Genomic DNA, 55937 nt, shown 5'->3' with positions numbered 1-55937 from the left:
CGTCGGGGTGGCGTTCGCCGCGGCCGGACAAGGCCTTCAGCAGCCAGACCGGGATGACGTTGCCGATGACGGCGGCCAGGCGCACGAGCTGGGCCTGCGCGGGCGGCAGGCGGCCGACGCGCGACTCGACGAGGGCGGCCAGCCAGGCCGAGCTGCTCTGGCCCTCGACGAGGCCGCTGCCGCTGTCGGCCGCGGCGTGGCAGAGCTCCTCGATGAAGAGCGGGTTGCCGCCGGCGTGGCGCTGCACCTCGGAGGCGATGAAGGGGTCGGTCTGCGGCAGCAGCTGCTGCACGGCGCGGGCGGCCTCGGCCTCGGTCAGCGGCGGCAGCTCGATGATGTCGGCGTCGCCATCGTTGGCGCCTGGCAGCGCGACGAGACCGGGCGCGGGCCGGCTGGCGCTCAGCAGCAGCAGCGGCAGGCCCTGGGCCGAGGCGGCGCTGCGCAGCCGGTGCAGCAGGCGCAACGAGGCGTCGTCGGCCCATTGCAGGTCGTCGATGCAGACGAGCTGCGGCGTGCGCCGCGCCAGCGCCAGCAGCAGGGCCAGCAGGGCGTCGGCGCGCTGGGCCGGGGCGCTCTGCCGGGCGGCGAAGAGCTCGGGTGGCGCGTCGGTCAAGCCGCCGTCATAGGCGTCCATGGCGCGCAGCATCTGCAGGAAGGGCTGCAGCGGCTCGGCGCTGAGGTAGCTTTCGCAGTAGCCGCGGTGGATCTGGATGGCCTGGTCGGCCTGGTCCGCCGCCAGGCGCAGGAATTCCTCGGTGAGCCGGGTCTTGCCGACGCCGGCGCCGGCGCGTATGCCCAGCCATTGCGACTGGCCGGCCAGCGTGCGGGCCAGGGCCGCATCCAGCGCCGCGAGCTCGCCCCGGCGGCCGACGAAGGGCGCCAGGCCGCGGCGCACGCTGGCCTCGAAGCGCCGCCCGACCGGCGCGCGGCCGTGGACGCGGTAGGCCGCCAGCGGCGTCGCGCGGCCGCGCAGCTGCAGCGAGAAGCGCGGGCCGGTCTCGAAGAACTGGCTCTGCAGGCCCAGGCTCTCCTCGCTGGCGATGATCTCGTCGCGCCGCGCGGCCTCGGACAGGCGGGCGGCGATGTTGGGCGCATTGCCCAGCAGCTCGAAGCGGCCGCGCATCTGGTCGCCCTCGTTGACGAGGACGATGCCGGCATGGATGCCGCTGTGCAGGGCCAGGCCCGCGAAGTCGGCGGGCTTGGGGCCGGGCGGCACGATGTCGCGCACGGCGGCGTGCAGCTCCAGCGCGGCTTCGGTGGCTCGGCGGCCGTCGTCCTCGCGCACCTCGGGATGGCCGAAGACGGCCAGCATGCCGTCGCCCTGGATGCGTGCGATGACGCCGCCATGGTGGGGCACGATGCGCTCGTACAGCGTGCGCAGGCCGGCCAGCATGGCCGCGTAGTGCTCGGCCTCCATCCATTCGGCCATGGCCGTGGAGCCGCTCAGGTCGACGAACAGCAGGGTTAGCAGCCGGCGCTGGCCGACGGCGTTGGAGCTGACGACGGTAGAGGCGGGGGACTCGGTCACAACGCCCGGAATGCTAGCTGTTGCGGCCCCCTCGCGGCGGCAAAAACGGGCGTTTTGGAGACGTAACTCCAGACTGCCGCGCAGTCGCCTACTCCTGCAGTGGCGTGTAGTCCGTGTCCGCCGTCGTGCGTGGCGCGTCCTCCGGCAGGTCTTCCTCGCGCAAGCCCAGGTAGATGGGCTCGCCGTTGCGGCGGTGGATGTTGATCTTGGCGTTGTAGACGCGGTGGATGAGCCCGTGCTTGTCGGCCATCTGGTATTCGCTGATGCCCCACAGGCCGGCGGCGTCGCGGCGGCCGGTCAGGTAGCAGGCGATCTCGTCGACCTCGGAGCCGGCGAGCTTGAGGCCGTTGAGGCTGCGCAGCGGCGCGCGCGTGCGCTCGACGAAGTCCAGGCTGTCGATGCGCACGTCGCCGCCGCTGGCCTCGTCGTGCATCAGCGTGTTGAACTTGCCGACCAGGATCTGCCCCGGCTCGGCGCGCTCGATCATGCGCGCGAGCTCGATGGTCACCTGGCCGACCAGGTAGCTGAAGGAGGTCGGGTTCAGGCCCTCGGACTGGTAGAACTCGTAGTGCGAGCCGACGTGGAAGCAGGCGCGCAGCCGGGGCACCGACTCCGGCCGCGTCGCGCGTTCCTGGGCCAGCGCGTTGTCGGCCAGGATGAACTGCATCAGCTGGTACAGCTCGACGTTGGCCTCGACGCCTCGCATGCGGTTCCAGATGTAGAAGCCGTCGCCCGTCGTCGTGCGGGCGAAATTGATGTTGATCTCGCGGTCCAGCAGCTTGGCGTAGGCCGCATTGACGGAGCAGGACAGGCTGTTGAGCTGCACGACCTGCTGCAGCGGCGTCAGCAGCGAGAAGCCGACGGCGTCGAACAGGATGACGGCGCGGTCCTCCACCAGGCGGATGCCGTAGCGCGCCGCGATGGCCGCGATCAGCGGCAGGCCCAGGCCGCGCTCGGGTGCGAACGGCAGCTCGATGAACGTGGGCGCGACGCCGAGCGCGTTGCAGACGGCGTCGAAGGCCTGGGCGTCGAGCTGCTCCTGGTTGGACAGCAGCTTGTCCAGCAGCCGGGTGCGGCGCTTGACCTCGGGCTGCTCCAGCGTGCCGTCGCCGAGGGCGTACTCCGTCAGCATCTGGTGCGGCGCGACCAGCACGCGCAGGCCGCGCCCCTCGGGCATCCAGGCGTAGACGAGGTTGTCCCCCAGGCTCCACAGCGCATAGAGCGCCTGGTCCAGCAGGATGATGTTGTCGCGCAGCGTGGTTTCGCTGAGACCGGCCGGGGCCGGGTAGGCCATGAAGCCGTCCAGCCAGGATCGGCGTTTGCGCAGCTCTTCTTTCACTCGCGGGCTCCGTTCAAGAAGCCCGGATTGTCTTTCAGAGACGGCGGTTTGGCTGAGGGCAAGCCGACTCGGCGGCGCAGCCCCGGCCGCCGGCCTGCTGCGCCGGCGACTCGGCTCGGTGGTTCAGCGTCGAAGACGTCGTCATGCGAGGCTCAGGCGCGGCGCGCGATGATGGTCACGCGGGGCAGCTGGGCGAGCTCGCGGGTGGCGTAGCCGGTCACGACGACGCGCGGCAGCTGGGCGATTTCCGGTGTGGCCTTGCCCGTGATGACGACGCGGGGCAGTTGCTGGACTTCCCGGGGGGCGGCGCTGGCGGCGAGGGCGGTGAACGCGAAGGCGGCGACGGCGGCGGCTTGGATCAGGACGGTGGCTTGCATGAGGCTTCCTTGTGCGGCACGGCGGGATTGCGGTGTCGATGCAGGCAGTTTCGTCACCGCGGCCGTGCGCCGCCATGGCGCTGCGATGAAGCGTCAGACATGGGGCGCGAGCTGCAGGCGGCCGGGATGAACGGTCAGTTCTTGGTGCCGAGATGCCGGGCCAGGAAGCGCTCGACGCGGCCCCAGAAATCCTCGTTGGTCTTCAGGTTGAACCAGCCATGGCCTTCGTCGGCATAGACCACCCATTCCAGCGGCTGGTCGGCGCGCAGCGCGGCCTTCATGTCGGTGCCATGCTTCAGCGGCACGCGGTAGTCCTCGCCGCCGTAGGCCATCAGCAGCGGCATGCGGATCTCGCCGGCGCGCGCCAGCGGCGAGGTTTTGCGCATCTGCTCGGCGTCGGTGTCCGGGTCGGCCACGAGGCGCTTCATGCCGTACTGCTTCCATTCTTCGGAGAAGTCGCTCCAGTGGATGCTGCTCATCAGCCCGATGTCGGTGACGCCGACCCAGTTGACGGCGCATCTGAAGACATCCTGCTGCGTGACGGCCGCCATCATGGCCGCGTAGCCGCCGTAGCTGGCGCCCATGATGCAGGCGCGTCTGGGGTCGGCCCAGCCCCGCTTCACGGCCCAGGCCAGCGTGTCGGCGAGGTCGTCCTGCATGGCCAGGCCCCACTGCTTCCAGCCGGCCCGGAAATGCTTGAAGCCGTAGCCGGTGCTGCCGCGGAATTCGGGCTCCAGCACCAGGTAGCCGCGGCTGGCGAGGAACTGCGCATCGGGCGACCAGGGCCAGTGGGTGCCTCGCACATAGGGCCCGCCGTGCACCAGCACGACGGTGGGCGCACGGCCCTTCAGGCCGCCGGCCGGCTGGGTGACTAGCACCGGCAGCTCCAGCCCGTCGCGGGCGGGGACGCGGTGGTAGTCGCGCTGGCCCATGGCGGTGATGGGCAGGTCGGGACGGGTGCCGGCCAGCGGTTGCAGCTCCTTCCCGGCCGTCTGGTACAGGAAGTACAGCGGCGGCCGTGCGTCCGACAGCGAGGTGATGACGAAGTGGCTGGCCCCCACGCAGCGCAGGCACTCGATCAGGTTGACGCTGCCTGGCAGGCGGGCGTCGATGTCGGCCTGGTGTGCCTGCATCGTCTTGTCCAGCCAGACGATGCCGGGGGCGTCGGTCTCGAAGCGCACGCCCAGCAGCCGGCCGCTGCCGGGCTCGGAGATGAGGCGGCCCGTGAAGTCGTAGCCCGGCGTGGAGATCAACGGCTCGCCCACGGCGCGGCCGTCAGGGTCGAGGCGGAAGACGGCGTCGTAGCCGGCGTAGCCCTGCTCGCCCAGCATCAGGCCGTCCGGCCCCCACCAGATCGGCCAGGGGTGCTTGCGCGCCTGGGGATCGTCGTCGTACCAGGGCTGCCAGCGGCCCGCCTCGTCGCGGCGGAACAGCCGGCTGCGGCCCTGGCTCAGGGTCTCGATGAGGCGCGGGTCGCCGCGCCAGTCGAGCAGCCATTGCCGGCTATGGTCGGGGATGCCTTCGCTGAGCGAGCGCGTGAGCCCGGTCCGGGTGTCCAGCCGTGCAAGCTGCACACCTGTTGCGGTGCCTTCGCTCAGCCACGGCCGGCGCAGGACGATCACGTCGCCGCCGTCAAGCTGGGGTGGCACGCTGTGCAGTACCCAGTTGGCGTCCAGCCGGCGGTCGGCGATCAGCGTGGCCGTCGTGATGAAGGGCTTGTCGGTCTTGATCAGCTGGCGGAAGTTGCTGCCGTCGCGGTCCACCGCCCACAGGCCCTGGCCATTGACCCGCGTCGTGCCGTCGGGGGAGTCGGACACGTCGAACACCAGCCGGTCCTCGCTGATCCAGTGCTGGTTCGAGATGTCTGCGTCGTTGAAGCCGGCGACGAACTTCGGCGACTGCAGGTCCTGCAGGTCCAGCACGGCCAGCCAGAGGCGGTCGCCCTTGCCGGCGGCCTGCACGGCCAGGTAGCGGCCGCTCGGGCTGAGCTTGGGCGCCCGCACCGCGGCGCGCTTGAAGAAGGCGGCAGCGGGTGGTGGCTCGACCGCGCCGGCCCCGGCGGGGGCCAGCGTGGCGGTCACTGCGAGCAGGGCGGCAGCCAGATGGTTCTTCATGTTGGCCTTGCTGTCGTTTGGAGCGATGGATTGTGGCGGCCTATCATGGCCGGTTCGCTTGTGAAAACTGCCATGGCTCTCCCGGATCTGCCCGAGTCGAAATTCATTCGCGTGCGCGGCGCGCGCACCCATAACCTCAAGAACATCGACGTCGACCTGCCGCGGCATGCGCTGGTCGTCATCACCGGGCTGTCCGGCTCCGGTAAGTCCTCGCTGGCCTTCGACACGCTGTACGCGGAGGGCCAGCGGCGCTATGTGGAAAGCCTGTCCAGCTACGCGCGGCAGTTCCTGCAGCTGATGGACAAGCCGGACGTGGACGTCATCGAGGGCCTGTCGCCGGCCATCTCCATCGAGCAGAAGGCCACCTCGCACAACCCGCGCTCCACGGTCGGCACGGTCACCGAGATCCACGACTACCTGCGCCTGCTCTATGCCCGCGCCGGCACGCCCTTCTGCCCCGACCATGACCTGCCGCTGGAGGCGCAGTCGGTCAGCCAGATGGTGGACGCCGTGCTGGCCATGCCGGACGAGTCGCGGCTGATGCTGCTGGCGCCCGTCGTGCGCGACCGCAAGGGCGAGTTCGTCGAGCTGTTCCAGGACCTGCAGGCCCAGGGCTATGTGCGCTTCCGCGTCGACGGCGCCACCGTCGAGGCGCCGGACATCCCGGCGCTGAAGAAGGCAGAGAAGCACGACATCGACGTCGTCATCGATCGCATCAAGCTGCGCCACGAAGGGGCGGACGGCCTGCGCCAGCGCCTGGCCGAGAGCTTCGAGGCGGCGCTGCGGCTGGCCGACGGCCGCGCGCTGGTGATGAACATGGACAGCAACGAGACGACGCTGTTCTCAAGCAAGTTCGCCTGCCCGGTCTGCTCCTACTCGCTGCCCGAGCTTGAGCCGAGGCTGTTCTCGTTCAACTCGCCGGTGGGCGCCTGTCCCAGCTGCGAGGGGCTGGGACAGGTCACCGTCTTCGACGCGGACCGCGTCGTCGCCTTCCCGACGCTGTCGCTCGCCAGCGGGGCCGTCAAGGGTTGGGACCGTCGCAACCCCTACACCTTCTCGATGCTGGAGTCGGTCGCGGCCCACTACCAGTTCGACGTGGAGGCGCCCTGGGAGACGCTGCCGGCCCAGGCACGGGACGTGCTGCTGCACGGCTCTGGGCAGGAGGACATCGGCTTCGTCTACCAGGCCGAGACGGCCAGCGGCAAGAAGCGCTCGGTGAAGCGCAGCCACCCGTTCGAGGGCATCCTGCCCAACCTGCAGCGGCGCTACAAGGAGACCGACTCGGCCGCCGTGCGCGAGGACCTGGCCCGCTACATGGCCGCCAAGCCCTGCCCGGCCTGCGAGGGCTCGCGGCTGCGGCGCGAGGCGCGCAACGTCGTGCTGCAGCCCGCCGACGCGCCCGACGGCCAGCGCGGCCGGCCCATCTACGAGGTCGAGCATTCGACGCTGCGCGAGTGCCTGGACTATTTCGAAGGGCTCAGGCTCAAGGGCAACAAGGCCGAGATCGGCGACAAGGTCATCCGCGAGATCGCGTCGCGGCTGCGCTTCCTGAACGACGTGGGCCTGAACTACCTGAGCCTGGACCGTAGCGCCGACACGCTCTCCGGCGGCGAGGCCCAGCGCATCCGCCTCGCGTCGCAGATCGGCTCGGGCCTGACCGGCGTCATGTATGTGCTGGACGAGCCCAGCATCGGCCTGCACCAACGCGACAACGACCGCCTCATCGCGACGCTGCGGCGGCTGCGCGACCTGGGCAACTCGGTGCTGGTGGTGGAGCATGACGAGGACGCCATCCGCGCCGCCGACTGGGTGCTGGACCTCGGCCCCGGCGCAGGCGCGCACGGCGGCCGCGTGATGGCCCAGGGCACGCCCGCGCAGGTGGCGGCCGATCCGAACTCGCTGACAGGCCGCTACCTCAGTGGCGTGGCACGCATCGAGGTGCCCGCCAGGCGCCACCAGCCGGCCGCCGACCAGCAGCTGCGCATCGTCAACGCGCGCGGCAACAACCTCAAGGGCGTGACGGTGGAGCTCCCGGTGGGCCTCTTCACCTGCGTGACCGGCGTGTCGGGCTCGGGCAAGAGCACGCTGGTCAACGACACGCTCTACGCCGCCGTCGCCAAGAAGCTCTACCAGAGCCATGCGGACCCGGCCGCGCACGACGAGATCGAGGGCCTGGACGCGTTCGACAAGGTCATCAACGTCGACCAGTCGCCCATCGGCCGCACGCCTCGTTCCAACCCGGCCACCTACACCGGCCTGTTCACGCCCATCCGCGAGCTGTTCGCCGAGATGCCGACGGCGCGTGAGCGCGGCTACGGCGCCGGTCGTTTCAGCTTCAACGTGGCCGGCGGTCGCTGCGAGGCCTGCCAGGGCGACGGTGTGCTGAAGGTGGAGATGCACTTCCTGCCCGACGTCTACGTGCCCTGCGATGTCTGCCAGGGCCGGCGCTACAACCGCGAGACGCTGGAGGTGCTCTACAAGGGCAAGAACATCACCCAGGTGCTGGACATGACGGTGGAGGACGCCTTCGAGTTGTTCAACGCCGTGCCGACGCTGGCGCGCAAGCTGCAGACGCTCTTGGACGTGGGCCTGGGCTATGTGAAGCTGGGCCAGAGCGCGACGACGCTGTCCGGCGGCGAGGCGCAGCGCGTCAAGCTGGCGCTGGAGCTCTCCAAGCGCGACACGGGGCGGACGCTCTACATCCTGGACGAGCCGACGACGGGCCTGCACTTCGCCGACATCGCCCTCTTGATGAAGGTCCTGCACCAGCTGCGCGACGCGGGCAACACCATCGTCGTCATCGAGCACAACCTGGACGTCATCAAGACGGCCGACTGGCTGGTCGACATGGGGCCGGAAGGCGGCGCCGGCGGCGGCACGCTGCTGGTGGCCGGCACGCCGGAAGACGTGGCCGCCTGCGAGGCCAGCCACACGGGGCGCTACCTGGCGCCCTTGCTGCGACGCTGACCAGACGGGTCTGGCGCCGGGCCCGGCCCTCGGGGGCCGGCCCGGGGCTGTCCTGGCCGACGGGCCTCAGCGCTTCTGGCGGGCGCGAAACACGACGACCAGCAGGCCCAGGGCGATCATGGCCCAGGTGCCGGGCTCGGGCACGGCCGGGACGCCTTCGCCGGGGCCGGTGGAGTCGGTGGGCGTCACGCGGCCGGGCGGCAGCGCGGGGATGCCCAGGTCGACCAGGCCCGGGCCGCGACCGCCGCCACCGACCGAGGGGGCCGGGCCGCCGGGCAGGATGAAGCCGCCTGTGGCCGGGGCGTCGCTCAGCGCCGGCACGCCGGAGGCGGTGGCGAAGCTCTGCGCGGCCGGGCCGGCCATCGGGCCGGCGGCGGGCGCCTCGAACTCCAGCGGCACCTCCTCGCCCTCGCGGGTCGACGAGGCGACGTTGGAGGCCCCGGTCGCGGCGGGCTTGTCCAGGCGGCGGATGCGGCTGACGTTGCGGCAGACGGTGGGCACCAGGATGCATTGGCCGTCCTCGCAGTAGACGAGGCCGCGCTCCTGCGTCTGCGCCGTCCATTTCGAACGTGTCACCGTGCGGCAGACGGCGCCGGGGCCGAAATGCATGTCGCGGATCTCCGGCGCGTAGTCGGCCTGGCCCTTGATGGCGTCGCGCTCGATGAGGGCGATGTCGTCGTAGCTGCGCGCTTTCATGCGCGCCTTGAGCTTCTCGCGCGTCGCGGCGGGGATGTCCTGATAGCGATCCACGGCCGCGACCACGTCACCCATGAAGGGGTTGACGCCCGGGCGGTCCCAGCTGCACTGGGGCAGCGTGGTGCCGGCGGAAACGGCGAGGGCGAGGGTGGCGATCAACGACATTCGGCGGTCCGGAAAAAAAACGCGCCCGAACCAGGGCGCATGAACTGATTGTTAGGGATGACCAGGGTCTTCACCCGCCCCGCCCCCCGCGAAGCAGGGGTGAGCCGCGGGTGAGAAAAATCACGCAAAAGGCCGAAAACCTTTGTCGCGGCCCGGCACCGGCCGGCCCGGCATTGCTGCTATCGTGCCGACCGCTTCCCGCCGCCGCCCCCGAATCCGCCATGCCCGATCGCGCCCCGCCGCTGGTGCTCTATGTCGAAGACGACCGCATCCACCTCATCCTGATGGAGGAGGTGTTCCGGCTGATGCCGGGCTGGGAGCTGCGCTGCGCCGAGACCGGCGCCGAGGCGCTGGCGGCGCTGGCCGAGAGCCGGCCCAGCCTGGTGCTCGTCGACATGAACCTGCCGGACATGACGGGGCTGGATCTGATCGCCCGGGCGCGCGCCGATGGCAGCCTGGACGCGGCGCTCAGGGACGTGCGCTGGGTGGCGTTGTCGGCCGACGATCCCGGCAGCGTCGTGCGCGCCGCGCGCGAGGCGGGCTTCCACGACTACTGGCTCAAGCCCATCGACGTGCCGCGGCTGCAGGCGGCGCTGCACGAGCTCATGGCCTGAGCGGGCGACGCGCCGCCCGCCGCGGCCGAAAAAAAAGCCCGGCAGTGCCGGGCTTGGTTTCACGGGCCGCTGGCGCGGCGCCGCATCACTTCAGGTGGCTGTTGATCAGCTTGGTCATCTCAAACATGTCGGCCTTGGCCTTGCCGAAGATTTCCTTCAGCTTGGCGTCGGCGTTGATGACGCGCTTCTGCAGCTCGTCCTGCAGCTTGTTCTTCTTGATGTACTCCCAGACCTTCTTGGTCACGTCGGTGCGCGGCAGCGGGGCCGCGCCGACGATGGCCGCGAGGGCGGCGCTGGGGGTCAGTGCCTTCATGAAGGCGGCGTTGGGCGTGCGCTTCTTGGCGGGTGCCGCGGCCTTCTTGGCCGGGGCCGCCTTCTTCGCGGGGGCGGCCTTCTTGGCCGGTGCCGCCGCCTTCTTCGCAGCGGGCGCTGCCGCCTTCTTCGCCGGGGCCTTCTTGGCCGGCGCCGTCGCCTTCTTCGCGGGCGCGGCCTTCTTCGCAGTTGCCATGTCGATTCACTCCATCAAAGGTTGTTGATGTGCCGGGCCTGGGTGAAGGCCGCGTAAGCCTTCAATACTCTCTAGCACCCTGCGGCGGCGATGGTACTGCGCTCCCTAGGGGAAGAGAAGGCTTTCATAGAGGGGATGACCCGCAATAGCCCATGAAATGGGCCCTTTGAGGCCTTGCTTGTCGCGGGGCCGCATCACTCGGGCCTTCTCGCGGCCTGCGTTGAGCGGTGCACCCTCAGGCCCGCAGCCCGTCCCGCGAGGCGCGAGCGGGCCTGCCTGGGGCTGTCCGAGACTGCGGCGCTCAATCGACGTCGCCGCCTGCGGGGCCGCGCTTCATGCCGCTGAGCATCGCGGCGGCGAGGTTCTCGCGATGCCGCCAGCTGGTCGCGACGACGCCGCCCAGATGCGCACCGACCAGGGCCGCAATGAGCCAGCCCAGGGCCGCGTGCAGCTGCTCGAGCCATGCATAACCCCAGAGCCATTCGGTCGTGTAGAGCCAGCCGGTGGCGGCCACGGCGGCCGCGCACAGCCACAGCGTCAGCGCCATCCAGCCGCCCAGCGGGTTGTGGCCGATGTAGCGCGGCTCGTGGCCGGCACGCAGCGCGCGCGCATAGGCCAGCACCGCGCGCGGCCCGCGCAGGAACTGCGCGAGGCGCGCATGGCGGCTGCCGGCGAAGCCCCAGGCCAGGCGCATCGCGACGGCCGCGAGCGCGACATAGCCGGCGGTGTGGTGCACCGCGTCGAAGTCGCCGGGCGGCCAGTGACCGCTGATCCAGGCCGTCGCGACGGCGCCGGCCAGCGTCCAGTGCAGCGTGCGGACGATGCGGTCCCAGACGCGGATGCGCATGCCGCTGGCTTACTTCTTCTCGGCCGGCGACTCGCCCTCGGGATGGACGCGCTCGAAGGTCTTGGGGTTGAAGAAGGCCTCGGCCTTCTTGCCCTGGCCGTCGAAGCCGTAGACCTCGTAGCAGCCGTTGAAGTTCTTCACCTGGCGCACCTTCCAGCCCTCGCCCTCGAGCTTCTTCTGCAGCTCCATCTGCGGCCTCTTCTCTTCCTTGGGCATGGCGGGGCAGGAGACGTTGCCGTGGGCGAAGGCGGCGGTGACGCCGAGGGCAAGCAGGGCGCCGGCGATGAGACGTTGCATGGTGTTCTCCTTGGGGGTGAATGAAAGTGAAAGGATCAGCAATCCAGCCACATGCGCAGCAGGTTGTGATACGTGCCGGTCAGGCCGATGACGGCGGGGTCGCCCTCGCCAAGCCGGCTGCGCAGGCTCATCAAATGGGCGTCCATGTCGAACAGCAGCCGGCGGTGTTCGGCGCTGCGCACCATGCTCTGCACCCAGAAGTAGCTGGCCAGGCGGTGGCCGCGCGTGACCGGCTCGACGCGGTGCACGCTGTGGCCGGGATAGAGGATGAGGTCGCCGGCCGGCAGCTTGACGCGCTGCTGGCCGAAGGTGTCCTCCATCGTCAGCTCGCCGCCCTCGTACTCGCCGGGGTCGGCGAGGAAGAGGGTGCAGGACACGTCGGTGCGCACGCGCCCCTGGCCATCGCGCAGATAGCGCACGGCGCTGTCCACATGGTTGCCGAAGCTGTTTGCCGTGCCGCCGTAGCGGTTGAACAGCGGCGGCGAGATCACCTTGGGCAGCGCGGCCGAGAAGAACAGCGGATGGCGCTGCAGCGCCGGCAGCACCAGCGCCTGCAGCTGCAGCGTCGCCTCGCAGGTCTCGGGCAGCTGCTGGTTGTTCTTGGCCACCGCCGACTGGGAGCCGGCCGTCATGCGGCCGTCGCCCCAGGGCGCCTTGGCCAGGATGGCCCGGGCCCGGCGCAGTTCGTCGGGCGTGAGGACTTGCGGAACGTGCAGCAGCATGGCGTTGCTCCCCGGGCCTAGAAGCGCATGCCCAGCGTGGTCTTCAGCGTGCGGCCCTCGCCCGGCGTGTAGAAGCCGGGGTAGAGCTGGTCGCCGTAGAGCTTGTTGCCCAGGTTGTTGATGTTGAACTGCAGGAAGAGGTCGGCGTTGAGGGCGTACTCGGCCATCGTGTCATAAGCCACGTAGCCCGGCGCCCTGGCGGTCTTGGACGCCGCCGCGGTGCCGCCCAGCAGCGGATGGTTGACCGACGCGCCGCGCGCGCCGGCGGCGATGCGCAGCTTGGGCGTGAACTGGTAGCTCAGCCAGGCCGCCCCGGTGTGCTTGGGCGACAGGCCCACCGGCGCGCCGACCAGCGTCGTGTAGCCGCCGGTCGGCGTGACGGCGGTGCCGACCTTGTCGATGACGGCCTTGTGCAGGTAGGAGTAGGAGAGGTAGATCTCCAGCTCCGGCGTGATGCGGCCGACGACGTCGAACTCCAGGCCCTGCGAGTGGCGCTTGCCGCTCAGCACGGGGTAGGTGCCGGCGAAGTCCGAGTCGGTCGTGCGCTCGTTGTACTTCTCGGTGCGGAACAGCGCGGCGCGCGTCGAGAGCCGGCCGTCCAGCCAGTCCAGCTTGGCACCCAGCTCGATGTTGCGGCTCTTCTCCGCCGGCACGTCGGCGGTCTGCTGCGTCGTGTACTGGTAGGTGTCGGCCGAGGTGTTGAAGGACGTGCCCCAGGACAGGTGGTAGGACTGGCTCGCCGTGGGCTGGAACAGCAGGCCGGCGCGCCCGCTCCACAACGACGGGTAGGACAGCCGGCTGGGCGTGCTGCCATTGGACTGGTCGGTGCCGCTGTTGGCGTAGGTCACGTTGGTCATGTCGGCCTTGACGCGGTCCCAGCGCAGCCCGCCCAGCAGCTTCCACTGCGGCGTCAGCGCGACCAGATCCTGCGCGTAGGCACCGAAGGACTGGCCGGCGTAGTCGCTGGTCTTGCGGTAGACCGGCAGCGCCGCGGTGACGCGGCCGTTGTTGGGCTGGCCCACGACGACCGTGCCCTTGTTGTAGTTGGTACCCACCGTGCCCCAGGCGCCGAAGCGGTTGGCGCGCTCGTCGGCGAAGTCCACGCCGGCCAGCACCTCGTGGCGCAGGCCCAGGCCTTGGAACGTGTTGCTGTAGTCGCTCTGGACGTAGCTGCCGTCGATGTCGTCCTTGCGCGGCGACAGGCCCAGCGTCGAGAGCACCGTCGTCGGGCTGAGCGCGGCCGCCGTCATGCCGGTCGGGAACACGGCCGTGGTGCCCCAGGAGTCGCGCTTGTAGTTGCCCTTGCGGAACTGCGTGCGCAGCTCGCCGCCGCCGTTGAAGCGGTGCGTCCAGGAGCCGGTGCCGTAGAAGGCGCGGCCGCGCAGATAGTCGCTGGCGGTGCCGTAGAAGTTGCCCGGGTCTATCGCCGCCGCCACGCTGCCGTCGAGATAGCGCAGGCTGGACATGGGCCGGTTGTCCACGTCCAGGTAGAACAGTCCCAGCGTGAACTGGTCGTCGCTGTCCATGCCCCAGCTGATGGTGGGCGCGATGCCGCGCTTGTCGATGCGCGCGCCGCCGTTGTCGGCGGCGTTGAACATGGCGTTGATGCGCACGGCGGCGTCCTCACCCAGGCGCTTGTTGAAGTCGACCGTGCTGCGCAGCGCCTCGCCGGAACCCAGCGTGGTCACCACCTCGGTGAGGTCGACCAGCTGCGGCTTCTTGTTGACCTGGTTGATGACGCCGCCCGTGGAGCCGCGGCCGAACAGCATGGAGGCCGAGCCGCGCATCACCTCGATGCGGTCGTAGTTGAAGCTGTCGCGGTCGTACTGCGAGGGGTCCTTCATGCCGTCGATCAGCAGGTCGCCGGTCGTCGCCACGGGGAAGCCGCGCATGCGGATGTCCTGGTCGGTGCCGTTCTCGGTCGCGGCGAACGTGATGCCGGCCGTGTAATGCAGCGCCTGCTTGAGCGTCTCCAGCTTGGCGTCGTCGATCAGCTTCTCGGTCAGCACGGTGACGGACTGCGGGATGTCGCGGATGTCCTGCTTGCCCTTGCCGATGCGGGTCTCGGTGGTCTGGTAGTCGTCCTTGCCCTGCGCCTCGGCGCTGGCCCTGGCGCGCACCGTGGGCAGCACGCTCTCTTCCTTGGCGGGTGGCTGCTGTGCGGGGGCGGTCTGCGCCAGCGCGGCCGCGGCGAAGCCGAAGCCGGCGGCCAGCGCGCCCAGGGGCAGCAGGGCCGGGGCCGTCAGCTGAAGGGATTTCTTGTTCTTGCGGGACATGGATTACTCCGATGGATCGTGAATGGGCATGGCTTTGCCCACGACGGCGTCCGGCGCGTCCACGGCATGGCTACTCGGGGGAAAGGGCGGGGGGTCAGCGGTCGACTTCGTAGGACATCGGCGCGATGACCTCCCACTCGACGGGCTGGCCGTTTTCCATGTACGGCGCGAAGCGGGCGCTGCGCATGTCCAGCAGCGCCTGCTCGTCCAGCCGGGCGAAGCCGGAGGATTTCGCCAGCGTGATCTCGCGCGGCTGGCCGCGCGCGTCGACGACGACGCGCAGGTGCACGACGCCCGATTCGCGCAGGCGCTTGGACATCAGCGGCACCGTCATGCGCGGCTCCCTCAGGTAGCGCACGGCGCTGGCCGGGATCTGCTTGATCCGCGGCGCCGGCGGCGGCGCGACCTGGACGACGGGCGCGGGTGCCGCCTGCACGGGCACGGCGACCACCGGCGGGGGCGGCGGCAGGGCCGCGACGACGGGCGACGGCGCGGGCGCCACGGCGATGGCGATCAGCGGCGGCTCGATCAGCGTCGTGGCCGGGACCTTGAGCTCCGGCATGGCCACAGGAGGCGGAGGCAGCGGCTTGGGTGGCTCGGCCGGTGCGATCAGGCGCACCACCACCGGCGCCACGCGGGCCACCGCGCGGCGCATGTCCTGCATCTGGCTCAGGGCCCAGAAGCCCAGCAGGTGCAGCGCGGCGATGCCCACCAGCAGCAGTCGGCGGCTGCGTGGCGGCTGCGACAGCTCGGCATAGCCGGGCCGCGGCTGCGCCACGTGCGACACGGCCAGCCGGGACGGTGCGGCAACCGCGGTGGGGGCGACAAAGGCGAGCGGCTTCACGGGCAGGGAGGGGGTTCGATTCGGAAAAATCTTAACACGAATGCGAACGATTCCTATTTGAAAGTGCGGAACTGCGGCCGCCATGCGACACCGCGGCGGGCGGCGCCCGATATGCTCGCCCCATGACCAAGGTTCTCGTTCGCTGGCTGTTGCTCGCCGGGGCGCTGCTGCTGGTGGCCCACCTCTACCCGGGCGTCGTCGTCAAGAGCTTCACCTCGGCGCTGATCGCGGCGCTGGTGCTGGGCCTGCTGAACACGCTGCTGCGGCCCATCCTCGTACTGCTGACGCTGCCGGTGACGGTGCTGAGCCTGGGGCTCTTCCTGTTCGTCATCAACGCGCTGATGTTCTGGGCCGCCGCCTCGATGCTGGACGGCCTGGCCGTGACGGGCTTCTGGGCGGCCCTGGTCGGCTCGCTGATCTACAGCCTGTGCGGCATGGTCATCGACACCGTCATCGAGCGCCTGTTCCCGCAGTACTGAGCGAAGGCCTCAGTTCGGCAGTTCGACGTCCGGCGGGATGTAGCGGCCCTTGTACATCTCGGCCAGGATGGACTGGCGCTCGTAGACCAGCGTGCGCAGGCGCGCGTCGATGACCGAGGCCTCGACCTGGTCGGCATCCGGCCCGCGCGACTGGCGCAGGCCCGAGCGCAGGCGGTCGATGGCGCCGTTCAGGTCGCCGGCCGCGGCGCGGGTCTCGGCCTGGGCGCGCACGGCGCGCAGCGGCTGGCCGAGTTTTTCCCAGACCAGCGAGAGCTCATGCCAGGCCAGCGCATCGTGCGGTTCCAGGCTGACATGGGTCTGCAGCGCCTCCGCCGCCTCGCGCAGCGCCGGGCCGGTGGTGGACGCGGGCCCGGACGCGAGCGCCAGGCCCACGCGCTGCAGCAGCATGGGGCGGGACTTCTCGCCCTGCAGCGTGTCCAGCGCGGCGATGCCTTCCATGGGACGACCGCGGGCCTCGGCCAGCTCGGCGCGCAGATAGGTCAGCTGCCGGCGGGCCGCGACGGTCTCGGCGGGGCTGGGGTTGATGAGCTGCAGCGTCACCTCGGCGCTGCGCAGCGAGGCCTCGGCGCGGTCGAAGTTGCGCAGCTTGATGGATGCCAGCGCGGCGGCGTAGCGGGCGCCGAGCTGCTCGTAGCCGCCAGCCTCCTTGATCGTGCGGGCGCCGGCGTCGTAGTTCTCGAGCACCTTCCAGGCGTCCACGCGCGGGTCCATCAGCACGCGCGAGCGGGCGGCCATCAGCGCATGCTCGGCAAGCCCCCGTGGACGCACGAAGGGTTCCAGCGCGAGCTTGGTGCGGGCGTCGCCGATGCGCTCGCTGGTCAGCGGGTGGGAGCGCAGGTAGGGGTAGGCCCCGTTGTCCATCAGGTGGTAGGCCTGCTCCATGCGCTCGAACATGCTGACCATGCCGCTGGGCGCGAAGCCCGCTTCGGTCATCACGTTGAAGCCGACGCGGTCGGCCTCGCGCTCCATGTCGCGCGAGAAGTTCAGCGACAGCTGCGTGGCCGCGGCCTGGCCGCCGACGATGCCGGCATTGGCCATGTCGATGTTGCCGCGCGAGGCGGCCAGGACGCCCAGCAGCAGGCCGGCGATGGCGATCATGCTGTTCTTCGAATCGCCAGCGATGCGGCGCGCGATGTGGCGCTGGGTGATGTGCGACAGCTCGTGGGCCAGCACCGAGGCCAGCTCGTCGCGCGAGCTGGTCATCGCGATCAGGCCCAGGTGGGTGCCGACGAAGCCGCCCGGCAGCGCGAAGGCGTTGACGCTCTTGTCGCGCACCAGGAAGGGCTCCCAGGCGAAGCGGGACTGGGTCTCGTCGCCGATCTGGCCCAGCTTGCGGGCCGCCTTCACGAGCGGGTCCCAGATGCCGTCCAGGTACTCCTGCAGCAGCGGGTCGAGGACGTAGTCGGGGTCGATGCGGATCTGGCGCATGACCTGGTCGCCAAGGCGCCGCTCGGTGCCCACGTCCAGGTCTTGCGAGACCGAGTCGCCGAGGGCCGGCAGGTTGACCTGGGCATTCAGCGGCGCGCCGGGCAGGGCCAGCGTCGCCGCGGCGAGCAGGCTGAGCAGGGGACGGTGCAGGGACTTCTTCATCGGGCAGGGGCGCGAGCCGTGAGCGAGCCTCCTATGATGCCTGCAACAGCTTGCCCCTTTGTTTCCAGGCATGACGACCCCGCTCACCCATTTCGACGCCCAGGGCCAGGCCCACATGGTGGACGTGTCGGCCAAGGCCGAGACCCACCGCATCGCCGTCGCCGCCGGCGAGATCCGCATGCGGCCCGAAACCTTTGCGCTGATCGCCAGCGGCACCGCCAAGAAGGGCGACGTGCTGGGCGTGGCGCGCATCGCGGCCATCCAGGGCGCCAAGCGCTGCGCCGACCTGGTGCCGCTGTGCCATCCGCTGCCGATCACGCGCGTCGCGGTGGAGTTCGACCTCGACGCGGCCGGCAGCCGCGTGCTGTGCCGTGCCCAGGTGGAGACGCTGGGCCGCACCGGCGTCGAGATGGAGGCGCTGTGCGCCGTGCAGGTCGGCCTGCTGACCATCTACGACATGTGCAAGGCCGCGGACCGCGGCATGGTCATCGCCGACGTGCGCGTGCTGGAGAAGCAGGGCGGCAAGAGCGGCGACTGGCGCGCCGCGGGCTAACGCAGCGTCCGCCAGTCCAGCACGCCGGAGGCCGGCTGGCATTGCGGCATGGGCGGCGCGGAGGCGGCCTCCTCGCAGCTCGCGAACCAGGTGTCGCCGGTCGGGTTGCGGAATTCGCGCAGCCGGTCCGCGACATAGCGGGCGCCCTCCACGTTGCCGGTGGCTTCCAGCGAGCGCGACCAGTGCATCAGCAGCCGTGCATCCACGAGGCTGAAGGCGGTGCGGCGCGTCGCGGCGAGGGCCAGCCTGCCGGGCGGGAAGCTGGTGGCGGCGGCGTAGTCGGCCTGGTGACCGAAAAACGGCGAGCGCTGGCCCGTGGCGATGCGCTCGTTCAGCGGCGCGGCGTCGGCCGGTGGCGCGTAGATGACGACGATGCGGTGGTAGTCCCAGACGGCGAACGCGCTGCCGGCGATCAGCAGGCTGCCGATCAGTTGCCAGGGGCGGGCCGAGGCAGGCGCCGCGTGGCCATCCCCTGCCGGCAGCGCCAGGCCCAGCGCGAAGCAGGCCGGCAGCAGGAAGTAGGCATACCAGAGCGGGTACTCGAGCAGGCTGTGCAGCGCGATGGTCAGCACGATCATCAGCGCGGCACGGCGCAGCGGCGCGTCCTCGCCGGCCCGTGCAGCGCCGCGCCAGGCCTTGTACAGCGCCCAGGCCAGAAGGGCCAGTACCGCGCCGGCCCAGGGCAGACCCAGCTCGACGGCCAGCTGTGACGCCAGGTTGTGCGTGTGGTCGAAGAATGCGATGGGGCGGGTCGGGAAGGGGGTGAGGCTCCAGGCGACGTTGAACTCGCCCCAGCCCACGCCCAGCCAGGGGTTGGCCAGCGTCAGCGCCCAGGCGTCGCGCAGGATGGCCAGGCGCGATGGCGAGCCCGCGCCCTCGGCCAGGCGCGAGGCCGCGCCGAAGGCATGCCCCTCGGCCGACCATTGCGCCATCAGCCACCAGCTGACGCCCAGCATCAGCGGCGTGGCGAGCAGCGCCAGGCGGGCGGGGCGCGACAGCTTGCGGTCGACCATGCCCCAGACGGCCAGCATCGCGATGCCGATGAAGCCGGTCCGCGAGGCACTCAGCACGACGGTGAAGACGCAGGCGAACAGCAGCGGCGCCAGCGCCCGGCGCCAGCGGCGCTTCTCCGTGATGAAGACGGCGGCCACCGCGGCCCACATCATCAGGCTGGCGAGGTGGTTGGGCTGGCGCAGATTGCCCACCGCCCGACCCGGGATGCCCGAGCGCGCGATGACGTTGCCATCGGCCCAGCCGGGCATGAAGACCTGCACGAGGCTGACGGCCACGCTGGCCAGGCCGGCCGCGAGCAGGCCCCAGCACAGCGCCTCGGCGGCGATGCCGCGCTGCTCGCGCGACAGGCCCTGGGCCATCAGCAGCACGGCCAGGCCGGCGCCGATGATGGCTGCGGCGCCCAGGCCCAGCGACGCAGGCAGGGAGCGCCAAGCCACTGAACTCAGCGGCGCGACGAGAAGCAGCGCGAGCGCCAGCGCCGCGGGGCTCTTCAGGCCCCGGCTCCAGTCGGGCGTGGCGCGAGCCCAAAGGATGAGGGCCAGGCCCCAGCCGGCGAGGGCGAGGAGCTGGTTGTAGAGCGTCGCCGAGGGGGTCTGGTTGAAGGCCAGCAGAGGCGGCAGCGCCGTGGCGATGACGAGGCCTGGCAGCGCGGCTTCGACCGGGGCGGAAGTCTGGGAGGGCATGGGCGCGGATGATGGCATGGGCCGCGCCTCCCCTGCCTTGAAGCGTGTCAAGGGCCGGCGGCGTCGCACACCTGCTGGCCTAAAGCAAAAAAGCGGAGGCTCAGCCCCCGCTTTTTCTTCAAGACCGGTCAGGTTACTTGTTGTTCTTCTCGATGGCCGTCTTCAGCGTCGCGTTCGTGATGCCTGCATCGGCGGTCGCGTTCCAGGTCACTGCGGAGTCGCCGGCGGTCGGGGTGAACGTGATCGTCTTGCCACCCAGATCGCTGCCCACCTTGGTGGAGTCGTTGAACGTCAACGTGATCACGCCGTTGGCACCGGTCTTGACCGAGGCAACTTCGTTGCTGGGCGCTACTCCGGCGGCGGTATCAGCCGGAACGCCGTTGGTGCCAGCAGTGCTGCAAGCCGCGAACGTCTTGTCGCCGGTTTCCTGCGAGCACAAGGCGATGGCGGTCTTCCACGGGTCGGCCACGGAGATGGCGTTGCCGACCTTGGCCTTGGCCGTGTAGTCCTTGTACTGCGGAATCGCCACGGCAGCCAGGATGCCGATGATGGCGACGACGATCATCAGTTCGATCAGGGTGAAGCCTTGTTGGGCGCGTGCTTTCAGGTTCATGTCAGTACTCCAGTCGAAGTGGGTGGGAGGAGGGCACGTCCAAGATACGCAGGGGGCGTGCCAGCTTTTTCGGGCCGACAACCTGTGCGAAATCGCACGGATGGGCGCCTCCGGGCGCCGGCGCCTGACAAAAAACGTCACTTCGGACTGGCGCGTTATGTCACCCCGGCCCGTCGGGTCAAGAAACGTCAGGCGAAAAAATGGCGCCTCGAGGGCGCCAGCGACGGGGCAAGGCGGGTTCAGAGCTGCATGGCCTGCCCGGCCTGGAGCGCGCTGATGCGGTGCGGGCTGCCGAGCGCATGCACGCCCTGCATGACGGCTTCGACCTCGCCGGGCTTGATGTGGGTGATGCGCACGTCGACGCTGCCGGCCAGCTGCGCCAGCTCCTGGCCGAGGTCGTGCGGGCAGAGGTGCTGGCTGACGTGGGCGACCGCGGCCTCGTCGTCGCTGAAGGCGGTCTCGATGACGAGGTGGGACAGGCGCAGCGCGGCCAGCCGGCGCCACAGCGCCGGGTTGGGGCCGGTGTCGCCGGTGTAGACCCAGTGGGCGTGGCCGGCGGCGGCGCCGGCGTCCAAGGCGAAGCCGACCGCCGGCACGGTGTGGGCGGCCGGCAGCACTTCGATGATGCGACCGCCCAGATCCAGGCGGTCACCGATCTGGAAGGGGTGCAGCGAGAGCACCGGGGCTGCGGCCGTGGGCAGCGCGGTGAAGTCGGGCCAGATGACGCCGTTGAAGACGTGCCGGCGAAGCGCGTCCAGCGTCTCGGGCAGGGCGTGGACCTGGATGGGCGGGCGGCCGGCGGCGACGCGCAGGCGCAGCACGGCATCGGCCAGCAGCGGGATGCCCAGCACATGGTCCAGATGGGAGTGGCTGAGCAGGATGTGGTCGATGGCGGCCAGGGCTTGCAGCGGCAGGTCGCCCACGCCGGTGCCGGCGTCGATGAGGACATCGTCGTCCAGCAGGAAGGCGGTGGTCTTGTAGCCGGCGGCAATGGCGCCGGAGCAGCCCAGGACGCGGATGTTCATGCGGTGCGTGGCTTGGATGGGGTGCCGCGCTTCGGGCGAGGCTGATGCCCAAGAATGTACGCAGGCCCCGATTAACCGTGACGGTCGGATTACCGAGTTGGCGAACCCCTGTGCGTGAGGAAATCACACGCCGCCGCGAAGCTGGCGGGAGTGCCTCAGCCCTGGATGAACTGCATCTGCGTGCCGGCCAGCTCGATCAGGTCGCCGGTGCGCAACGCGATCGATTCGCCGGTCAGCGGGATGCCGTTGACGCTGGGGCGCTGGGCACCTTCGACATGCGCGAAGACGTAGCCGGTGGGGCGCTTGGTGATGGAGGCGACCTGCACGCCGGGCTTGCCCAGCGTCGTGACGACCTTGGTCAGCGAGACCTCGCGGCCCGCCGCGGCGCCCGTCAGCACCTTGATGGCGGCCGGGCCGATGCCGGCGGCGCCGTTGCCCAGCGCACCGAAGGCGGAGGTCAGGCCCAGGTTGGCCGGCGCGCCGGACCCGGGCTTGAGGATCATGGTCTTCTCGTAGTCGCCGCCGTCGCTGAGCAGGAACTTGATCTTGTACTTGCCGATCTCGACGGTGTCGTTGTCGGCCAGCAGCTGCTTCTTGATGGCCTTGCCGTTGATGTAGGTGCCGTTGGTGGAGTTGAGGTCTTCGATGAAGACGTCCGCACCGACCATCTGCAGGACGGCGTGCTCGCCGCTGATGGCGAGGTTGTCGATGACGATGTCGTTGTACGGCCGCCGACCGAGCGTGGTCTTGTCCTTGGTGATCTGGACCTCCTTGATCACCACGCCGTCGAGCGAAACCACCAGTTTGCCCATGTATGACCTCAAGTTCTGTTGTGCGCGCCGCGGCTCTTCAGGCGACGGAGTCTTTGCCGCCACGCCGACCGAAGGGCCACCAGCCCCGTCCTTCGGTACGTTGGCGGCCCTCGGCGCGGGCCAGGATGAGCGCGATGTTATCGCGGCCGCCGTTGTCATTTGCCGCGCCGATCAGCGCGCGCGCCGCCTCGGGCAGCGCCGGATTGCCGTTGAGCAGGTTGGCGAGGCTGTCGTCGTCGAGCATGTCGGACAGGCCGTCCGAGCAGAGCAGATAGGTGTCGCCGGGCTGGACCTCGTGAAGATGCAGCTCCATCAGCACCGTGTCCTCGACACCGACGGCGCGCGTGACGAGGTTCTTGTTGCTGGAGAAGGCAGCCTCCTCGACGGTCAGCAGGCCGGCGTCGATCTGCTCCTGCAGCAGCGAGTGGTCGCGCGTGATCTGCGTGAGGCGCCCCGCACGCAGGCGGTAGGCGCGCGAGTCGCCGACGTGGCCCAGCAGCAGGCCCTCGGGCCGGAACACGCCCAGCACCAGCGTCGTGCCCATGCCGGCATAGCGCGGGTTGGTGTTGGCGGCGTTGAAGATGGCGCGGTTGGCGTTGTCGACGCAGATGTCCATCGCGCGCTTGACCTCGCCGGCGCGGGCCTCGCGGCCACGGTCCTTCAGCCAGCGACCGAGCTCGCTGCTGACGAAGCTGGTCAGCATCTGGCTGGCCACCTCGCCGGCGTTGTAGCCGCCCATGCCGTCGGCCAGCACGGCCAGGCCGGCGGCCTGGTCCAGCGCGACCGAGTCCTCGTTGTTGTCGCGCGCACGGCCCACGTCGGTGGCGCTGAAGAACTCCAGGGTCATGAGGCTTGGCTGGGGGCGGGCGGCGCGGCGGCGGCGGGGGAGCGCGGATTCTGCCCTGCTTCCTCGGGCGTCAGGCGCAGTGTTTGTGCGAAGGTTTGCGCGAACGCCGGATCCTGCTGGAGCGCGGCGGTTTCGGGCGGGGCGGGCTCGGCCTGCAGGGCCATGACGAGGACGGCTTCGAGGTCGCGCGCCATCTGCTCGCCCGAGGGGTAGCGCAGCTCGGGGCGCTTCTCGAGGGCGACGGCCAGCACCAGGGCCAGGGGTTCGGGCAGGCTCGGGCGGTGGGTGCGTACGTCGGGCGCCGGCTCGGTGGCGATCTGCTGCATCAGCCGCGCCATCGAGTCGCTCTGGTGCGGCAGCACGCCGGTCAGCAACTGGTAGAGCAGCACGCCGAGGGAGTAGAGGTCGCTGCGGCCGTCCACCGTCAGGCCGGCGAGCTGTTCGGGCGACATGAAGGACGGCGTGCCCAGCACCAGGCCGGTGCGCGTGCGGCTGCCGTCGCCGACGCGGGCAATGCCGAAGTCCATCAGCTTGAGGCCGCCGTTGACGCGATCCAGCATCACGTTGGCCGGCTTGATGTCGCGATGGATGACGCCCTGACCGTGCGCATAGTGCAGCGCGCGTGCCAGGCGGGCGCCCAGCTGCACGACCTCGCGCGTCGGCAGCAGCTGGCCGGCCTTGGTGAAGAGGCTGAGGTCGCGGCCCAGCACGTACTCGAGGGCCAGCCAGGCGTCGCTGCCGTCCTGGCCGGCGTCGACGACCTGCAGGATGTCGGCATGCTCCAGCGCTCCCGCTGCGCGCGCCTCGCGCATGAAGCGTTCGCGCACGTCGGCAAGGTCTTCGGCCGAGAACTCGCGGCTCAGCGCCAGGCGCTTGATGGCAACCTGGCGGCCCGTGGCGCGCTGCGTGGCCTTGTAGACGATGGCCATCGCGCCGCGGCCGATCTCGGCGCCGATGTCGTAGTCCTGCAGGCCGGGCGCGCTGCCCGCGGCCTGCGGCGGCGCTGCGTCGGGTGTTGGTGGCTCATCGGGCGGGGGCAGCGGCGCGCGGGGCGGCGCGTCCGCGCCGCGACCGATGAGGCGCTGCCAGAAACCGGGTTTGCCGCTAGCCATGCCGGCGATCTTAGGTCGCCTCGGGCCTGCCGCGGCGCGCCAGCGCCAGGCCGGCGGCCACGACGAGCAGGGCGCAGCTGATGCTGACCGCGTAGTCCAGGCCCTGCATATGGGTCTCGAACCAGCCATGCACGGCCGCGTCCGTCGTCGCCATCTCGCCGGCGACGAAGCCCAGCAGCGCCGCGCCCAGCGTGATGATGGCGGGGAAGCGCTGCATCAGCTTCAGCAGCACCGTGCTGCCGAAGATGATGAGCGGAATGGACAGGCCCAGGCCGATGACCAGCAGCGGCACGTGCGCGCCCTCGGGCGCACTGTTGGCGGCAGCGGCGACGGCGATGACGTTGTCCAGGCTCATGACGAGGTCGGCGATGAGGATGGTGCGTATGGCCACCCAGAGGCTGCTGCTGGCCTGCACGTCGGCGTCGTCGTCGCCGTCGGCCAGCAGCTGCACGCCTATCCACAGCAGCAGCAGGGCGCCGACAAGCTTCAGCCAGGGCAGCTGCAGCAGCTGCACGGCGAACAGCGTCAGCGCCACCCGCAGCACGATGGCCGCGCCGCTGCCGAAGACGATGGCGCGCTTTTGCTGGTGGGCCGCGAGATTGCGCGCGGCCAGCGCGATGACGACGGCGTTGTCGCCCGACAGCAGGATGTTGACCCAGATGATCTTCAGCAGCGCGATGAAGAAGGCGGCGTTCAGCAGGTCCATGGAGCGGGCAAAAAAAAGCCGCCGGTCACCCCGGCGGCTGGTGTCGGGGCCAGGCCCGATTACAGCAGGCCCTTGAGCAGGCGGCCCATCTCGGACGGGTTGCGCGTGACCGTGAAGCCGCACTCTTCCATGATGGCGAGCTTGGCATCGGCCGTGTCGGCGCCGCCGGAGATCAGCGCGCCGGCGTGGCCCATGCGCTTGCCCGGAGGGGCGGTGACGCCAGCGATGAAGCCGACGATGGGCTTCTTCATGTTGGCCTTGCACCAGCGGGCGGCTTCCGCCTCGTCGGGACCGCCGATCTCGCCGATCATGATGACGGCGTCGGTGTCCGGGTCGTCGTTGAAGGCCTTCATCACGTCGATGTGCTTCAGGCCGTTGATCGGGTCGCCGCCGATGCCCACGGCCGACGACTGGCCGATGCCCAGCTCGGTCAGCTGCGCCACGGCTTCATAGGTCAGCGTACCGGAGCGCGACACGACGCCGACGCGGCCCTTGCGGTGGATGTGGCCGGGCATGATGCCGATCTTGATCTCGTCCGGCGTGATCAGGCCCGGGCAGTTGGGGCCCAGCAGCAGCGTGCGCTTGCCGCCGGCGGCTTCCTTGGCCTTCATCTTGTTGCGCACTTCCAGCATGTCGCGGACGGGAATGCCTTCCGTGATGCAGATGGCCAGGTCCAGGTCGGCCTCGACGGCTTCCCAGATCGCGGCGGCGGCGCCCGCGGGCGGCACGTAGATGACCGAGACGGTCGCGCCGGTCTGGCCGGCGGCTTCCTTGACGGTCGCGTAGATGGGAATCTCGGAGAACTTCTCGCCGGCCTTCTTCGGGTTCACGCCCGCAACGAAGGCGTTCTTGCCGTTGGCATAGGCCTGGCAGCCCAGCGTGTGGAACTGGCCGGTCTTGCCGGTGATGCCCTGGGTGATGACCTTGGTGTCTTTGTTGATGTAGATCGACATGGTGAGGAACTCCTGGGCTTTACTTGACGGCGGCGACGATCTTGGTGGCTGCTTCGGCCATCGTGTCGGCGGCGATGATGGGCAGGCCCGATTCGGCCAGCATCTTCTTGCCCAGTTCTTCGTTGGTGCCCTTCATGCGGACGACCAGCGGCACTTGCAGGTTCACGGCCTTGCAGGCGGTGATGACGCCTTCGGCGATGGTGTCGCACTTCATGATGCCGCCGAAGATGTTGACCAGGATGCCCTTGACGGCCTTGTTCTTCAGCATGATCTTGAAGGCCTCGGTGACCTTCTCGGCCGTGGCGCCGCCGCCGACGTCCAGGAAGTTGGCCGGCTCGCCGCCGAACAGCTTGATGGTGTCCATCGTGGCCATGGCCAGGCCGGCACCGTTCACCACGCAGCCGATATTGCCGTCCAGCGAGATGTAGGCCAGGTCGAACTTGGAAGCTTCGACTTCAGCCGGGTCTTCTTCGTCCATATCGCGGTAGGCGACGATCTCGGGGTGGCGGAACAGCGCGTTGGCGTCGAAGTTGAACTTGGCGTCCAGGGCGATCAGGTTGCCCTTGGAGTCGCAGTTCAGCGGGTTGATTTCAACCAGCGACGCGTCCGTGTCCATGTAGCACTTGTAGAGCTTGGCGAACAGGTCGACGGCCTGGTCGACCGAGTGGCCGCTCAGGCCGATGGCGGCCGCGATCTTGCGCGACTGCGCTTCGGTCAGGCCGACCAGCGGGTCGATCATCTCGGTGATGATCTTCTCGGGCGTGGAGTGAGCCACTTCCTCGATGTCCATGCCGCCTTCGCTCGAAGCGATGAAGGCGACCTTCTGCGTGCCGCGGTCGGTCACGAGCGAGACGTAGAGCTCGTTCTTGATGTCGGCGCCGTCTTCGATGTAGAGGCGGCGGACCTTCTGGCCTTCGGGGCCGGTCTGGTGCGTGACCAGCTGCATGCCGAGGATCTGCTCGGACAGCGTCTTCACGTCATCCATCGAGCGGGCCAGCTTCACGCCGCCGCCCTTGCCGCGGCCGCCGGCGTGGATCTGCGCCTTGACCACCCAGACCGGGCCGCCCAGCTTCTGCGCCGCTTCGACGGCTTCCTGCACGGTGAATGCCGGGATGCCGCGCGGCACGGGCACGCCGAACTGGCGCAGGATTTCCTTGCCCTGGTACTCGTGAATCTTCATAGGGGTCTCGCTTCTGTGGGTATGGTCAGGATGCGGATGGGGGCACCGCGTCGACCTGGGCGGACGGGCGGTACCAGCGGGGGTAATGGATCTGGACGGCCGGACCGTCGCTGCGCAACGCGTGGCAACGGTCGAGCTGGAAGGGCGGGTGCTCGGCGGCCGATTCGTCGCCCGCGCCCTCCTGCGTGGAAAGCACCTCGCCGGCCAGGGCCTGGATCACGGCGGTCGGCAGCACGCTGCAGAGCTCGGTCAGGTGGGTGCAGCCCAGCGTGCCCGAGAGGCGTTCCTTGACGGCGCCGCGGAAGCCGCGCATCAGGTTCAGGCCGGCGAGCTGGGCGTAGGCATTGCCGTGTTCCTCGCACTGGCCCGGATAAGGCATGGCCAGGGTCACTGAGCCGGCGGCCAGGATGTCGAGTTCGGCATTGATGACAAGGCCCAGCACCATTTCATGCAGTGGTTCACCGGCCGGTCGCAGTGTGCCGCCGACGGTGACATCGCGCGTCTTGGCGTCGATGAGCCGCGCTTCCACGTCGAACTGCCCGTCTTCGCGCGCAAACACCTGCACGTCGATGGCACGGCGGTGCATCAGGCGACGCGGGTTCGAGGCGAAGGGGAGTGGCATGGACAGGGTCGGAATCGCGAACAGGCGCAAAGTGGCCGGAGCGGGCAAAAGACGCCGGCGGCCTAGGGTTTACGCAGGGCGGGACTCTAGCATGTTGCGACGCAGCGGGGCTTTCGGCCGGGTTCTGGCCGCCGGCGAGACAGCGCCGCCGGGCTCAGTCATCGGCCTCGAGGCCGCGCAGCAGACGCCGGACCACGTCGCCGGAAAAGCCCCGGCCGGCCAGGAAGCGGGCCTGGCGCGCGCGCGCCGCGGCGTCCTGCGGCGGTGTGTCGCCGAACTTGCGCTGCCAGATCAGCCGCGCCCGATCGAGCTCGCCAGATTTCAGTGCTGCCTGCTGCTCGGCATCCAGCGCCAGGCCGTGGCGGGACAGCTCCTGGGCGATGCGCATCGTGCCGAAGCGGCTGGCGCGGGCGTGGATGCGCGACTCGACGAAGCGGGTCTCGTCGAGATAGCCCTGAGCCTGGAGCCAGGCGAGCAGGGCGTCGACGTCCTCGGTTGGGTCGGGACCGGCTTCGGCGGGTTGAGCGGTCTCGGTGGCAGATGTTTCGGCAGCCTGCGCTGTCGCCAGTCTTGCCTGCTCGCGCGCAATGCGAAGCAGCTTCTGGCGCAGCTCCGACGCGCTGTGCTCGCGCTGCGCGAGCAGGGCGATGGCCCGGGCCTTGAGTGACAGCGGGGCGCGCATGCTCAGCCCGCTTGGCCGGCGTCGAGCGGCAGGCCGGTGCGGGTATCAACGGTGAGCGCCGCGCGACCGGGCAGCCCTTCGCGCCAGGACGGCGCGGCCTGCACGTCCGACCAGTATTCGTCGATCCGCACGATCAAGCCGGCCGCGAGGGTGAAGAAGCTGTTGGCATAAAAACTCGCCTCGCCATGATCGACGCGCACCAGCGAATGGACGCGGCCGTCGGCCAGCGCGTTGCATTCGAGCAGGCGGAGGGCCCAGCCCTCGGGATAGACGGCGTTGACGCGGACGAAGGCCGCAGCGCCGTCAAAGCGCTCGCGCGTGACCCACCAGGTGGCTTGCGCCGCAGGACTCAGCAGGGCTCGGACCTCATCCCAGCGGCGGGCCTCGATCAAGGCCCAGAACCGGTGGATCCGGGCCTGGGGTGTCACCGGCTTACTCTTCCGCGCCCGCGGCTGCGCCGATCTGGACGATGCCGAGCGATTCGCGGATCTTGTTTTGGCTTCGGCCCGGCCGCGATGCGGCCTTCACGCACGCTGCGCGTGCATGAGCCTGCGCCGGAACAAGATCCGGATTCACTCTTCGCCCGAGGTGGTGGCGATCTGGACGATACCGAGCGACTCGCGGATCTTGTTCTCAATCTCACGCGCGAGCTCGGGGTTCTCGCGCAGGAACTCGCGGGAGTTGTCCTTGCCCTGGCCGATCTTTTCGCCGTTGTAGGCGTACCAGGCGCCGGACTTGTCGACGATCTTGGCCACCACGCCCATGTCGATGATCTCGCCCTCGCGGCTGATGCCTTCGCCGTAGAGGATGTCGAACTCGGCCGTCTTGAACGGCGGGCTGACCTTGTTCTTGACGACCTTGACCTTGGTCTCGGAGCCGATGACTTCCTCGCCCTTCTTGATCGAGCCGATACGGCGGATGTCCAGGCGCACCGAGGCGTAGAACTTCAGCGCATTGCCGCCGGTCGTCGTCTCGGGCGAGCCGAACATGACGCCGATCTTCATGCGGATCTGGTTGATGAAGATGACCGTGCAGTTGGTCTTCTTGATCGTGGCGGTGAGCTTGCGCAGGGCCTGGCTCATCAGGCGGGCCTGCAGGCCGGGGAGGGCGTCGCCCATCTCGCCTTCGAGTTCGGCCTTGGGCGTCAGCGCGGCGACCGAGTCGATGACGATCAGGTCGACCGAACCGGAGCGCACCAGCGCGTCGACGATCTCGAGGGCCTGCTCGCCGGTGTCGGGCTGGCTGATCAGCAGGTCGGGCAGGTTGACGCCGAGCTTCTGGGCGTACTGCACGTCGAGCGCGTGCTCGGCGTCGATGAAGGCGCAGGTGCCGGAGAGCTTTTGCATCTCGGCGATGACCTGGAGCGTGAGCGTGGTCTTGCCCGACGATTCCGGGCCGTAGATTTCGATCACGCGGCCGCGCGGCAGGCCGCCGACGCCCAGGGCGATGTCAAGGCCCAGCGAGCCGGTGGAGACGACCTGGATGTCCTCGATGGCTTCGCCCTCGCCGAGGCGCATGATCGAGCCCTTGCCGAACTGCTTTTCGATCTGGGCCAGCGCGGCCTGCAGGGCCTTGGCTTTTTCGGTGTTGAGGGCTTTGACGGGCGCGTCCATGAAGTTCTCCTGTGGGGTCGGTGCGATTATGGCGGAATCTGTATGTTTGTACAGTAGTTCGAGCAGGACTTTCTGCCAGCCGGGGCAGTCCGTCGCCGGGTTCGATGTCTGGCGTCATCCTAGGACGATGGTGGCTCACTGGATGAGCCAGACGGATCTCGTGGCAAACCCTGAGGCCGCAGCTTTCTAGAATTGCCCATCACCTCGAGGGAAGAGCATGCGCATCCTGATTGCCGAAGACGATCAAGTGCTGGCCGACGGCCTGCTGCGCGCGCTGCGCGCGTCGGGCTATGCGGTCGACCAGGTGTCGAGCGGCAGCGAGGCCGACGCGGCGCTGGCCGCGCACGAGTTCGATCTCGTCATCCTTGACCTCGGCCTGCCGCGCCTGCATGGCCTGGACGTGCTCAAGCGTCTGCGCGGACGCGGCTCCAGCGTGCCGGTGCTGATCCTCACGGCGGCCGACAGCATCGAGGAGCGCGTCAAGGGCCTGGACCACGGTGCCGACGACTACATGGCCAAGCCCTTCTCGCTGCAGGAGCTCGAGGCGCGCGTGCGTGCGCTGACGCGCCGCGGCCTGGGCACGGCAACGAGCATCATTCGCCACGGCCCGCTGGCCTTCGATTCGGGCGGGCGCGTCGTCTACATCAATGAGCAGATGGTCGAACTCTCGGCGCGCGAGCTGTCTCTGCTCGAAGTGCTGCTGCAGCGTGCCGGCCGGCTCGTCAGCAAGGACCAGCTCGTCGAGCGCCTGTGCGAGTGGGGCGAGGAGGTCTCGAACAACGCCATCGAGGTCTACATCCACCGCCTGCGCAAGAAGATCGAGCAGGGCCCGATCCGCATCGCCACCGTGCGCGGGCTCGGCTACTGCCTTGAGAAGATCCCGGGCTGAATGAGCGCCCGCACGGCCGTTCCGAAAGGCGCCGAGCCCGGCGTCGCCGACAAGCCGGCCAAGCCGCAGCGCTCGCTCTTCGGCGAGATCCTCGACTGGATGCTCGCGCCGCTGCTGCTGATCTGGCCGATCAGCGTGGCGCTGACCTGGCTCGTCGCGCAGGGCATTGCCAACAAGCCCTACGACCGCGAGCTCGGCGAGATGACGCGCACGCTGGCCCTGCGCGTTGCGGCCCAGGCAGCCGCGGATGCCGGCCACCCGGACGCCGCTCAGGTACGCCGTTACGCCATGGCGCCCGAGGCGGCGGCTTTCCTGCGCGCCGACGCCAGCGACACGGTCTTCTATCAGGTGCGCGGGCCGCAGGGCGGGCTGCTCAGCGGCGACGCGCGACTGCCCGCGCCCGGCGACGACGACGCCGCCGGCCCCGGCGAGATCCGCTGGCGCGACGACGAGATCGCCGGCGAGCGCGTGCGCGTGGCCTGGCTGCACGTGCTGCCCGACGGCCAGGTCGAGAGCCGTGCCGAAGCACCGACCGCGACAGCACCGGTCAGCCTGCTCGTGCAGGTCGCCGAGACGACGGGCAAGCGCACGCGCCTGGCCAACGAGATCATCAAGGGCGTGATCCTGCCGCAGTTCGTCATCCTGCCGCTGACGGTGCTGCTGGTCTGGCTGGCGCTGGCGCGCGGCATCGCGCCGCTGGGCGAGCTGCAACGGCGCATCCGCTCGCGCGACAGCGCCGATCTCTCGCCGATCGACGAGCGCCACGTGCCCGAGGAGGTGGCGCCGCTGGTGCGCGCCATCAACGAGCTGCTGGGGCGGCTCGACCAGTCGATGCGTGCGCAGAAGCACTTCCTGGCGGATGCCGCGCACCAGCTCAAGACGCCGCTGGCCGGCCTGCGCACCCAGGCCGAGTTCGCCCAGCGCGAGGTCGACGAAGGCCGCAGCCAGCCGGCCGACCTGATCCGCTCGCTCGAGCAGATTTCGCTGTCCAGCCAGCGCGCCGCGCACATGGTCAACCAGCTGCTCGCCATGGCACGCGCCGAGGACAAGGAGCACGCGGCGCGGCGCAGTGAAGTCAACCTCGCCGAATTCGCCATCGAGACCGTGCGCGACTTCGTTCCGCGCGCGCTGGAGCGGCGCCTGGACCTCGGCTACGAGGGCCCCGACGCGGACCGCGCCCAACTGCGCGTGCTCGGCCAGCCGCTGCTGATCCGCGAGCTGATCCGCAATCTCGTGGACAACGCGCTGCTCTACACCCCGCCCGGCGGCGTCGTCACGGTGCGCGTCATGGAAGACCCGTTCGGCCAGGTCAGCGTGCTGCAGGTCGAGGACACCGGCCCCGGCGTGCCCGAGAGCGAGCGCGAGAAGATCTTCCAGCCCTTCTACCGCGCGCTCGGCACGAACACCGACGGCTCGGGCCTGGGCCTGGCCATCGTCCGCGAGATCGCCGAGCAGCACGAGGCCGAGCTCCTGCTCGACGACACGCGCTCGCGCCGCGGCCTCGCCGAGAACGAAGGGCCCGGCGCACGTTTCACGGTCCGCTTCCCGGCGCGTCCGGCGGGGCGCTGAAACGCTTCAGCCGAGGCCGAGGAAGCGCCGCATCGCGTCGAGTTCCTCGGCCAGCGCCGCCTTGAACGCAGCGCTGCGCGGCGTCTTGCCGTCGACGAAGCCGAGCTCATGGATGAGCCGGCCGTTCTCGACGCGCAGGTTCGCCCAGCCGCGGATGTCCTCGCCCCAGAGCAGCGGCAGGGCGTAATGCCCCATCGTGCGCTTGGCCGCGGGCGTGTAGGCCTCGAAGCGGTAGGGCCAGCCCCAGAAGAGCTCGAAGCGGCGCCGGTCCCAGACGACCGGGTCGAAGGGCGCGAGCAGGCGCAACTGCGCGTCGCAGCGATGGCGGGCGCTCGACGGGTTTTCGTCCGTCGGCCAGAACCAGGTCACGCCGTCGACCACGGCATGGGCATAGCGCTGCTTCGCGGCCTTGACGGCGGCGCGCATCTCGACCTGCAGCTGCGGCGCACTGCCGCGCAGCAGCGTCGTCAGGTAGCCCAGGCTGGGTGCGGGCAGCGGGGCGTAGAGCTGGACGACGCGGTCGAGCAGGGCCTCGGCGCGCCCGCGGCGTGCGGCCGGGCTGTCGTCCTGCGGCGCGTGCTCGACGGCCTCGTAGACGCGCGTGCCGGCGTCGCGCCGCTTGACGCGCAGGTGGCCGCGGTAGTGCAGGCCGTCGAGCAGCTGCGTGCTGACGTTGAGCTCGCCGCCCCAGTAGCCGGGCATGCGGCCGTGGTGGGCGAACTCCTCCAGCAGCGACTTCGGGTGCGTCGGCCCGCGCTCGCGCACGACTGCCAGCAGTGCTTCGGCCTGCGCGCGTGTCGTGGCGTCCCAGGCGCGCCGCGCCGTGCGCGGGTGCATCAGCGGCAGCCAGTCGCGCGGCACGAAGCCGTAGTTGACGAAGCAGTCCTCCTCGACCTGAAGCCGCGGATAGCGCTGCTCCAGCTCGCCGGCGCAGTAGTCCTTGACGCGATGGCGCAGGATCAGGTCCTGGGCCCGCGCCGGCGCGCGCATCGGGTCGGCCTGGACGAAGCCCAGGCGCTTGAACGCGCCCTGGAGCGTGGTCGGCGTGAACAAGCTGCGCGCGATGGCGTAGCGGCGCAGGGTTTCGAGGTCGAGCGGCTTGGGCATGGCGGGATTGTGACGAGACGACAACCGTGTCTTGTCAGTTGGAAGGAATTGCGGGCCGAGCGCTGGGCCGCTCCCGAGCCGGCCCCCGAAGGTTTCTTGCGGCTCAAGGCCGCAAGAAATCTCGTCCCCTCGGGGGACCGCCCAGGCGTGCGCGCGTCCAGCGGCGCGCCTGGGCGAGGGGCTAACATTCCTCCGTTATGTACAACGCCTTCTTCGGACTCCAGCAGGACCCCTTCTCGATCGCGCCCGACCCGCACTACCTCTTCATGAGCGAGCGGCACCGGGAGGCGCTGGCCCACCTGCTCTACGGCCTCGGCGGTGGCGGCGGCTTCGTGCTGCTGACCGGCGAGATCGGCGCGGGCAAGACGACGGTGTGCCGCTGCTTCCTCGAGCAGGTGCCGCAAGGCTGCCGCGTCGCCTACGTCTTCAATCCCAAGCTGACGGTGCCCGAGCTGCTCGCCACCGTCTGCGAGGAATTCCACATCGCCCTGCCCGAGCCGCTGCCGCAAGGCGAGAGCGTCAAGCCCTACGTCGATCGCATCAACGCCTTCCTGCTCGAAGCGCACGCGGCGGGCCAGAACTGCGTGCTCATCATCGACGAGGCGCAGAACCTCGCGCCCGAGGTGCTCGAACAGCTGCGCCTGCTGACCAACCTCGAGACGCAGGAGCGCAAGCTGCTGCAGATCATCCTGATCGGCCAGCCCGAGCTGCGCACCATGCTCGCCCGGCCCGAGCTCGAGCAGCTCGCGCAGCGCGTCATCGCGCGCTATCACCTCACCGCGCTTTCGGCCGACGAGACCGCGCAGTATGTGCGCCACCGCCTCGGCATCGCCGGCCTCAAGGGCGAGACGCCCTTCGACGACCGCGCGCTGGCGCTGCTGCACAAGCTCTCGCGCGGCGTGCCGCGGCGCATCAACCTCATCGGCGACCGCGCCCTGCTCGGCGCCTACGCGCAGGGCCGCGCCCGCGTCGACCGCAAGACGCTGGCGCGCGCCGCGGTCGAGGTGTTCGACGACGCGCATGTCGCCACGCCGGCCTGGCGCCGGGCGCTGCCCTGGGCGCTGGGCGCGGGCGTGATCGCGACGGCGGCCTGGGCCGTGGGCCAGCAGATGCGGCCTGCGCCGGCGCCCCTTGTCGTCGGCGCCAGCAGTCATGGCGCAGCGGCTTCCGCGCCGCCACATGCGGCCTCGGCGGCCTCGGCGGCCTCGGCGCCCGCCGCGGTCGACGCCATCACCGACGCGCCGGCCACACCCGACGCGGCCTGGCAGCAGCTCGCCGCGCGCTGGCACGTCACGCTGCCGGAGCACACCGAACTCTGCGCTGCCGCGCCGAGCCAGCAGCTGCAATGCTTCCAGGGCGACGGCGGGCTCGCGCAGCTGCGCCTGCTCGATCGACCGGCCGTGCTCAAGCTCGCCGACGCGGACGGCCAGCCGGCCTTTGCGCTGCTCGAATCGCTGGACGGCCAGCAGGCGCATCTGCAGCTCGGCGCGCGCCACGTCACCGTGACGCTGAGCGCGCTCGCCCGCCAGTGGCACGGCGAATTCACGACCCTGTGGCGCACGCCGCCCGACTACGCCAGCGGTGCGGCCGCGCCCGCCGTGCTGCAGTGGCTGGACAAGGGCCTGAGCCAGGCGCTGGGCCAGCCGCCGGCCACGGCGCGCGCAGGCAGCAACGCGGTCCGACGCGAGCGCATCGCCGCCTTCCAGCGCGGCCAGGGCCTGCCGGCCGATGGCCGCGCCGGACCGGTCACGATCATGCAGCTGGGCCGGCTGCTCGGCGTCGACGAGCCGCATCTCCAGGAGCCGCACTGATGTCCTACATCCTCGACGCCCTCAAGCGCGCCGAAACCGAGCGCGAGCGCGAACGCGGTGCGGTCCCGACGCTGGGCAGCAGCTCTTCGACCAGTACCCCTGCCGCGCGCAACCTGCTCGTACCGGTGCTGATCGTGCTTGTGCTGCTGCTCGCCGTGGCCGCGCTCTATGCCTGGCTGCGGCCGAGCGCGCCGCCGGCGGTTCACGAAATCGTCCGAGAGGCGGCGCCGCCACCGCCCATGCTTGTTGCGCCGCCGCCGCTTGTGCGGCCCGCCCCGGTCGCCACGGCGCCTGCCGCGACGCCGCAGCCCGTGCCAGCACCGGCGACGACGACGACGATGACGATGACGGCGCAGGCCGCCGCCGTTCCCGCGCTGGCCGAACTGCCCGCGGCGACGCGCCAGGGTATGCCGCCGCTGAACGTCAACGGCGCCGTCAACGCGCCCGCGCCGGCCGACCGCCTGCTGTTCGTCAACGGCCAGGTGCTGCACGAGGGCGACAACATCGCGCCGGACCTGCGCGTCGAGACCATCGGCGTGCACAGCGCCCAACTGTCGTGGCGCGGCCAGCGCTTCCGCGTCGACTACTGAGGGAAACCCGAGGCTGACTTTCGATACGCGCCGCCGAGGCCCTAAGGCGGCTATGGTGCGCGCTTCCCGCGAATTTCCGGAGTGCTTCGCCATGCCTTCACCGACCCGCCAATACCGGCACCTGCTCGCCCTGGCTGCCGCCGCCGCCCTGCACGGCGCCGCGCTCGCCCAGACCGCCGGCCTCAAGCCCGACGTCGACACCAGCGTCTCGCCCTGCGCCGACTTCAACGCCTATGTGAACGACCGCTGGGTCGCCGCCAATCCGCTGCCGGCCGACAAGACGCGCTGGGGCAGCTTCGACAAGCTCAGCGAGCAGAGCCGCGAAGCGCAGCGCAAGATCGTCGAGGCCGCCGACCAGGGCGCCGAGCACGCCAGGCCGGGCTCGATCGAGCAGAAGATCGGCTGGCTGTACCGCTCGGCCATGGATGAGTCGCGCATCGAGAAGCTCGGCGCCGAACCGATCAAGCCTGAGCTGAACAGCATTGCCGCCCTCCAGACCGAGGCCGACGTCGTCGCCTGGCTGCGCAAGATCCATGCAAACGGCCAATCCATTGGGTTTGCCTTTTATGCAGGCGCGGACTACAAGGACGCGCGTCGCCAGATCGGCTTCGCGCGCCAGGGCGGCCTGGGCCTGCCCACGCCTGATTACTACGGCAAGCCGGAATACGAAGCGGTGCGCAAGGCCTACGTCGCGCACATCGCCAAGCTGTTCGAATTGACCGGCGCGGCGCCCGACGCCGCCGCGGCCAAGGCCGACGCGGTGCTGGCTTTCGAGACCAAGCTCGCCGCGGCCTCGCTCTCGCGCGTCGAGTTGCGCAACCCGAAGAACCAGTACAACTTCGTCACCGTCGCCGAAGCCGACAAGGTCACGCCGCACTTCGAGTGGGCGGCCTATTTCAAGTCACAAGGCGTCAAGGTCGACAAGGGCTTCTCGCTTTCGCAGCCCAAGTTCTTCGCCGCGTTCGACGCGCAGCTGGCCGATGCGCCCGTGGCGCAATGGCGCGACTACCTGGCCTTCCACGTCATCGACGGCGCCTCGACCTATCTTTCCAAGGCCTTCGAGGACGAGAACTTCGCCTTCTACGACAAGCTGCTCAACGGTCAGCCCGAGATGTCGCCGCGCTGGAAGCGCGCGCTTGACGCCGTCAACGGCGCGATGGGCGAGGGGCTCGGCCAGCTCTACGTCAAGGACTACTTCCCGCCCGAGGCCAAGGCGCGCGCCCAGGAACTCGTCGTCAACGTGCGTGCCGCGCTCAAGGAGCGCCTCGAGAAGCTCGAGTGGATGAGCCCCGAGACCAAGCAGCGCGCGCTCGAGAAGTGGGCCACCTTCCTGCCCAAGATCGGCTATCCGGACAAGTGGCGCAACTGGGACGGCCTGAAGGTCAGCGGCGACGACTTCTACGGCGACATGCGCGCCGCCCGTGCGTTCAACCGCCACTACAGCCTCGCCAAGATCGGCAAGCCGACCGATCGCTACGAGTGGAGCATGACGCCGCAGACCGTCAACGCCTACTACAGCCCGTCGACGAACACGATCAACTTCCCGGCCGCGATCCTGCAGCCGCCGTTCTTCTACGCCAAGGGCGACAACGCCAGCAACTACGGCGGCATCGGCGCCGTCATCGGCCACGAGTCGCTGCACGGCTTCGACGACCAGGGCAGCCAGTTCGACGGCCAGGGCAACAACGCCAACTGGTGGACGACCGAGGACCGCGAACGCTTCGACCAGCGCGCCGCGCGCCTGGTGGCGCAGGCCGACGACTACGCGCCGCTGGCCGACCATCCGGACAAGCACGCCAACGGCAAGCTCACCCTCGGCGAGAACATCGCCGACCTCGGCGGCCTGAACGTCGCGCTCGATGCGCTGCTCAAGGCGGACGCTGGCAAGCCCGATCCGATGCTCGACGGCTTCTCGCGCGAGCAGCGCTTCTTCATGAACTTCGCCAGCGTCTGGGCCAGCAGCATCCGCGACCAGGCCCAGCTGCTGCGCCTGAACACCGACCCGCACGCGCCGAACGGTTTCCGCGCCACGGCCGCGCCGTCCAATATGCCGGCCTTTGCTCAGGCCTTCAGCTGCAAGGCTGGGGATCCGATGGTGCGGGCGGAGGACAAGCGGGTGGTGATCTGGTGATCGGCTGAATCCACGCAAAAGGGCCGCACGACGTGCGGCCCTTTTTGTTGGTGGCGGGTGGAAGGCTTTGTGGCATCGGCCGGCCCTTCGGGCCTTGACTTCGCTGGCGCGAAGTTAGCCTTTGCCGCAAGGCTGCCGGTCCGCTTCGCGGATGCTGGCCTTACAGGCCAGCCGCTGCACGCAGCGCGGCTGCCTTGTCCGTCCTCTCCCAGCTGAATTCGGGCTCCTCGCGCCCGAAATGCCCGTACGCCGCCGTCTTGGAGTAGATCGGACGCAGCAGATCCAGCATCTGGATGATGCCCTTGGGCCGCAGGTCGAAGTGCTCGTGCACCAGCGCGGCGATCTTCTCGTCGGAGATCACGCCCGTGCCTTCGGTGTAGACCGTCACGTTCATCGGACGCGCCACGCCGATGGCGTAGGCCACCTGGATCTGGCACTGGCGGGCCAGGCCGGCGGCGACGATGTTCTTGGCCACATAACGGGCTGCGTAAGCGGCAGAACGGTCGACCTTTGTCGGATCCTTGCCCGAGAACGCGCCGCCGCCGTGCGGGCAGGCGCCGCCGTAGGTGTCGACGATGATCTTGCGGCCCGTCAGGCCGCAGTCGCCCTGAGGGCCGCCGATGACGAAGCGGCCGGTCGGGTTGATCAGGTACTTTGTGTCGGCCGTCAGCCAATCCTTGGGCAGCACCGGCTTGATCAGTTCCTCACGGATGGCCTCGTAGAACTCGGGCGTCATCTTGTCGCCCAGGCTCATTTCCGGCGAATGCTGCGTGGAGAGCACCACCGTGTCGATCGAGTGCGGCTTGCCGTCCACGTAGCGCATCGTGACCTGGCTCTTGGCGTCCGGGCGCAGGAAGGGCAGGCGGCCGTCCTTGCGCAGCTGGGCCTGGCGCTCCACCAGACGGTGGGCGTAGTAGATCGGCGCGGGCATCAGCTCGGGCGTTTCGTCGCAGGCGTAGCCGAACATCAGGCCCTGGTCGCCGGCGCCGGTGTTGAGGTGGTCGTCCGACGCGTGGTCGACACCCTGGGCGATGTCATTGCTCTGCTTGTCGTAGGCGACGAGGACCGCGCAGCCCTTGTAGTCGATGCCGTATTCGGTGTTGTCGTAGCCGATGCGCTTGATCGTGTCGCGCGCGACCTGGATGTAGTCGACGTGGGCGTTGGTGGTGATTTCACCGGCCAGGACGACGAGGCCGGTGTTGCAAAGCGTCTCCGCCGCCACGCGCGAACGCGGGTCCTGTTCGAAGATTGCGTCGAGAATCGCGTCCGAGATCTGATCGGCCACCTTGTCGGGATGGCCCTCGGAGACGGACTCGGATGTGAAGAGGTAGTCGTTCGCCACTTTTAAACTCCAGAAAATTGATTCCAACGGCGTCTGCCGTTGCCTGGGAGTCTTCTCGGGCGCGGCGAACGCTTTAGCAGAATTTGTGAATCGCCCCGCAAGTTGTTCAGTAACTCGGCGATGGGCGCCATTATAGAAATGTCCCTGATCTTTCGTGTGCTCTCCCGGTGGCCACTGCGGCTTTTGCACGCCATCGGCGCCGTGCTGGGCTGGATCACCTTCCTCGCCTCGCCGACCTACCGCCAGCGCTTTCGCGCCAATGTCGTGACGGCCGGCCTGCCCTGGGCGGCCGCGCGCCCGGCCGTGGCCGGCGCCGGCCGCATGGTCGCCGAGCTGCCCTGGCTGTGGCTGCGCCCCGACGGCGAACTGCTCGGCAAGCGGCTGCGCTGGGAGGGCTTCGAGCGCCTCGAGCAGGCCGTCGCGGCCGGGAAGGGCGTGCTGCTGCTGACGCCGCACCTCGGTTGCTTCGAGATCTGCGCCCAGGCCTATGCCGAGACCTTCGGCGAGCGCGCGCCCATCACGGTGCTGTTCCGCCCCGCGCGCAAGGAATGGATCCGCGGCGTCGTCGACAGCTCGCGGGGGCGCCGCCATCTCGAAACCGCGCCGGCCAACCTCGCCGGCGTGCGCCAGATGATCCGCGCGCTGCGCGCCGGCCGCACCGTCGGCCTGCTGCCCGACCAGGTGCCGCCCGAGGGCCTCGGCGTCTGGTCGCCGTTCTTCGGCCGGCCGGCCTACACCATGACGCTCGCGCACCGGCTGATCCAGCAGACCGGCGCGACCCTGGTCCTGCTCTGGGGCGAGCGCCTGCCCAAGGGGCGGGGCTATGTCGTGCACGTGATGGAGCCGCCGGTGATCACGCCCGAGCTCGGGCCGGAGGCGGCCACCGCCGTGATCAACGCCGCCATGGAATCGCTGATCCTCAAGGCTCCGGGCCAGTACCTCTGGGGCTACCACCGCTACAAGAAGCCGCGCGGCCTGGACATTGGTGCCGCGCCGCCTGCCGAGGCGCGCTCGTGAAGGGCCGCGCCTCGCATTTCGGAGCGCGCGCGCTGATCGCGCTCCTGTGGCTGCTGCACTTCCTGCCGTTGCCTTTGCTGGCCTTGCTGGGCCAGGGCCTGGGCGCGCTGCTGTGGCACGCCGCGCGGCCGCGCCGTCGCATTGCGCTGCGCAACCTGGAGCTGTGCTTCCCCGAGCTCGACCCGGCCGCCCGCACCCGGCTGGCGCGCGAGCACTTCGGCTGGATGGGCCGCGCCATGCTGGAGCGCGGCCTGCTCTCGTTCGCCTCGGCGCGCCGGCTCAAGCGGCTCACGCACTACGTCGGCGACATCGAGCTCGCCTCGACGTCCGACAAGCCGGTGATGTGGCTGACGCCGCACTTCGCCGGCCTCGAGTGGGCCGGACCGCTCCTGATGCTCGAGCAAAGCTGCCCCGGCATCAGCATCTACCAGCGCCAGAGCAACCCCGTCTTCGACGAGGAGCTCAAGCGCTCGCGCTCGCGCTTCGGCCGCGTCGAGTTGGTGAGCCGCCATGACGGCATCCGCCAGGTGCTGCGCCGCATCCGCGAAGGCTGGGTGTTCATGAACCTGCCGGACATGGACTTCGGCCTCAAGGACGCGGCCTTCGTGCCCTTCTTCGGCGTGCCGGCGGCCACGCTGCTCGCGCCCGCGCGCATGGCAGCCAGCCTCGACATGGTCGTGCAGCCCATCATCGTGACCATCCTGCCGGGCGGGCGCGGCTACCAGGTCGAGGCCTGCGCACCGCTGCAGGGCTACCCGAGCGGCGATGCCGCGGCCGACGCCGCCTTCCTGAACCGCTGGCTCGAAGAGCGCATCCGCCGCAACCCGGCGCAGTACCTCTGGGTCCACAAGCGATTCAAGACGCGGCCCGAGGGCGTGCCCTCGGTCTACCGATAATGGCGCCATGAAGCTGTCCTTCACCAAGATGCAGGGCGCCGGCAACGACTTCGTCGTGCTGGACGCCACGCGCGCGCCGCTGGCCCTCGGCCCGGCGCAGCTGCGCCATCTGGGCGACCGCCGTTTCGGCGTGGGCTGCGACCAGATCCTCGTCATCGAGCCGGCGCGCAGCGCGGGCCTGGACTTCGCCTACCGCATCTTCAACGGCGCGAGCGGCGAGGAGGTCGAGCACTGCGGCAACGGCGCGCGCTGCTTCGTGCGCTACGTCGTCGACAAGGGCCTGACGAGCAAGCGCAGCATCGAGGTCGAGACCGTCAACCGCCGGCTGCTGCTGCGCCTGAACGACGACGGCCGCGTCAGCGTCGACATGGGTCCGCCGGATTTCGATCCGGCCAGCCTGCCGTTCGATCCCACCGGCCTCGTGCCGCGCCTGGCGGGCGAGCAGCCGCTCTGGACGATCGACGGCGCCGAGTTCGCAACCGTTTCCATGGGCAATCCGCATGCCGTGACGCTGGTCGACGACGTCGACACCGCGCCCGTGCTGGACTTGGGCCCGCGCATCGAGACGCACCCGCGCTTCCCGCGCCGCGTCAACGTCGGCTTCCTGCAGGTCGTCTCGCGCAAGGAGGCGCGCCTGCGCGTGTTCGAGCGCGACGCCGGCGAGACGCTGACCTGCGGCACCGGCACCTGCGCAGCGGTCGTCGCCGGCATCCGCATGGGCCTGCTGGACGCCGCCGTCGAGGTCCACACACGCGGCGGCGGCCTGAAAATCGAATGGTCGGGAGGCAGCGTCATCATGACCGGCCCGGCCGAAACTGTTTACGAGGGAGAGATCGAGCTGTGAGCCAATCCGAAGGCACCCAAGGCATCACCGAACAGGACATTGCCGATTTCCTGGCCAACACCCCCGGCTTCTTCGAGCGCCACGCCGAGCTGCTCGCCACCATCCAGCTCACGCATCCGCAAGGCCATCGCGCCGTGTCGCTGCAGGAGCGTCAGGCCGAGATGCTGCGCGCGCGCATCAAGGGCCTGGAGCAGAAGATCATGGAGATGATCCGCCACGGCCAGGAGAACGTCGGCATCGCCGACCGTCTGCACAGCTGGACGGTGGCGCTGATGCGCACGCCGGCCGCGGCCGACCTGCCCAAGGTGCTCACGCGCGAGCTGCGCCACCAGTTCATGATCCCGCAGGCCGGCCTGCGCCTGTGGGGCGTGGCGCCCGCGCATGCCGAGGCCGAGTTCGCCCAGGCCGTGAGCCCGGACGTCAAGAGCTTCGCGGCCAGCCTGACGCAGCCGTACTGCGGCATCAACTCCGGCTTCGAGGCCGCGCGCTGGCTCGGCGAGGCCGAGAGCGGCGGCACGGCGACCTCACTCGCCCTGATCCCGCTGACGCGCGAGGTCGAGGTCGACGGCGTGCGCCAGCAGCAGAGCTTCGGCCTGCTCGTGCTCGGCTCGCCCGACCCGACACGCTACACGGCCGAGATGGGCACCGAGTTCCTCGCACGCATCGGCGACATCGCCAGTGCCGCGCTGACGCGATTGCTCGATGCCTGAGGCCGGCGCGCCGCTGCCCGAGTTCGGCGCCGCCTGGCTCGAACAGCTGCGCGTCACACGGCGCCTCGCGCCGCGCACGCTGGCGCTCTACACCGGCGCGCTCGAACGCCTCGCCGCGCAGGCCGCGCGCGACGGTGCCGACCTGTTCAAGCTCGGCAGCCACCACCCGCGGCGCTGGGTCGCGCGGCTGCATGCCGAGGCCGACCTCTCGCCGCGCTCGATCGCCTTGCTGCTCTCGGCCTGGCGGGGCTTCTACCGCTGGCTCGGCCGCGAGGGCCGCGTCGTAAGCAACCCTTTCGACGGCCTGCGCGGTCCCAAGCCGGCCAAGCCGCTGCCCAAGGCGCTGTCGGTCGACGACGCCGTGCAACTGGCCAGTTACTCGGTGGAGGGCGCCGACGTGCGCAGCGAGCGGCTCGCGCACGCGCTCGTCGAGCTGCTCTACGGCGGCGGCCTGCGCGTCTCGGAGCTCACGGGCCTGGACGTGCAGGCCTCGCGCGAGGCGCTGGGCTGGATCGACCTCGACGCCGCCGAAGCGCATGTGCTCGGCAAGGGCAACAAGCGCCGCAGCGTGCCGCTCGGCGGGCCGGCCATCGCCGCGCTGAAAGCCTGGCTCGCGGTGCGCGAGGCGCGGCCGGAAGAGGCGGCGCTGTTCACCGGCGCACGCGGTGGGCGGCTTGGCGCGCCGCAGGTGCGCAAGCTGCTCAAGCAGCGCGCCATCGCCGCGGGCCTGCCGACGCACGTTCATCCGCACATGCTGCGCCACTCCTTCGCCTCGCACGTGCTGCAGTCCAGCGGCGATCTGCGCGCGGTGCAGGAGCTGCTCGGCCACGCGCACATCACGACGACCCAGGTCTATACGTCCCTGGACTACCAGCACCTGTCCAAGGTCTACGACGCGGCGCATCCGCGCGCCAGGAAGAAATGAAGAAGTCCACTCTCTGCGCGGCGCTCGCCGCCGTGTACGGCGCGGCGCTGCCCGCCGCGGCCTGGGCCGATGCCCCCGATGGCTCGCAGGCGCCCTTCGCACGCGTCGGCGCGTCGCAGCCGGCGGCCGTCGAAGCCAGCACGACGATGCTGCGTCTGCCGAATGGCCAGCGTGTCGGCCTGCTCGGCATGAACTACTACGTCGCCGTCACCGACGACTGGGGCTTCGGCCCGAGCGCCTACGGCGCCGCGCAGGGGCATTACGGCGGCCTCATCACCTTCGGCGCCACCGCGCAACGGCGCTGGCGCCTGAGCGACAACACGCACTTCGCGGCCAGCCTTTATGTCGGCGCGGGTGGCGGCCTGAGCTCGCAGCAGGTTCACTTCGGCGGCGGCCTGATGCTGCGGCCCGAGATCTCGATCCGTACCGAGGTGGGCGCCTGGTACGTGGGCACCTCGCTTTCCTATGTCAGCTTCCCCAGCGGCAATGTGCGCGGTGGTGGCCTCGGCGTGGTGGTCGGTCGGTCGCTGAACTTCAACGGCTTCCTGGCCGACGACGTCGACAAGCCCGGTCGCACGAGCGCGCGCACCGGCCTGGGCTTCGATGAAGTGACGCTCTTCGGCAGCATCTATTCGCCACGCGCCGGCTCGCTCAACCGCAGCGGCGAGCAGCAGACCGGCCACATGGGCGCGGCCGGGGCCGAATTGCGCCAGTACTTCGTGCCGGGCAGCTGGTGGGGCATCGAGGCCGCAGGCGCGGCACACGGCGGCGCCGATGGCTACATGCAGGGCATGGCGGTCGCTGGCCAGGACTGGGCCCTGGGTACGCCCAATCTGCGCGTGGGCGCCGAGCTCGGCCTGGGACTGGGCGGCGGCGGCAACGTCGATACCGGCAACGGCTGGCTCTGGCGCGCCGGGCCGACGCTGCGCTGGATCACGCCCTGGGGCGTGTCGGTGCAGATGGATGCCGGGCTGCTCGAGGCGATCTCGGGCCGTTTCTCGGTGAGCTTCGTGCGCGCAGGCCTGGCCTTGCCGCTGGACTTTGGCGCCATCGGCCGCGAGACCGACAGCGGCATCGTGCGCGAGCAGAGCATGAGCCTCGGTGTCGAACACCTGAGCCGCGTGCGCTTCAAGGACGGCAGCGTGGACGCGATCAGCCCCCTGGTCCTGACGATGGTGCACGAGTTGAGCCCCAGCTGGTATGGCGTCGCCCAGGCAGGCAGCGCGGCCTGGGGCCACGCCGGCGCGTACTCGATCGGCCTGTTCGGGCTGGGCGTGCAATCGCCTGTCTGGCAGCGCTGGCGCGTGGGTGCCGAGGCCCTCGTCGGCGCGGCCGGCGGCGGCGGCGTCGATGTCAGCGGCGGTGCCGTCGCGCAGGGCCAGATGTGGGCGCAATGGCAGGGCGAACGCTTGCGCTTGCGGGCCGGCGTCGGCCGCTGGCGCACGCTTCGCTCCGAGGCAAGCGACGGCCAGGCCTCGCCGCTCGTCGAGCTTTCACTGGGTTATGCCTACGGAGTGCTGGCGCGATGAAGACGATCAGGTTGCGCGCCGGCAAGGAGCGCTCGCTGCTCAAGCGCCATCCCTGGGTCTTCGAGAGCTCCGTGCACAAGGGCGGCGGCGACAGCGGCGAGACCGTGCGGGTCGAGTCGAGCGAAGGTGAGTTCCTCTGCTGGGCGGCGTTCAGCCCCGCTTCGCAGATCCGCCTGCGCGCCTGGAGCTTCGACGAGTCCGAGCGCATCGACGCCGCCTTCTTCGCGCGGCGCATCGAACGCGCCATCGCGCTGCGCGCGCGGCTCGCGATCGACTCCGACGCGGTGCGCCTGGTCCACGGCGAAGCCGATGGCCTGCCGGGCCTCGTGGTTGACCGCTATGGCGACACGCTCGTGGCGCAGTTCGGCGCGGCCGGCGTCGAGCGCTGGAAGAAACCGATCTGTGCGGCGTTGCTCGAGCAGACCGGGCTCACGCGCCTGTACGAGCGCTCCGACGCCAGCGTGCGCACGCTCGAAGGCCTGCCCGAGAGCACCGGCTGGCTGGCCGGCGAGGGCGCGACCGAGCTCACCATCCGCGAGCACGCATGGCGCCTCACGCTCGACGTCGCCGAGGGCCACAAGACCGGCTACTACCTCGACCAGCGCGACAACCGCCGCCGCTTCGCCGAGGTCGTGCGCCACTACGGCGCCAAGCGCGTGCTCAACTGCTTCTGCTACACGGGCGGCTTCTCGGTCGCGGCGCTGGCCGGCGGCGCGCAGGAGGTCACGAGCATCGATTCGTCGGCGCCGGCGCTGGCGCGCGCCAACGCGCATGTCGAGCTCAACGGCTTCGATGCGGCGCGCCACACCGCGCTCGACGCCGACGTGAACAAGGCGCTGCGCGAGTTCATCCGCGAAGGCCGGCGCTTCGACGCCATCGTGCTCGACCCGCCCAAGTACGCGCCGACGAGCGCGCACGCCGAACGCGCGGCGCGCGCCTACAAGGACATCAACCGCCTCGGCCTGCAGCTGCTCGAGCCGGGTGGCCTGCTGTTCACGTTCTCGTGCTCGGGCGGCATCAGTCCGGACCTGTTCCACAAGATCGTCGCCGGCGCGGGCCTCGATGCCGGCGTGGACGGGCCCATCCTCGAGCGCGTCGGCGCGGCGCCCGACCATCCACAGACCATCTGCTTCCCCGAGGGCGAGTACCTCAAGGGTCTCTTGCTGATGCGCGCCTGATGTCCGAGCGAAACGGTCTCCGAAGGTAAAACCGTTTGACGCCCGGACACGCGGCTTGGCAAAGTGGTGCCAAGACTTTCGTGTTCGGAGCAGTCATGAGTGTGGATCTGGTGGAGCCTGCCGGTCCACCGCCACACGATGCGGATTGGCAGGCTCTCGTTGACTTGCTGGCGCGGGCCGATGTGCGGCTCGACGGCGATCGCCCCTGGGATATGCGCGTGCATCACCATCCCGGCCTCGCGCGCCGCCTGTTCGGTGGCGCCTCGATGGCGCTCGGCGAGAGCTATATGGACGGCTGGTGGTCCGCCGAAGCGCCCGACCAGCTGCTCGAACGCCTGATCGCCGCGCGCCTCGCCGAGCAGCTGCACCCGCCGCAACTGCTCTGGCACCTGGCCAAGGCGCGCGTGTTCAACCTGCAGACGGCGCGGCGCGCCTGGCAGGTCGGCGAACAGCACTACGACCTCGGCAACGACTTCTACGCCGCCATGCTCGACGCGCGCATGGCCTACAGCTGCGGCTATTGGCAGCGCGGCGCGGCCAGCCTCGACGAGGCGCAGGAACACAAGCTCGACCTCGTCTGCCGCAAGCTCGGCCTGGAGCCCGGCATGCGCCTGCTCGACATCGGCTGCGGCTGGGGCAGCCTGATGAAGTTCGCGGCCGAGCGCTACGGCGTGCGCTGCGTCGGCGTGACGATCTCCGTCGAGCAGGCCGAGCTGGGCCGGCAACTGTGCGAAGGCCTGCCGGTCGAGTTCCGCCTGCAGGACTACCGCGAGCTCGACGAGCGCTTCGACCGCGTCGCCAGCATCGGCATGCTCGAGCACGTCGGCCACAAGAACCTGGACGCCTACATGGCGACGGCGCGCCGCTGCCTGGCGGACGACGGCCTGTTCCTGCTGCACAGCATCGGCCGCAACGACAGCAGCCACGGCACCGACCCGTGGATCCACCGCTACATCTTTCCCAACGGCGAGCTGCCCAGCATCGCGCGCATCGGCCAGGCCTGCGAGCCGCATTTCGTCGTCGAGGACCTGCACAACTTCGGCGCCGACTACGACCGCACGCTGATGTGCTGGCATGAGCGCTTCACCGCCGCCTGGCCGCGCTTCGAGGCCGAGCTCGGCGAGCGCTTCTTCCGCATGTGGAGCTACTACCTGCTGTGCAGCGCCGCGGCCTTCCGCGCGCGCGACATCCAGCTCTGGCAATGGGTGCTCTCGCCGCGCGGCGTGCGCGGCGGCTATCGGCGCCCCTAGTGCTCAAGCCTTGGGCAGCACGAGCCGCGGCGCGAACTTGGCGCGCTTGACGGCGAAATAGCTCTTCACGTTGCGCACATTGGCCTGCTGGGTGAACAGGCGCTGCGCTGCTTCAGCGTAGGCCGTCATGTCGGCCGCGTGGACCATCAGCACGAAGTCCGGTCCGGGCGAGACGCGCCAGCACTGCTGCACCTCGGGTGCATCCAGCACATGCTGCTCGAAGGCGTCGAGGTGCTCGGCGCCCTGGCGATCCAGCGTCACCTCCACGATGGCCGACAGCCCCGCGCCGAGCTTGTCGGGCGAGAGCAGGGCGACGCGCCGCTCGATCAGCCCGGCCTCGGTCAGCCGCTTGACGCGGCGCAGGCAGGTGGCCGGCGAAACGTGGGCGCGCGCCGCCAGTTCCTGGTTGGTGGAGGACGCATCCTCCTGCAGCAGGTCCAGCAGGCGCAGGTCCGTTGCGTCGAGTTCATTGGATGATTCACTCATTTATGAAGCATAGATGCAGGGAAATTTCATCAAATGATGAAGTAGAAATTATCAATCAAATGATGAAATATTTTGCAAGCAAATTGCCAATCGCGCTGCCTAGCATCCACCCATTCGAAATCCCGCAGGGAGTCCCAGCATGTGTGGCATCGTCGGCGCCGTCAGTCAGCGCAACATCGTTCCGGTCCTGATCGAAGGCCTCAAGCGCCTTGAGTACCGCGGCTACGACTCCTGCGGCGTCGCGGTCCACCAGGGCGGCGGCCTCAAGCGCGCGCGCAGCACCTCGCGCGTGGCCGAGCTGCTCTCGCTGACGGCCGAGGACGGCATCGCCGCCGGCACCGGCATCGCCCATACGCGCTGGGCCACGCACGGCGCGCCGGCCGTGCACAACGCGCACCCGCACTTCTCCACCGGTCCCGGTAGCGTGGCGGATGCGCCCGGCCGCATCGCCTTGGTCCACAACGGCATCATCGAGAACCACGACGAGCTGCGCGCCGAACTGAAGGCACGTGGCTACGTGTTCACGAGCCAGACCGACACCGAGGTCATCGCCCACCTGATCGACCACCACTACGACGGCGACCTGCTCGAAGCCGTGCAGCAGGCGCTGCCGCGCCTCAAGGGCGCCTACGCCGTGGCCGTGTTCTGCCGCGACGAGCCGCAGCGCGTCGTCGCCGCGCGCGAAGGCTCGCCGCTGGTGCTCGGCGTGGGCGAGGACGGCACCGAGCACTTCGTCGCCTCCGACGCGCTGGCCCTGGCCGGCGTGACGGACCGCATCGTCTACCTCGAAGAAGGCGACGTCGTCGACCTCCAGCCCGGCCGCTACTGGATCAGCCACCTGTCAGCCGAACGCGGCCGTTACGAGCCGGTCGAGCGCGAAGTCCGCGTCGTGCAGGCGCACAGTGGCGCCGTCGAGCTCGGGCCCTACCGCCACTACATGCAGAAGGAAATCTTCGAGCAGCCCGTGGCCATCGCCAACACGCTCGACGCCGTCAACGCCATCAGCCCCGAGATCTTCGGCGACGGCGCCTACCGCGTCTTCAAGGACGTCGACAAGGTCCTGATCCTCGCCTGCGGCACCAGCTACTACGCCGGCCTCACCGCCAAGTACTGGCTCGAATCGATCGCCAAGATCCCCACCAGCATCGAGATCGCCAGCGAATACCGCTACCGCGACAGCGTGCCCAACGCCCGCACGCTCGTCGTCACGATCAGCCAGAGCGGCGAGACGGCCGACACCCTGGCCGCGCTCAAGCACGCGCGCAGCCTCGGCATGCTGCACACGCTGACGGTCTGCAACGTCGCCACCAGCGCCATGGTGCGCGAATGCGCGCACGCCTTCATCACGCGCGCCGGCGCCGAGATCGGCGTCGCCTCGACCAAGGCCTTCACCACGCAGCTCGTCGGCCTCTTCCTGCTCACGCTCGCACTTGCGCAGACGCGCGGCCAGCTCTCGCCCGAGCAGGAAGCCGACTACCTCAAGGCCCTGCGCCACCTGCCCGTGGCCGTGCAGGCCGTGCTCGCGCTCGAGCCGCAGGTCATGGCCTGGAGCGAGGAATTCGCGCGCAAGGAAAACGCGCTCTTCCTCGGCCGCGGCCTGCACTACCCGATCGCGCTCGAAGGCGCGCTCAAGCTCAAGGAAATCAGCTACATCCACGCCGAGGCCTACCCGGCCGGCGAACTCAAGCACGGCCCGCTCGCGCTCGTCACCGCCGAAATGCCGGTGGTCACCGTCGCACCGAACGACGCGCTGCTCGAAAAGCTCAAGAGCAATATGCAGGAAGTCCGCGCGCGCGGCGGCCAGCTCTTTGTGTTTGCCGATGCCGACACGCACATCGAAAGCGAAGCCGGCGTGCATGTCATCCGGATGCCGGAGCATTACGGCGCCTTGAGCCCCATCCTGCACGTGGTGCCGCTGCAGCTGCTGGCGTATCACACGGCGTGTGCGCGGGGAACGGATGTGGACAAGCCGAGAAACCTGGCGAAGAGTGTGACGGTGGAGTGAGCGGCCTCAGAACGCGTAGCGCGCCCCCAGCGAAAAGATAGACCGCGGCGTCAGCTGAACCCCATTGACGCGCTGATACACCGGCACCTGCACGTTGGCATACGTGCTCAGGCCACCCGTCACCGGCACCATGCCGCCCAGCGTCAGGTAGACCAGCGTGCCGCCGGTGGCGAAGGTGTCGGCCGCGGAGCCCGAGTCGCGCTTGGCGATGCGCAGGTTCAGCTGCGCGCTCGGCACAAAGCCTTCGATGCCTACGTAGCGCGCGCCGACGCTCAGGCTCAGGTTGTCGCCCGGCTTGTACGTGCCGCCGGCCATCGTCGAGTGCTCGAGTGCGGCCTGCACCGTCGCCTGGCCGAAGTAGCCCCAGTCCTCGTGGCCCTCGAAGGCGCCGAAGCCGTAGACGCCGAGGATGAGGTCGGTCGTGCCGGTGCCGCGCTGCAGGCCCGGGTCGACGATGCTCACGCCATCGTTGCCGAGCTGGTTCTTGCTGCCCGTGGGCAGCTTCAGGCCGAACTGCACGCCGAGGTCGTGCGCGTCGCGAAAGCCGAAATAGCGCCCGACCACGCGCACGTCGCCGAGGCCCGTGCCCGACGAGGTGTAGGCGCCGTTGTCCGGGTCGAAATCGACGCCATCGCTGCCCGTGCCCAGCGTCGCGTGGCGGCGGTCGATGACGGGCACCGCCACGCTCACGCCCCAGGTCTTGCCGTCGTTGTAGTCGGCCGTAAGGGTCAGGTAGCGGTTCTTTGTGTAGAGCTCGACCTCGGCCGGATCGCCGGTCTGGGTGTTGGTCAGGCCCGCAGCCCGCGTTGGCGCAATCGAGTGGGTACCCATCCACAGGCGGTTCTGGTCGAGCCAGTCGATGCGGGCGTCGAGCGCCCAGCCGGCGGCCGACGAGACGCCCTGGGCGTCCCAGTCGGTGTTGATGCTGCAGCCGCAGCTGGCGCAGGCCAGGGCGGACGAGCTGGCGAAGGCGGCGAGCGCGGCCGCGATAAAGGTCTTGTTCATACGGGTTCCTGAGCTTGCACGCATCGCTCGCCGTTTGCGGCAATGTCCTTGCGTGCAGATGCAATACGAGGCCGCCCATCCGGCGGCCGACGACATCGAGGACTCGCCAGGCGAGTCTCAGCTCAAGCTGGGCGGCGCGCGCGCCTGCGCGCTGCGCCAGGCGTAAAGCAGCCGCGGTGCGGCGAGGAAGGCGCGCGGCAGCTCGAAGCGCACGGGTGCCGGCACAAGCGCCAGCGCGGCGGGCGGCATGCCCAGCGCGCCCGCGCCCAGGGCGCAGTACGGGCAGTGGTCGAAGAGCTGCGCATGGGCCGGAGCCGCTGGCTGGTCGGGCGTGCCGTTGTCGACCTTGACCCAGCGCGAGCCGACCGCGCCGCAGATTTCCTGCCAGCCCGTGTTGGCATCGAAGGCCTGCGCCAGCAGCGGCGCCATGGTCATTGCCATGACGGCCCAGATCACCAGCCAGGTGGTGATGCGTCGGGTGCCGTGCCGCAGTTGCATGGCGCGGGATTCTAGGGCGTTCGCTCAGCCGGCCCGAAAGCGCGCAAAGACGCGGCGAAGCTCCGCCAGCAGGTGGGCGCCGGCCGCCGTCAAGGGCCGCTCCTTGCGAACGATGAGTCGCACCTTGGCGTTGCGGCACACCGGATACGCCAGGTCCCAGCTGCGCAGATCGCTCGATTGCAGATCGGCCGCGAGCGCCAGGCCCGCGCCCATGAAGGTGATGCCGTCGGTCGCCTGGACGAAGCGCCGCAGCGCCGCGACGGAATTGCTGCGAAAGCTCGCCGGCAGGCTCAGGTGCTCGGCGTAGGACAGCGCCTCGAGCAGTTGCGCGGCACCGTAGTTCGACGGCATCAGGCCGAGCGGGTAGGGCAGCACGTCCGCGAGCCGCAAGGGCCCGGGCGTCTTCGCCAGCGGGTGGCCGGCGCGCGCCAGCACCTTCAGCGGGGCCGGCGCGCTGGCCACGAACTGCAGGTCCTTGTGCGCCTGCGGGTTGTAGGCCACGCCGATGTGGGCGCGGTCTTCGGCGATCGCCGAGATCAGTTCGTTGACGGGCAGGGCGTCGATCGACACCGAGACCTGCGGATGCGCCGCGCAGAACGGCGCGACGACCTGGGCCAGCAGGCTGTCGATGAAGCCCTCGCTCGCGACGATGCGCACGGAGCCGGCGCTGATCGACTTGAGCGACTGCAGCTGCCCGGCCAGCCGCTCCTGGTGCGCCTGGCAGCCGCGCCAGTAGTCGAGCAGATGGGCGGCGGCCTCGGTCGGGCGCATGCCGCGGGCGCGGCGTTCGAACAGCGTCACGCCGAGCTCTTCTTCGAGCAGCGCGACCTGCCGCGTGATCACCGAGGGCGCGGTGTTGAGCGCGTCCGATGCGCCGCGGATCGAGCCGGTCTCGAGGACTTCGCGGAAATAGCGCAGGCGCTTCTGGTTGATGTCGCGCATCGTCGTGCCTTTGATCTTGTGTTGCCCATCAGGCAACAAAAACGATAGCAGATTGCTCTTGGTCGAACGATGGCGCGACCGGATCATGGCGTCCACACAGCAGGCATTTCGGCCCGCCAGGAGGGACTCAGATGGACTCGAACGCACTCAAGAGCCGCCGCGGCTTTCTTGCCGGCAGCGCCACGGCAATGGCCGGCCTCTCGCTCGGCGGCCTGATGATGGGCAAGGCGTGGGCGGACAGCGGCACCGGCGGCTTCGCCATCGCAGCGGCCTTCGGCGCGCTCAAGACCATCGACGCCGGTGACCTGCGCGTCGCCTACGCCGAGCTCGGGCCGGCCGACGGGCCGGCCGTGATCCTGCTGCACGGCTGGCCCTACGACATCCATGCTTTCGTCGACGTTGCGCCGCGCCTCGCAGCGGCAGGCTGCCGCGTGATCGTTCCCTATCTGCGCGGCTACGGCGCGACGCGCTTCCTGTCGGCCGAGACGCCGCGCAACGGCCAGCAGGGCGCCGTCGCGCTGGACATCCTCGCGCTGATGGACGCCCTGCACATCGAGCAGGCAAGCATCGGCGCCTTCGACTGGGGCGCGCGCACGGGCTGCATCCTCGCGGCGCTGTGGCCCGAGCGCATTCGCGGCCTGGTGTCGGTGAGCGGCTATCTGATCGGCAATCCGAAGGCCAACGCGAAGTCGGGCCCGGCCGCGGCGGAGTTCGCGTGGTGGTACCAGTCCTATCTGTGCACCGATCGCGGCCGCGATGGCTATGCCGCCGATCCGGTCGGCTTCAACCGCTTCATCTGGCAGCAGGCCTCGCCGCGCTGGCAGTTCGACGACGCCACCTACCTGCGCAGCGCGCGCGCCTTCGACAACCCCGACCACGCCGCGGTCGTCGTCCACAACTACCGCTGGCGCGTCGGCCTCGCGGCGGGCGAAGCGCGCTTCGACGCGATCGAGGCACGGCTTGCCACGGCGCCGGCCATCACCGTCCCGACGATCACGATGGAAGGCGATGCCAACGGCGCGCCGCATCCGGCGCCCGCGGCCTACCGCGCCAAGTTCACCGGCAAGTACCAGCATCGCCAGCTCGACGGCGGCATCGGGCACAACCTCCCGCAGGAGGCGCCGGCGGCGTTCGCGCAGGCCGTGCTCGACGTGACGCGTCTTTGATCCGGCGCACGGCCCGTTGCGCAGCCGCCTGGGCCGGCGCGCGCGCTCAGCCGCTATAGTCGCGCCCAGCTCCGGGGAGCCCTGACGTGCAATTCCTGCACCGGGCTGAGACGTGGTGGAAGCCACGGACCCGCTGAACTTGATCCGGTTCGTACCGGCGTAAGGAGAAGCTGCCGTGTCGCGTGCCCCCGGATCATTCCGCCTGCGCCTTCACGCCGCCCGCCACGCCAGCCCTGCCGCTTCACGCTCAGCCTCCGGTGCCCCACCGGAGAACCGCATGAGCACCGAAGCCCGACCCGACCCCATCGCCGCGCCCGAAGACCTCGCGCGCCGCCTCGACGCCAGCCGCGCCCCGCTGCCGGCCTCGCGCAAGACCTACGAGACCGGCCGCCTGCACGCCGGCCTGCGCGTGCCGCTGCGCGAGATCGCCTTGAGCAATGGCGAGCGCGTGAGCGTCTACGACAGCTCCGGCCCCTACACCGATCCCGACTGCGCCATCGACGTGCGGCGCGGCCTGCCGGCACCGCGCGCCGAGTGGATCGCGGCGCGTGGCGACACCGAGGCCTACGCCGGCCGCGGCCTCCAGCTGCCGGACGACGGCCTGCGCGAAGCCGCCCAGCAGGCCGCCTTGCGCGGGCAAAGCGAGGGCCTGCAGCGCACGCCGCGCCGCGCGCGCGCCGGCGCCAATGTCACGCAGCTGCACTACGCGCGCCGCGGCATCGTCACCGCCGAGATGGAGTTCGCGGCCATCCGCGAGAACGGCCGCCGCGCCTGGATGGCCGAGTACCTGCAGGACTCCGAGCGCGAACAGCGCCTGGCCGGCGACAGCCAGGGCGCGCAGCTGCCGGCGCAGATCACGCCCGAGTTCGTGCGCGACGAGATCGCGCGCGGCCGCGCCATCCTGCCGGCCAACATCAACCACCCGGAGCTCGAGCCGATGGTCATCGGCCGCAACTTCCGCGTGAAGGTCAACGCCAACATCGGCAACTCGGCGCTCGGTTCCAGCATCGACGAGGAAGTCGAAAAACTCGTGTGGGCGACGCGCTGGGGCGCCGACACCGTGATGGACCTCAGCACCGGCCGCAACATCCACACGACGCGCGACTGGATCCTGCGCAACAGCCCGGTGCCCATCGGCACCGTGCCGATCTACCAGGCGCTCGAGAAGGTCGGCGGCGTGGCCGAGGCGCTGAGCTGGCCGCTGTTCCGCGACACGCTGATCGAGCAGGCGGAGCAGGGCGTCGACTACTTCACCATCCACGCCGGCGTGCGCCTGCCCTTCGTGCCGCTGACCGCGCGCCGCCGCACCGGCATCGTCTCGCGCGGCGGCGCCATCCTGGCCAAGTGGTGCATCGCCCACCACCGCGAGAACTTCCTGTACACGCACTTCGAAGAGATCTGCGAAATCATGAAGGCCTACGACGCGAGCTTCTCGCTCGGCGACGGGCTGCGCCCCGGCAGCCTGGCCGACGCCAACGACGAGGCGCAGTTCGCGGAGCTGCGCACGCTCGGCGAGCTGACCAAGATCGCGTGGAAGCACGACGTGCAGACCATGGTCGAAGGCCCCGGCCACGTGCCGCTGCACATGATCCAGGCCAACATGACCGAGCAGCTCAAGCACTGCGACGAAGCGCCGTTCTACACGCTCGGCCCGCTCACGACCGACATCGCGCCCGGCTACGACCACATCACCAGCGGCATCGGCGCGGCGCTGATCGCGTGGTTCGGCTGCGCCATGCTCTGCTACGTCACGCCCAAGGAGCACCTCGGCCTGCCCGACCGCGAGGACGTCAAGCAGGGCCTGATGGCCTACAAGATAGCCGCCCACGCGGCCGACGTGGCCAAGGGCCATCCGGGCGCGCGCGCCCGCGACGACGCGCTTTCAAAGGCACGCTTCGAGTTCCGCTGGGAAGACCAGTTCAACCTCGGCCTGGACCCTGACACCGCGCGCGCCTTCCACGACGCCACCCTGCCCAAGGACAGCGCCAAGGTCGCGCATTTTTGCTCGATGTGCGGCCCCAAGTTCTGCTCGATGAAGATCACGCAGGACGTGCAGGCCTATGCCGCGCAACAGCAGGGCATGGCGGGCAAGAGTGCGGAGTTCCGCGCGGGCGGCGGGCAGCTCTACGTGCCGATCCGCGCCAGCGCCGACCAGCCCGCCGGCCGCTGAGGCGATATGGCACGCATCGCGATCGCCGGCGCTGGCCTGGCCGGCCGACTGATGGCCTGGGCGCTGGCCGAGGCAGGG

General features: G+C 69.9%; 51 protein-coding genes and 1 riboswitch (1 of these 52 running past the window's edge). Of the genes, 20 read left to right on the top strand and 31 right to left on the bottom strand.

Translation table 11 applies throughout. The annotated features are described in order from the left end of the window. The 4 genes from JOY88_RS10580 to JOY88_RS10565 all read right to left on the bottom strand — a co-directional run. Nucleotides 1–1528, bottom strand: partial view of an adenylate/guanylate cyclase domain-containing protein gene (locus tag JOY88_RS10580; protein ID WP_293502250.1) — the 5' portion only. The gene continues 1457 nt to the left of window position 1, outside the view; 1528 of the gene's 2985 nt are visible here — the first part of the coding sequence; its start codon is at nucleotides 1526–1528; the stop codon falls past the left edge of the window. 88 nt (nucleotides 1529–1616) lie between these two features. Further along, a complete protein-coding gene (locus JOY88_RS10575) occupies nucleotides 1617–2867 on the bottom strand; it encodes a hypothetical protein (RefSeq protein ID WP_293502249.1) in 1251 nt (416 codons plus the stop codon). A 152-nt stretch (nucleotides 2868–3019) separates the two neighbouring features. Continuing rightward, complete coding sequence (locus tag JOY88_RS10570; protein ID WP_293502248.1) at nucleotides 3020–3244, bottom strand: hypothetical protein; 225 nt, start codon at nucleotides 3242–3244, stop codon at nucleotides 3020–3022. A gap of 134 nt (nucleotides 3245–3378) precedes the next feature. After that, nucleotides 3379–5358 (bottom strand): alpha/beta hydrolase family protein, encoded by a 1980-nt coding sequence (locus JOY88_RS10565; RefSeq protein WP_293502247.1) that lies wholly within the window; start codon nucleotides 5356–5358, stop codon nucleotides 3379–3381. A gap of 72 nt (nucleotides 5359–5430) precedes the next feature. Between JOY88_RS10565 and uvrA the strand changes: the two genes are divergently transcribed. After that, the gene (gene uvrA / locus JOY88_RS10560) at nucleotides 5431–8325 is read left to right on the top strand and encodes an excinuclease ABC subunit UvrA (protein WP_293502246.1); all 2895 of its coding nucleotides are present in this window, start codon (nucleotides 5431–5433) and stop codon (nucleotides 8323–8325) included. Between the two features lie 66 nt (nucleotides 8326–8391). Here the strand turns inward: uvrA and JOY88_RS10555 are convergent, their stop codons facing one another. Further along, on the bottom strand, nucleotides 8392–9186 hold the full coding sequence (locus tag JOY88_RS10555; RefSeq protein ID WP_293502245.1) for an MHFG family PEP-CTERM protein: 795 nt from the start codon (nucleotides 9184–9186) through the stop codon (nucleotides 8392–8394). Between the two features lie 221 nt (nucleotides 9187–9407). On the opposite strand from JOY88_RS10555, the gene JOY88_RS10550 reads away from it, so the two are divergent. Next, nucleotides 9408–9800, top strand: coding sequence for a response regulator (locus JOY88_RS10550; RefSeq protein WP_293502244.1), 393 nt, complete (start codon nucleotides 9408–9410; stop codon nucleotides 9798–9800). A gap of 85 nt (nucleotides 9801–9885) precedes the next feature. On the opposite strand, the gene JOY88_RS10545 is transcribed toward JOY88_RS10550, so the two are convergent. The 6 genes from JOY88_RS10545 to JOY88_RS10520 all read right to left on the bottom strand — a co-directional run bounded on the left by JOY88_RS10545 (nucleotide 9886) and on the right by JOY88_RS10520 (nucleotide 15294). Beyond that, nucleotides 9886–10308, bottom strand: a complete 423-nt coding sequence (locus JOY88_RS10545) for an SWIB/MDM2 domain-containing protein (RefSeq protein ID WP_293502243.1) — start codon at nucleotides 10306–10308, stop codon at nucleotides 9886–9888. Nucleotides 10309–10609: 301 nt separating this feature from the next. Continuing rightward, nucleotides 10610–11155, bottom strand: a complete 546-nt coding sequence (locus JOY88_RS10540) for a cytochrome b/b6 domain-containing protein (protein WP_293502242.1) — start codon at nucleotides 11153–11155, stop codon at nucleotides 10610–10612. Nucleotides 11156–11164: 9 nt separating this feature from the next. Further along, nucleotides 11165–11452, bottom strand: coding sequence for a PepSY domain-containing protein (locus tag JOY88_RS10535; RefSeq protein WP_293502241.1), 288 nt, complete (start codon nucleotides 11450–11452; stop codon nucleotides 11165–11167). A 35-nt stretch (nucleotides 11453–11487) separates the two neighbouring features. Further along, a complete protein-coding gene (locus JOY88_RS10530; RefSeq protein ID WP_293502240.1) occupies nucleotides 11488–12174 on the bottom strand; it encodes a Fe2+-dependent dioxygenase in 687 nt (228 codons plus the stop codon). Between the two features lie 17 nt (nucleotides 12175–12191). Continuing rightward, on the bottom strand, nucleotides 12192–14450 hold the full coding sequence (locus tag JOY88_RS10525) for a TonB-dependent receptor (RefSeq protein WP_293502239.1): 2259 nt from the start codon (nucleotides 14448–14450) through the stop codon (nucleotides 12192–12194). A gap of 94 nt (nucleotides 14451–14544) precedes the next feature. Continuing rightward, nucleotides 14545–15294: an energy transducer TonB gene (locus tag JOY88_RS10520; RefSeq protein ID WP_293502238.1), complete on the bottom strand. Its 750-nt coding sequence runs from the start codon at nucleotides 15292–15294 to the stop codon at nucleotides 14545–14547. Between the two features lie 122 nt (nucleotides 15295–15416). On the opposite strand from JOY88_RS10520, the gene JOY88_RS10515 reads away from it, so the two are divergent. Continuing rightward, complete coding sequence (locus JOY88_RS10515; RefSeq protein ID WP_293502237.1) at nucleotides 15417–15773, top strand: phage holin family protein; 357 nt, start codon at nucleotides 15417–15419, stop codon at nucleotides 15771–15773. Nucleotides 15774–15782: 9 nt separating this feature from the next. Here JOY88_RS10515 and JOY88_RS10510 read toward each other — a convergent pair whose 3' ends face one another. Then, nucleotides 15783–17384 (bottom strand): M48 family metalloprotease, encoded by a 1602-nt coding sequence (locus tag JOY88_RS10510; RefSeq protein WP_293502236.1) that lies wholly within the window; start codon nucleotides 17382–17384, stop codon nucleotides 15783–15785. Between the two features lie 70 nt (nucleotides 17385–17454). Between JOY88_RS10510 and moaC the strand changes: the two genes are divergently transcribed. Then, entirely contained in the window at nucleotides 17455–17937 is a 483-nt protein-coding gene (moaC, locus tag JOY88_RS10505) for a cyclic pyranopterin monophosphate synthase MoaC (protein ID WP_293502235.1), read from the top strand. On the opposite strand, the gene JOY88_RS10500 is transcribed toward moaC, so the two are convergent. The 13 genes from JOY88_RS10500 to recA form a co-directional block, all read right to left on the bottom strand. Next, complete coding sequence (locus JOY88_RS10500) at nucleotides 17934–19634, bottom strand: PglL family O-oligosaccharyltransferase (protein WP_293502234.1); 1701 nt, start codon at nucleotides 19632–19634, stop codon at nucleotides 17934–17936. The two genes, moaC and JOY88_RS10500, sit on opposite strands and share 4 nt — an antisense overlap. Before the next feature lie 133 nt (nucleotides 19635–19767). Then, a complete protein-coding gene (locus JOY88_RS10495; protein ID WP_293502233.1) occupies nucleotides 19768–20247 on the bottom strand; it encodes a pilin in 480 nt (159 codons plus the stop codon). Between the two features lie 239 nt (nucleotides 20248–20486). Continuing rightward, nucleotides 20487–21272, bottom strand: a complete 786-nt coding sequence (locus tag JOY88_RS10490; protein WP_293502232.1) for an MBL fold metallo-hydrolase — start codon at nucleotides 21270–21272, stop codon at nucleotides 20487–20489. A 155-nt stretch (nucleotides 21273–21427) separates the two neighbouring features. Further along, complete coding sequence (locus tag JOY88_RS10485; RefSeq protein WP_293502231.1) at nucleotides 21428–22084, bottom strand: FHA domain-containing protein; 657 nt, start codon at nucleotides 22082–22084, stop codon at nucleotides 21428–21430. Between the two features lie 37 nt (nucleotides 22085–22121). Next, entirely contained in the window at nucleotides 22122–22931 is an 810-nt protein-coding gene (locus JOY88_RS10480) for a Stp1/IreP family PP2C-type Ser/Thr phosphatase (RefSeq protein WP_293502230.1), read from the bottom strand. After that, the gene (locus JOY88_RS10475) at nucleotides 22928–24043 is read right to left on the bottom strand and encodes a serine/threonine-protein kinase (RefSeq protein ID WP_293502229.1); all 1116 of its coding nucleotides are present in this window, start codon (nucleotides 24041–24043) and stop codon (nucleotides 22928–22930) included. Before JOY88_RS10475 ends, JOY88_RS10480 begins: the two co-directional genes overlap by 4 nt. Before the next feature lie 10 nt (nucleotides 24044–24053). Then, nucleotides 24054–24749, bottom strand: coding sequence for a TerC family protein (locus JOY88_RS10470; RefSeq protein WP_293502228.1), 696 nt, complete (start codon nucleotides 24747–24749; stop codon nucleotides 24054–24056). A gap of 59 nt (nucleotides 24750–24808) precedes the next feature. Then, nucleotides 24809–25702 carry a succinate--CoA ligase subunit alpha gene (gene sucD / locus JOY88_RS10465; protein WP_293502227.1) on the bottom strand — a complete coding sequence of 298 codons (894 nt, stop codon included), beginning with the start codon at nucleotides 25700–25702 and terminating at the stop codon, nucleotides 24809–24811. A gap of 19 nt (nucleotides 25703–25721) precedes the next feature. Further along, complete coding sequence (gene sucC, locus JOY88_RS10460) at nucleotides 25722–26882, bottom strand: ADP-forming succinate--CoA ligase subunit beta (RefSeq protein WP_293502226.1); 1161 nt, start codon at nucleotides 26880–26882, stop codon at nucleotides 25722–25724. 25 nt (nucleotides 26883–26907) lie between these two features. Further along, nucleotides 26908–27504, bottom strand: coding sequence for a DUF2889 domain-containing protein (locus tag JOY88_RS10455; RefSeq protein ID WP_293502225.1), 597 nt, complete (start codon nucleotides 27502–27504; stop codon nucleotides 26908–26910). A gap of 154 nt (nucleotides 27505–27658) precedes the next feature. Next, complete coding sequence (locus JOY88_RS10450) at nucleotides 27659–28186, bottom strand: regulatory protein RecX (RefSeq protein ID WP_524539209.1); 528 nt, start codon at nucleotides 28184–28186, stop codon at nucleotides 27659–27661. Nucleotides 28187–28188: 2 nt separating this feature from the next. Then, nucleotides 28189–28578 carry a hypothetical protein gene (locus tag JOY88_RS10445; protein WP_293502224.1) on the bottom strand — a complete coding sequence of 130 codons (390 nt, stop codon included), beginning with the start codon at nucleotides 28576–28578 and terminating at the stop codon, nucleotides 28189–28191. A 180-nt stretch (nucleotides 28579–28758) separates the two neighbouring features. Continuing rightward, nucleotides 28759–29799 (bottom strand): recombinase RecA, encoded by a 1041-nt coding sequence (gene recA, locus JOY88_RS10440; protein WP_293502223.1) that lies wholly within the window; start codon nucleotides 29797–29799, stop codon nucleotides 28759–28761. Nucleotides 29800–30016: 217 nt separating this feature from the next. Here recA and JOY88_RS10435 point away from each other — a divergent pair, with 217 nt between their 5' ends. Together JOY88_RS10435 and JOY88_RS10430 are read left to right on the top strand one after the other, a co-directional pair. Next, entirely contained in the window at nucleotides 30017–30688 is a 672-nt protein-coding gene (locus JOY88_RS10435; protein WP_293502222.1) for a response regulator, read from the top strand. Then, nucleotides 30689–32257: a sensor histidine kinase gene (locus JOY88_RS10430; RefSeq protein WP_293502221.1), complete on the top strand. Its 1569-nt coding sequence runs from the start codon at nucleotides 30689–30691 to the stop codon at nucleotides 32255–32257. A 6-nt stretch (nucleotides 32258–32263) separates the two neighbouring features. Here JOY88_RS10430 and JOY88_RS10425 read toward each other — a convergent pair whose 3' ends face one another. Further along, entirely contained in the window at nucleotides 32264–33364 is a 1101-nt protein-coding gene (locus JOY88_RS10425; RefSeq protein WP_293502220.1) for a DNA glycosylase AlkZ-like family protein, read from the bottom strand. A 197-nt stretch (nucleotides 33365–33561) separates the two neighbouring features. On the opposite strand from JOY88_RS10425, the gene JOY88_RS10420 reads away from it, so the two are divergent. The 3 genes from JOY88_RS10420 (at nucleotide 33562) to JOY88_RS10410 (ending at nucleotide 37896) form a co-directional block, all read left to right on the top strand. Next, complete coding sequence (locus tag JOY88_RS10420; protein WP_293502219.1) at nucleotides 33562–35175, top strand: AAA family ATPase; 1614 nt, start codon at nucleotides 33562–33564, stop codon at nucleotides 35173–35175. Continuing rightward, nucleotides 35175–35765 (top strand): general secretion pathway protein GspB, encoded by a 591-nt coding sequence (locus JOY88_RS10415; protein WP_293502218.1) that lies wholly within the window; start codon nucleotides 35175–35177, stop codon nucleotides 35763–35765. Before JOY88_RS10420 ends, JOY88_RS10415 begins: the two co-directional genes overlap by 1 nt. Before the next feature lie 91 nt (nucleotides 35766–35856). Further along, on the top strand, nucleotides 35857–37896 hold the full coding sequence (locus JOY88_RS10410) for a M13 family metallopeptidase (protein ID WP_293502217.1): 2040 nt from the start codon (nucleotides 35857–35859) through the stop codon (nucleotides 37894–37896). A gap of 160 nt (nucleotides 37897–38056) precedes the next feature. Here JOY88_RS10410 and metK read toward each other — a convergent pair whose 3' ends face one another. After that, nucleotides 38057–39238 (bottom strand): methionine adenosyltransferase, encoded by a 1182-nt coding sequence (metK, locus tag JOY88_RS10405; RefSeq protein WP_293502215.1) that lies wholly within the window; start codon nucleotides 39236–39238, stop codon nucleotides 38057–38059. 138 nt (nucleotides 39239–39376) lie between these two features. Here metK and JOY88_RS10400 point away from each other — a divergent pair, with 138 nt between their 5' ends. From JOY88_RS10400 to cfa, 8 genes are all read left to right on the top strand, one after another. Beyond that, on the top strand, nucleotides 39377–40255 hold the full coding sequence (locus JOY88_RS10400; protein WP_293502213.1) for a lysophospholipid acyltransferase family protein: 879 nt from the start codon (nucleotides 39377–39379) through the stop codon (nucleotides 40253–40255). Continuing rightward, nucleotides 40252–41151, top strand: coding sequence for an LpxL/LpxP family acyltransferase (locus tag JOY88_RS10395; protein WP_293502211.1), 900 nt, complete (start codon nucleotides 40252–40254; stop codon nucleotides 41149–41151). The genes JOY88_RS10400 and JOY88_RS10395 overlap by 4 nt, the downstream gene beginning before the upstream one ends. Nucleotides 41152–41158: 7 nt before the next feature. Further along, complete coding sequence (gene dapF, locus JOY88_RS10390; protein WP_293502209.1) at nucleotides 41159–41995, top strand: diaminopimelate epimerase; 837 nt, start codon at nucleotides 41159–41161, stop codon at nucleotides 41993–41995. After that, complete coding sequence (locus JOY88_RS10385) at nucleotides 41992–42705, top strand: DUF484 family protein (protein ID WP_293502207.1); 714 nt, start codon at nucleotides 41992–41994, stop codon at nucleotides 42703–42705. Before dapF ends, JOY88_RS10385 begins: the two co-directional genes overlap by 4 nt. After that, the gene (locus JOY88_RS10380; RefSeq protein ID WP_293502205.1) at nucleotides 42698–43630 is read left to right on the top strand and encodes a tyrosine recombinase XerC; all 933 of its coding nucleotides are present in this window, start codon (nucleotides 42698–42700) and stop codon (nucleotides 43628–43630) included. The genes JOY88_RS10385 and JOY88_RS10380 overlap by 8 nt, the downstream gene beginning before the upstream one ends. Beyond that, complete coding sequence (locus JOY88_RS10375) at nucleotides 43627–45159, top strand: hypothetical protein (protein ID WP_293502203.1); 1533 nt, start codon at nucleotides 43627–43629, stop codon at nucleotides 45157–45159. Before JOY88_RS10380 ends, JOY88_RS10375 begins: the two co-directional genes overlap by 4 nt. Then, nucleotides 45156–46337, top strand: a complete 1182-nt coding sequence (locus JOY88_RS10370; RefSeq protein WP_293502201.1) for a class I SAM-dependent rRNA methyltransferase — start codon at nucleotides 45156–45158, stop codon at nucleotides 46335–46337. The genes JOY88_RS10375 and JOY88_RS10370 overlap by 4 nt, the downstream gene beginning before the upstream one ends. Before the next feature lie 95 nt (nucleotides 46338–46432). Next, nucleotides 46433–47587, top strand: a complete 1155-nt coding sequence (gene cfa / locus JOY88_RS10365; protein WP_293502199.1) for a cyclopropane fatty acyl phospholipid synthase — start codon at nucleotides 46433–46435, stop codon at nucleotides 47585–47587. Nucleotides 47588–47590: 3 nt separating this feature from the next. Here cfa and JOY88_RS10360 read toward each other — a convergent pair whose 3' ends face one another. Then, entirely contained in the window at nucleotides 47591–48073 is a 483-nt protein-coding gene (locus JOY88_RS10360; RefSeq protein ID WP_293502197.1) for an Lrp/AsnC family transcriptional regulator, read from the bottom strand. Nucleotides 48074–48212: 139 nt separating this feature from the next. Here JOY88_RS10360 and glmS point away from each other — a divergent pair, with 139 nt between their 5' ends. After that, complete coding sequence (gene glmS, locus JOY88_RS10355) at nucleotides 48213–50078, top strand: glutamine--fructose-6-phosphate transaminase (isomerizing) (protein WP_293502195.1); 1866 nt, start codon at nucleotides 48213–48215, stop codon at nucleotides 50076–50078. A gap of 6 nt (nucleotides 50079–50084) precedes the next feature. On the opposite strand, the gene JOY88_RS10350 is transcribed toward glmS, so the two are convergent. The 3 genes from JOY88_RS10350 to JOY88_RS10340 all read right to left on the bottom strand — a co-directional run bounded on the left by JOY88_RS10350 (nucleotide 50085) and on the right by JOY88_RS10340 (nucleotide 52610). Continuing rightward, nucleotides 50085–51083: a TonB-dependent receptor gene (locus JOY88_RS10350; RefSeq protein WP_293502193.1), complete on the bottom strand. Its 999-nt coding sequence runs from the start codon at nucleotides 51081–51083 to the stop codon at nucleotides 50085–50087. A 117-nt stretch (nucleotides 51084–51200) separates the two neighbouring features. Next, the gene (locus JOY88_RS10345) at nucleotides 51201–51581 is read right to left on the bottom strand and encodes a DUF2946 domain-containing protein (protein WP_293502192.1); all 381 of its coding nucleotides are present in this window, start codon (nucleotides 51579–51581) and stop codon (nucleotides 51201–51203) included. A gap of 24 nt (nucleotides 51582–51605) precedes the next feature. Beyond that, entirely contained in the window at nucleotides 51606–52610 is a 1005-nt protein-coding gene (locus JOY88_RS10340; protein WP_293502290.1) for a LysR family transcriptional regulator, read from the bottom strand. Between the two features lie 44 nt (nucleotides 52611–52654). Between JOY88_RS10340 and JOY88_RS10335 the strand changes: the two genes are divergently transcribed. Both JOY88_RS10335 and thiC read left to right on the top strand, forming a co-directional pair. Next, nucleotides 52655–53689 (top strand): alpha/beta fold hydrolase, encoded by a 1035-nt coding sequence (locus tag JOY88_RS10335; protein WP_293502191.1) that lies wholly within the window; start codon nucleotides 52655–52657, stop codon nucleotides 53687–53689. Between the two features lie 62 nt (nucleotides 53690–53751). After that, nucleotides 53752–53873: riboswitch (TPP riboswitch) on the top strand. A 93-nt stretch (nucleotides 53874–53966) separates the two neighbouring features. Beyond that, entirely contained in the window at nucleotides 53967–55859 is a 1893-nt protein-coding gene (gene thiC, locus JOY88_RS10330) for a phosphomethylpyrimidine synthase ThiC (RefSeq protein WP_293502190.1), read from the top strand. The last annotated feature ends 78 nt before the right edge of the window (nucleotides 55860–55937 follow it).

The sequence above is a fragment of the Roseateles sp. genome (assembly GCF_019237615.1).
Classification (GTDB): Bacteria; Pseudomonadota; Gammaproteobacteria; order Burkholderiales; family Burkholderiaceae_C; genus Pelomonas.
The sequence above is the reverse complement of the archived record's forward strand: the minus strand, read 5'-3'. Positions and strand labels throughout refer to the sequence as shown.

Bases quoted from the DNA above. Each gene is read 5' to 3' on its own strand.
- JOY88_RS10415 (WP_293502218.1), top strand. From the start codon at position 35,175: ATGTCCTACATCCTCGACGCCCTCAAGCGCGCCGAAACCGAGCGCGAG.
- JOY88_RS10565 (WP_293502247.1), bottom strand. From the start codon at position 5,358: ATGAAGAACCATCTGGCTGCCGCCCTGCTCGCAGTGACCGCCACGCTG.
- JOY88_RS10500 (WP_293502234.1), bottom strand. From the start codon at position 19,634: ATGCCCTCCCAGACTTCCGCCCCGGTCGAAGCCGCGCTGCCAGGCCTC.
- JOY88_RS10455 (WP_293502225.1), bottom strand. From the start codon at position 27,504: ATGCCACTCCCCTTCGCCTCGAACCCGCGTCGCCTGATGCACCGCCGT.
- JOY88_RS10530 (WP_293502240.1), bottom strand. From the start codon at position 12,174: ATGCTGCTGCACGTTCCGCAAGTCCTCACGCCCGACGAACTGCGCCGG.
- JOY88_RS10340 (WP_293502290.1), bottom strand. From the start codon at position 52,610: ATGATCCGGTCGCGCCATCGTTCGACCAAGAGCAATCTGCTATCGTTT.
- dapF (WP_293502209.1), top strand. From the start codon at position 41,159: ATGAAGCTGTCCTTCACCAAGATGCAGGGCGCCGGCAACGACTTCGTC.
- recA (WP_293502223.1), bottom strand. From the start codon at position 29,799: ATGGACGCGCCCGTCAAAGCCCTCAACACCGAAAAAGCCAAGGCCCTG.
- sucD (WP_293502227.1), bottom strand. From the start codon at position 25,702: ATGTCGATCTACATCAACAAAGACACCAAGGTCATCACCCAGGGCATC.
- JOY88_RS10450 (WP_524539209.1), bottom strand. From the start codon at position 28,186: ATGCGCGCCCCGCTGTCACTCAAGGCCCGGGCCATCGCCCTGCTCGCG.
- JOY88_RS10430 (WP_293502221.1), top strand. From the start codon at position 30,689: ATGAGCGCCCGCACGGCCGTTCCGAAAGGCGCCGAGCCCGGCGTCGCC.
- JOY88_RS10360 (WP_293502197.1), bottom strand. From the start codon at position 48,073: ATGAGTGAATCATCCAATGAACTCGACGCAACGGACCTGCGCCTGCTG.
- JOY88_RS10480 (WP_293502230.1), bottom strand. From the start codon at position 22,931: ATGACCCTGGAGTTCTTCAGCGCCACCGACGTGGGCCGTGCGCGCGAC.
- JOY88_RS10515 (WP_293502237.1), top strand. From the start codon at position 15,417: ATGACCAAGGTTCTCGTTCGCTGGCTGTTGCTCGCCGGGGCGCTGCTG.
- JOY88_RS10555 (WP_293502245.1), bottom strand. From the start codon at position 9,186: ATGTCGTTGATCGCCACCCTCGCCCTCGCCGTTTCCGCCGGCACCACG.
- JOY88_RS10380 (WP_293502205.1), top strand. From the start codon at position 42,698: ATGCCTGAGGCCGGCGCGCCGCTGCCCGAGTTCGGCGCCGCCTGGCTC.
- JOY88_RS10345 (WP_293502192.1), bottom strand. From the start codon at position 51,581: ATGCAACTGCGGCACGGCACCCGACGCATCACCACCTGGCTGGTGATC.
- JOY88_RS10550 (WP_293502244.1), top strand. From the start codon at position 9,408: ATGCCCGATCGCGCCCCGCCGCTGGTGCTCTATGTCGAAGACGACCGC.
- JOY88_RS10425 (WP_293502220.1), bottom strand. From the start codon at position 33,364: ATGCCCAAGCCGCTCGACCTCGAAACCCTGCGCCGCTACGCCATCGCG.
- JOY88_RS10410 (WP_293502217.1), top strand. From the start codon at position 35,857: ATGCCTTCACCGACCCGCCAATACCGGCACCTGCTCGCCCTGGCTGCC.
- JOY88_RS10370 (WP_293502201.1), top strand. From the start codon at position 45,156: ATGAAGACGATCAGGTTGCGCGCCGGCAAGGAGCGCTCGCTGCTCAAG.
- uvrA (WP_293502246.1), top strand. From the start codon at position 5,431: ATGGCTCTCCCGGATCTGCCCGAGTCGAAATTCATTCGCGTGCGCGGC.
- JOY88_RS10375 (WP_293502203.1), top strand. From the start codon at position 43,627: ATGAAGAAGTCCACTCTCTGCGCGGCGCTCGCCGCCGTGTACGGCGCG.
- JOY88_RS10400 (WP_293502213.1), top strand. From the start codon at position 39,377: ATGTCCCTGATCTTTCGTGTGCTCTCCCGGTGGCCACTGCGGCTTTTG.
- thiC (WP_293502190.1), top strand. From the start codon at position 53,967: ATGAGCACCGAAGCCCGACCCGACCCCATCGCCGCGCCCGAAGACCTC.
- JOY88_RS10420 (WP_293502219.1), top strand. From the start codon at position 33,562: ATGTACAACGCCTTCTTCGGACTCCAGCAGGACCCCTTCTCGATCGCG.
- JOY88_RS10335 (WP_293502191.1), top strand. From the start codon at position 52,655: ATGGACTCGAACGCACTCAAGAGCCGCCGCGGCTTTCTTGCCGGCAGC.
- JOY88_RS10535 (WP_293502241.1), bottom strand. From the start codon at position 11,452: ATGCAACGTCTCATCGCCGGCGCCCTGCTTGCCCTCGGCGTCACCGCC.
- JOY88_RS10490 (WP_293502232.1), bottom strand. From the start codon at position 21,272: ATGAACATCCGCGTCCTGGGCTGCTCCGGCGCCATTGCCGCCGGCTAC.
- JOY88_RS10350 (WP_293502193.1), bottom strand. From the start codon at position 51,083: ATGAACAAGACCTTTATCGCGGCCGCGCTCGCCGCCTTCGCCAGCTCG.
- JOY88_RS10475 (WP_293502229.1), bottom strand. From the start codon at position 24,043: ATGGCTAGCGGCAAACCCGGTTTCTGGCAGCGCCTCATCGGTCGCGGC.
- JOY88_RS10525 (WP_293502239.1), bottom strand. From the start codon at position 14,450: ATGTCCCGCAAGAACAAGAAATCCCTTCAGCTGACGGCCCCGGCCCTG.
- JOY88_RS10435 (WP_293502222.1), top strand. From the start codon at position 30,017: ATGCGCATCCTGATTGCCGAAGACGATCAAGTGCTGGCCGACGGCCTG.
- moaC (WP_293502235.1), top strand. From the start codon at position 17,455: ATGACGACCCCGCTCACCCATTTCGACGCCCAGGGCCAGGCCCACATG.
- cfa (WP_293502199.1), top strand. From the start codon at position 46,433: ATGAGTGTGGATCTGGTGGAGCCTGCCGGTCCACCGCCACACGATGCG.
- JOY88_RS10570 (WP_293502248.1), bottom strand. From the start codon at position 3,244: ATGCAAGCCACCGTCCTGATCCAAGCCGCCGCCGTCGCCGCCTTCGCG.
- JOY88_RS10470 (WP_293502228.1), bottom strand. From the start codon at position 24,749: ATGGACCTGCTGAACGCCGCCTTCTTCATCGCGCTGCTGAAGATCATC.
- glmS (WP_293502195.1), top strand. From the start codon at position 48,213: ATGTGTGGCATCGTCGGCGCCGTCAGTCAGCGCAACATCGTTCCGGTC.
- JOY88_RS10540 (WP_293502242.1), bottom strand. From the start codon at position 11,155: ATGCGCATCCGCGTCTGGGACCGCATCGTCCGCACGCTGCACTGGACG.
- JOY88_RS10485 (WP_293502231.1), bottom strand. From the start codon at position 22,084: ATGGGCAAACTGGTGGTTTCGCTCGACGGCGTGGTGATCAAGGAGGTC.
- JOY88_RS10510 (WP_293502236.1), bottom strand. From the start codon at position 17,384: ATGAAGAAGTCCCTGCACCGTCCCCTGCTCAGCCTGCTCGCCGCGGCG.
- sucC (WP_293502226.1), bottom strand. From the start codon at position 26,882: ATGAAGATTCACGAGTACCAGGGCAAGGAAATCCTGCGCCAGTTCGGC.
- JOY88_RS10545 (WP_293502243.1), bottom strand. From the start codon at position 10,308: ATGGCAACTGCGAAGAAGGCCGCGCCCGCGAAGAAGGCGACGGCGCCG.
- JOY88_RS10495 (WP_293502233.1), bottom strand. From the start codon at position 20,247: ATGAACCTGAAAGCACGCGCCCAACAAGGCTTCACCCTGATCGAACTG.